Origin of the sequence: Paenibacillus oceani (assembly GCF_014705615.1) — a bacterium.
GTDB lineage: Bacteria > Bacillota > Bacilli > Paenibacillales > NBRC-103111 > Paenibacillus_AB > Paenibacillus_AB oceani.
Genome location: NZ_JACXJA010000017.1, coordinates 1 through 57,056, shown reverse-complemented (window position 1 = coordinate 57,056; position 57,056 = coordinate 1). Strand labels below are relative to the sequence as shown.

Annotated in this window: 56 protein-coding genes and 1 tRNA gene (1 of these 57 running past the window's edge); 24 read left to right on the top strand and 33 right to left on the bottom strand. The window is 52.7% G+C overall.

The window, feature by feature from the left end:
* On the top strand, positions 1–94 hold the 3' portion of the coding sequence (locus tag IDH45_RS14440) for a helix-turn-helix domain-containing protein (RefSeq protein WP_190928761.1). The gene continues 2,252 nt to the left of window position 1, outside the view; 94 of the gene's 2,346 nt are visible here — the last part of the coding sequence; its start codon lies beyond the left edge, outside the window; the stop codon is at positions 92–94.
* Between the two features lie 109 nt (positions 95–203).
* Here the strand turns inward: IDH45_RS14440 and IDH45_RS14435 are convergent, their stop codons facing one another.
* From IDH45_RS14435 to IDH45_RS14420, 4 genes are all read right to left on the bottom strand, one after another.
* Positions 204–1,004 (bottom strand): sugar phosphate isomerase/epimerase family protein, encoded by an 801-nt coding sequence (locus IDH45_RS14435; protein WP_190928759.1) that lies wholly within the window; start codon positions 1,002–1,004, stop codon positions 204–206.
* Between the two features lie 144 nt (positions 1,005–1,148).
* Positions 1,149–2,456 carry an ABC transporter substrate-binding protein gene (locus IDH45_RS14430; RefSeq protein ID WP_190928757.1) on the bottom strand — a complete coding sequence of 436 codons (1,308 nt, stop codon included), beginning with the start codon at positions 2,454–2,456 and terminating at the stop codon, positions 1,149–1,151.
* A gap of 52 nt (positions 2,457–2,508) precedes the next feature.
* Positions 2,509–3,504 (bottom strand): Gfo/Idh/MocA family protein, encoded by a 996-nt coding sequence (locus IDH45_RS14425; protein ID WP_190928755.1) that lies wholly within the window; start codon positions 3,502–3,504, stop codon positions 2,509–2,511.
* Between the two features lie 25 nt (positions 3,505–3,529).
* Positions 3,530–4,813 (bottom strand): Gfo/Idh/MocA family protein, encoded by a 1,284-nt coding sequence (locus IDH45_RS14420; RefSeq protein ID WP_223836658.1) that lies wholly within the window; start codon positions 4,811–4,813, stop codon positions 3,530–3,532.
* Between the two features lie 273 nt (positions 4,814–5,086).
* On the opposite strand from IDH45_RS14420, the gene IDH45_RS14415 reads away from it, so the two are divergent.
* From IDH45_RS14415 to IDH45_RS14405, 3 genes are all read left to right on the top strand, one after another.
* Positions 5,087–8,029, top strand: a complete 2,943-nt coding sequence (locus IDH45_RS14415; protein ID WP_190928753.1) for a TIM-barrel domain-containing protein — start codon at positions 5,087–5,089, stop codon at positions 8,027–8,029.
* 544 nt (positions 8,030–8,573) lie between these two features.
* Complete coding sequence (locus IDH45_RS14410) at positions 8,574–10,682, top strand: hypothetical protein (RefSeq protein ID WP_190928752.1); 2,109 nt, start codon at positions 8,574–8,576, stop codon at positions 10,680–10,682.
* Between the two features lie 77 nt (positions 10,683–10,759).
* Positions 10,760–11,371, top strand: a complete 612-nt coding sequence (locus IDH45_RS14405; RefSeq protein WP_190928750.1) for an SGNH/GDSL hydrolase family protein — start codon at positions 10,760–10,762, stop codon at positions 11,369–11,371.
* Between the two features lie 362 nt (positions 11,372–11,733).
* Here IDH45_RS14405 and IDH45_RS14400 read toward each other — a convergent pair whose 3' ends face one another.
* Entirely contained in the window at positions 11,734–13,971 is a 2,238-nt protein-coding gene (locus IDH45_RS14400) for a right-handed parallel beta-helix repeat-containing protein (RefSeq protein ID WP_190928748.1), read from the bottom strand.
* Between the two features lie 129 nt (positions 13,972–14,100).
* Complete coding sequence (locus IDH45_RS14395) at positions 14,101–15,450, bottom strand: ABC transporter substrate-binding protein (protein ID WP_190928746.1); 1,350 nt, start codon at positions 15,448–15,450, stop codon at positions 14,101–14,103.
* A gap of 311 nt (positions 15,451–15,761) precedes the next feature.
* Here IDH45_RS14395 and IDH45_RS14390 point away from each other — a divergent pair, with 311 nt between their 5' ends.
* A complete protein-coding gene (locus IDH45_RS14390; protein WP_190928744.1) occupies positions 15,762–16,676 on the top strand; it encodes an AraC family transcriptional regulator in 915 nt (304 codons plus the stop codon).
* A gap of 107 nt (positions 16,677–16,783) precedes the next feature.
* On the opposite strand, the gene IDH45_RS14385 is transcribed toward IDH45_RS14390, so the two are convergent.
* Together IDH45_RS14385 and IDH45_RS14380 are read right to left on the bottom strand one after the other, a co-directional pair.
* Positions 16,784–17,494, bottom strand: a complete 711-nt coding sequence (locus tag IDH45_RS14385) for an alpha/beta hydrolase family protein (RefSeq protein ID WP_190928742.1) — start codon at positions 17,492–17,494, stop codon at positions 16,784–16,786.
* On the bottom strand, positions 17,463–18,731 hold the full coding sequence (locus IDH45_RS14380) for a M48 family metallopeptidase (RefSeq protein ID WP_190928740.1): 1,269 nt from the start codon (positions 18,729–18,731) through the stop codon (positions 17,463–17,465). The genes IDH45_RS14385 and IDH45_RS14380 overlap by 32 nt, the downstream gene beginning before the upstream one ends.
* Before the next feature lie 1,583 nt (positions 18,732–20,314).
* Here IDH45_RS14380 and IDH45_RS14375 point away from each other — a divergent pair.
* The 7 genes from IDH45_RS14375 to wrbA all read left to right on the top strand — a co-directional run bounded on the left by IDH45_RS14375 (position 20,315) and on the right by wrbA (position 26,411).
* Complete coding sequence (locus tag IDH45_RS14375; protein ID WP_190928738.1) at positions 20,315–21,397, top strand: sulfate ABC transporter substrate-binding protein; 1,083 nt, start codon at positions 20,315–20,317, stop codon at positions 21,395–21,397.
* Positions 21,398–21,451: 54 nt separating this feature from the next.
* Positions 21,452–22,291 (top strand): sulfate ABC transporter permease subunit CysT, encoded by an 840-nt coding sequence (gene cysT, locus IDH45_RS14370; protein ID WP_190928736.1) that lies wholly within the window; start codon positions 21,452–21,454, stop codon positions 22,289–22,291.
* Between the two features lie 15 nt (positions 22,292–22,306).
* The gene (gene cysW, locus IDH45_RS14365) at positions 22,307–23,227 is read left to right on the top strand and encodes a sulfate ABC transporter permease subunit CysW (RefSeq protein WP_190928734.1); all 921 of its coding nucleotides are present in this window, start codon (positions 22,307–22,309) and stop codon (positions 23,225–23,227) included.
* Complete coding sequence (locus tag IDH45_RS14360) at positions 23,227–24,285, top strand: sulfate/molybdate ABC transporter ATP-binding protein (RefSeq protein WP_190928877.1); 1,059 nt, start codon at positions 23,227–23,229, stop codon at positions 24,283–24,285. Before cysW ends, IDH45_RS14360 begins: the two co-directional genes overlap by 1 nt.
* A 66-nt stretch (positions 24,286–24,351) precedes the next feature.
* Positions 24,352–24,555: a YezD family protein gene (locus IDH45_RS14355; RefSeq protein ID WP_190928732.1), complete on the top strand. Its 204-nt coding sequence runs from the start codon at positions 24,352–24,354 to the stop codon at positions 24,553–24,555.
* Positions 24,556–24,826: 271 nt separating this feature from the next.
* Positions 24,827–25,597: an endonuclease/exonuclease/phosphatase family protein gene (locus tag IDH45_RS14350; protein WP_190928730.1), complete on the top strand. Its 771-nt coding sequence runs from the start codon at positions 24,827–24,829 to the stop codon at positions 25,595–25,597.
* A gap of 199 nt (positions 25,598–25,796) precedes the next feature.
* Complete coding sequence (gene wrbA / locus IDH45_RS14345; RefSeq protein ID WP_190928728.1) at positions 25,797–26,411, top strand: NAD(P)H:quinone oxidoreductase; 615 nt, start codon at positions 25,797–25,799, stop codon at positions 26,409–26,411.
* A 99-nt stretch (positions 26,412–26,510) separates the two neighbouring features.
* On the opposite strand, the gene IDH45_RS14340 is transcribed toward wrbA, so the two are convergent.
* Positions 26,511–27,629, bottom strand: coding sequence for a glycine-rich domain-containing protein (locus IDH45_RS14340; RefSeq protein WP_190928727.1), 1,119 nt, complete (start codon positions 27,627–27,629; stop codon positions 26,511–26,513).
* Between the two features lie 150 nt (positions 27,630–27,779).
* Here IDH45_RS14340 and IDH45_RS14335 point away from each other — a divergent pair, with 150 nt between their 5' ends.
* Positions 27,780–28,016, top strand: a complete 237-nt coding sequence (locus IDH45_RS14335) for a hypothetical protein (protein ID WP_190928725.1) — start codon at positions 27,780–27,782, stop codon at positions 28,014–28,016.
* Between the two features lie 168 nt (positions 28,017–28,184).
* Here IDH45_RS14335 and IDH45_RS14330 read toward each other — a convergent pair whose 3' ends face one another.
* Positions 28,185–28,409 carry a DUF1450 domain-containing protein gene (locus tag IDH45_RS14330; protein ID WP_190928723.1) on the bottom strand — a complete coding sequence of 75 codons (225 nt, stop codon included), beginning with the start codon at positions 28,407–28,409 and terminating at the stop codon, positions 28,185–28,187.
* 98 nt (positions 28,410–28,507) lie between these two features.
* A complete protein-coding gene (locus IDH45_RS14325) occupies positions 28,508–28,810 on the bottom strand; it encodes a HesB/IscA family protein (RefSeq protein WP_190928721.1) in 303 nt (100 codons plus the stop codon).
* A gap of 141 nt (positions 28,811–28,951) precedes the next feature.
* Here IDH45_RS14325 and ytvI point away from each other — a divergent pair, with 141 nt between their 5' ends.
* Positions 28,952–30,052, top strand: coding sequence for a sporulation integral membrane protein YtvI (ytvI, locus tag IDH45_RS14320; RefSeq protein WP_190928719.1), 1,101 nt, complete (start codon positions 28,952–28,954; stop codon positions 30,050–30,052).
* Positions 30,053–30,057: 5 nt separating this feature from the next.
* Here ytvI and IDH45_RS14315 read toward each other — a convergent pair whose 3' ends face one another.
* Complete coding sequence (locus IDH45_RS14315) at positions 30,058–30,294, bottom strand: hypothetical protein (protein WP_190928717.1); 237 nt, start codon at positions 30,292–30,294, stop codon at positions 30,058–30,060.
* 71 nt (positions 30,295–30,365) lie between these two features.
* Between IDH45_RS14315 and IDH45_RS14310 the strand changes: the two genes are divergently transcribed.
* Positions 30,366–30,758: a DUF3054 domain-containing protein gene (locus IDH45_RS14310; protein ID WP_190928715.1), complete on the top strand. Its 393-nt coding sequence runs from the start codon at positions 30,366–30,368 to the stop codon at positions 30,756–30,758.
* Between the two features lie 44 nt (positions 30,759–30,802).
* On the opposite strand, the gene racE is transcribed toward IDH45_RS14310, so the two are convergent.
* From racE to IDH45_RS14295, 3 genes are all read right to left on the bottom strand, one after another.
* Positions 30,803–31,609, bottom strand: a complete 807-nt coding sequence (gene racE, locus IDH45_RS14305; RefSeq protein WP_190928713.1) for a glutamate racemase — start codon at positions 31,607–31,609, stop codon at positions 30,803–30,805.
* Between the two features lie 203 nt (positions 31,610–31,812).
* Positions 31,813–32,880 (bottom strand): polysaccharide deacetylase family protein, encoded by a 1,068-nt coding sequence (locus tag IDH45_RS14300; protein WP_190928711.1) that lies wholly within the window; start codon positions 32,878–32,880, stop codon positions 31,813–31,815.
* Positions 32,881–33,039: 159 nt separating this feature from the next.
* Positions 33,040–33,468: a disulfide oxidoreductase gene (locus tag IDH45_RS14295; protein ID WP_190928709.1), complete on the bottom strand. Its 429-nt coding sequence runs from the start codon at positions 33,466–33,468 to the stop codon at positions 33,040–33,042.
* 533 nt (positions 33,469–34,001) lie between these two features.
* Between IDH45_RS14295 and IDH45_RS14290 the strand changes: the two genes are divergently transcribed.
* Both IDH45_RS14290 and IDH45_RS14285 read left to right on the top strand, forming a co-directional pair.
* Positions 34,002–35,825, top strand: coding sequence for an EAL domain-containing protein (locus IDH45_RS14290; protein WP_223836657.1), 1,824 nt, complete (start codon positions 34,002–34,004; stop codon positions 35,823–35,825).
* A gap of 184 nt (positions 35,826–36,009) precedes the next feature.
* Positions 36,010–37,131, top strand: a complete 1,122-nt coding sequence (locus IDH45_RS14285; RefSeq protein ID WP_190928708.1) for a phosphodiester glycosidase family protein — start codon at positions 36,010–36,012, stop codon at positions 37,129–37,131.
* A 130-nt stretch (positions 37,132–37,261) separates the two neighbouring features.
* Here IDH45_RS14285 and IDH45_RS14280 read toward each other — a convergent pair whose 3' ends face one another.
* From IDH45_RS14280 to selD, 4 genes are all read right to left on the bottom strand, one after another.
* Entirely contained in the window at positions 37,262–37,669 is a 408-nt protein-coding gene (locus IDH45_RS14280) for a YtxH domain-containing protein (RefSeq protein WP_190928706.1), read from the bottom strand.
* Positions 37,659–38,138: a DUF948 domain-containing protein gene (locus IDH45_RS14275; RefSeq protein WP_190928704.1), complete on the bottom strand. Its 480-nt coding sequence runs from the start codon at positions 38,136–38,138 to the stop codon at positions 37,659–37,661. Before IDH45_RS14275 ends, IDH45_RS14280 begins: the two co-directional genes overlap by 11 nt.
* A gap of 457 nt (positions 38,139–38,595) precedes the next feature.
* Positions 38,596–39,627 (bottom strand): tRNA 2-selenouridine(34) synthase MnmH, encoded by a 1,032-nt coding sequence (gene mnmH, locus IDH45_RS14270; RefSeq protein WP_190928874.1) that lies wholly within the window; start codon positions 39,625–39,627, stop codon positions 38,596–38,598.
* 8 nt (positions 39,628–39,635) lie between these two features.
* Positions 39,636–40,730, bottom strand: a complete 1,095-nt coding sequence (gene selD / locus IDH45_RS14265; RefSeq protein ID WP_190928702.1) for a selenide, water dikinase SelD — start codon at positions 40,728–40,730, stop codon at positions 39,636–39,638.
* A gap of 157 nt (positions 40,731–40,887) precedes the next feature.
* On the opposite strand from selD, the gene IDH45_RS14260 reads away from it, so the two are divergent.
* Positions 40,888–41,538: a bifunctional 4-hydroxy-2-oxoglutarate aldolase/2-dehydro-3-deoxy-phosphogluconate aldolase gene (locus tag IDH45_RS14260; RefSeq protein ID WP_190928700.1), complete on the top strand. Its 651-nt coding sequence runs from the start codon at positions 40,888–40,890 to the stop codon at positions 41,536–41,538.
* A gap of 712 nt (positions 41,539–42,250) precedes the next feature.
* Here IDH45_RS14260 and IDH45_RS14255 read toward each other — a convergent pair.
* The gene (locus tag IDH45_RS14255) at positions 42,251–42,892 is read right to left on the bottom strand and encodes a helix-turn-helix transcriptional regulator (RefSeq protein ID WP_190928698.1); all 642 of its coding nucleotides are present in this window, start codon (positions 42,890–42,892) and stop codon (positions 42,251–42,253) included.
* A 387-nt stretch (positions 42,893–43,279) separates the two neighbouring features.
* Between IDH45_RS14255 and IDH45_RS14250 the strand changes: the two genes are divergently transcribed.
* Complete coding sequence (locus tag IDH45_RS14250) at positions 43,280–44,053, top strand: M55 family metallopeptidase (protein ID WP_190928696.1); 774 nt, start codon at positions 43,280–43,282, stop codon at positions 44,051–44,053.
* 96 nt (positions 44,054–44,149) lie between these two features.
* Here IDH45_RS14250 and IDH45_RS14245 read toward each other — a convergent pair whose 3' ends face one another.
* Positions 44,150–44,581, bottom strand: a complete 432-nt coding sequence (locus IDH45_RS14245; RefSeq protein ID WP_190928694.1) for a DUF86 domain-containing protein — start codon at positions 44,579–44,581, stop codon at positions 44,150–44,152.
* A 7-nt stretch (positions 44,582–44,588) separates the two neighbouring features.
* The gene (locus tag IDH45_RS14240; protein WP_190928692.1) at positions 44,589–44,726 is read right to left on the bottom strand and encodes a hypothetical protein; all 138 of its coding nucleotides are present in this window, start codon (positions 44,724–44,726) and stop codon (positions 44,589–44,591) included.
* Between the two features lie 491 nt (positions 44,727–45,217).
* Here IDH45_RS14240 and IDH45_RS14235 point away from each other — a divergent pair, with 491 nt between their 5' ends.
* Positions 45,218–45,655, top strand: a complete 438-nt coding sequence (locus IDH45_RS14235; protein ID WP_190928690.1) for a LytTR family DNA-binding domain-containing protein — start codon at positions 45,218–45,220, stop codon at positions 45,653–45,655.
* Positions 45,656–45,709: 54 nt separating this feature from the next.
* Here the strand turns inward: IDH45_RS14235 and IDH45_RS14230 are convergent, their stop codons facing one another.
* The 3 genes from IDH45_RS14230 to mobA form a co-directional block, all read right to left on the bottom strand.
* A complete protein-coding gene (locus tag IDH45_RS14230) occupies positions 45,710–45,886 on the bottom strand; it encodes a hypothetical protein (protein ID WP_190928688.1) in 177 nt (58 codons plus the stop codon).
* 194 nt (positions 45,887–46,080) lie between these two features.
* On the bottom strand, positions 46,081–46,503 hold the full coding sequence (locus IDH45_RS14225) for a phage holin family protein (RefSeq protein ID WP_223836656.1): 423 nt from the start codon (positions 46,501–46,503) through the stop codon (positions 46,081–46,083).
* A 617-nt stretch (positions 46,504–47,120) separates the two neighbouring features.
* Positions 47,121–47,747: a molybdenum cofactor guanylyltransferase gene (gene mobA, locus IDH45_RS14220; protein WP_190928686.1), complete on the bottom strand. Its 627-nt coding sequence runs from the start codon at positions 47,745–47,747 to the stop codon at positions 47,121–47,123.
* Between the two features lie 185 nt (positions 47,748–47,932).
* Here mobA and IDH45_RS14215 point away from each other — a divergent pair, with 185 nt between their 5' ends.
* A complete protein-coding gene (locus IDH45_RS14215) occupies positions 47,933–48,658 on the top strand; it encodes a Crp/Fnr family transcriptional regulator (RefSeq protein ID WP_190928684.1) in 726 nt (241 codons plus the stop codon).
* Between the two features lie 259 nt (positions 48,659–48,917).
* Complete coding sequence (gene ilvD / locus IDH45_RS14210) at positions 48,918–50,603, top strand: dihydroxy-acid dehydratase (protein WP_190928682.1); 1,686 nt, start codon at positions 48,918–48,920, stop codon at positions 50,601–50,603.
* A 230-nt stretch (positions 50,604–50,833) separates the two neighbouring features.
* On the opposite strand, the gene IDH45_RS14205 is transcribed toward ilvD, so the two are convergent.
* Entirely contained in the window at positions 50,834–51,544 is a 711-nt protein-coding gene (locus IDH45_RS14205; RefSeq protein ID WP_223836655.1) for a MerR family DNA-binding transcriptional regulator, read from the bottom strand.
* A gap of 197 nt (positions 51,545–51,741) precedes the next feature.
* On the opposite strand from IDH45_RS14205, the gene IDH45_RS14200 reads away from it, so the two are divergent.
* The gene (locus IDH45_RS14200) at positions 51,742–52,386 is read left to right on the top strand and encodes a DUF5701 family protein (protein WP_190928680.1); all 645 of its coding nucleotides are present in this window, start codon (positions 51,742–51,744) and stop codon (positions 52,384–52,386) included.
* Positions 52,387–52,816: 430 nt separating this feature from the next.
* On the opposite strand, the gene IDH45_RS14195 is transcribed toward IDH45_RS14200, so the two are convergent.
* From IDH45_RS14195 to IDH45_RS14185, 3 genes are all read right to left on the bottom strand, one after another.
* Positions 52,817–53,098: a response regulator gene (locus IDH45_RS14195; protein ID WP_190928888.1), complete on the bottom strand. Its 282-nt coding sequence runs from the start codon at positions 53,096–53,098 to the stop codon at positions 52,817–52,819.
* Positions 53,022–53,444, bottom strand: a complete 423-nt coding sequence (locus tag IDH45_RS35280) for an ATP-binding protein (protein WP_397327061.1) — start codon at positions 53,442–53,444, stop codon at positions 53,022–53,024. The genes IDH45_RS14195 and IDH45_RS35280 overlap by 77 nt, the downstream gene beginning before the upstream one ends.
* 128 nt (positions 53,445–53,572) lie before the next feature.
* Positions 53,573–55,279 (bottom strand): recombinase family protein, encoded by a 1,707-nt coding sequence (locus IDH45_RS14185; protein ID WP_190928676.1) that lies wholly within the window; start codon positions 55,277–55,279, stop codon positions 53,573–53,575.
* Between the two features lie 98 nt (positions 55,280–55,377).
* On the opposite strand from IDH45_RS14185, the gene IDH45_RS14180 reads away from it, so the two are divergent.
* A tRNA-Ala gene (locus tag IDH45_RS14180) sits at positions 55,378–55,449 on the top strand.
* Between the two features lie 26 nt (positions 55,450–55,475).
* On the opposite strand, the gene IDH45_RS14175 is transcribed toward IDH45_RS14180, so the two are convergent.
* From IDH45_RS14175 to IDH45_RS14160, 4 genes are all read right to left on the bottom strand, one after another.
* The gene (locus IDH45_RS14175; RefSeq protein WP_190928674.1) at positions 55,476–55,697 is read right to left on the bottom strand and encodes a hypothetical protein; all 222 of its coding nucleotides are present in this window, start codon (positions 55,695–55,697) and stop codon (positions 55,476–55,478) included.
* Positions 55,698–55,810: 113 nt separating this feature from the next.
* Entirely contained in the window at positions 55,811–56,260 is a 450-nt protein-coding gene (locus tag IDH45_RS14170; RefSeq protein WP_190928672.1) for an N-acetylmuramoyl-L-alanine amidase, read from the bottom strand.
* A gap of 45 nt (positions 56,261–56,305) precedes the next feature.
* The gene (locus IDH45_RS14165) at positions 56,306–56,545 is read right to left on the bottom strand and encodes a peptidoglycan recognition protein family protein (RefSeq protein ID WP_190928670.1); all 240 of its coding nucleotides are present in this window, start codon (positions 56,543–56,545) and stop codon (positions 56,306–56,308) included.
* On the bottom strand, positions 56,542–57,056 hold a 515-nt coding region (locus IDH45_RS14160; protein ID WP_223836654.1), incomplete at its 5' end, for a phage holin family protein. The genes IDH45_RS14160 and IDH45_RS14165, both read right to left, overlap by 4 nt.

Here is a 57,056-nt window from a genome sequence, read left to right as displayed (position 1 = left end):
TGCCGGCATGAATGGCTTCAAAGATCCTGCCAATTTTTCCAAAGCGTTTAGCAAGTTTTGGGGGGTTCCGCCCATCGAGTTCAAAAAGAAATAGTTGTGATCGTGGGATATCGACCTGAAATCCGTGAAAGGCCCGCTGGAGTGGAGAGTCTCGTGAAAAAACCTCTAGGACCAATGGTCTTAGAGGCTCCATATCCAGTTCTTTATTTCAGTTCATGATCAATCAAACGTTCCAGTTGAATTCGCGATTCGGCGATTCGCTGGTCGATGAGCTCCGGGTCGGACGGTCCGTCAACACGCTCTACTAGGACATAACCATTTCCGTCCGTACATTTACTCCAGGCGTTGAATATCGATCGGAAATCAACATCTCCTGTTCCTGGAATGGGAAAATCGAGATTTCCTTTCGTTCCGCGATGATCTTTGGCAATGATGGAATGCGTTTTGTGTGCAATATTCAGAAAATCTGCCGCCGCATCGATTCCCTCATAAAACTGTACATTGCCGGCATCATAGCAAGCATGTATGACCGGCGAGCCGATCTGACCTATCGTCTCATTGATTTCCCTCGAAGTAGCGGTATTCCCGGTATAAGGCTTTAAAGTTATGACGATGCCCAATTCCTCCGCCTTCTCTGCTATTTTCTTGTAATGTTCGACGAATTCGCGTTTGTTCTGTTCGTATTGTTGCAAGGGAAGAAGCTCATCCGGATATTTCTTGTAGTTTGTGATTCCTCCTGTTAAAACTTCCTTGATTCCCAGCGCCTTCGCCACTTCCAACCGCCGGTAAGCCCGCTCGATGGGTTGGTCGAATTTGAACGGTTTATTGCAGATCAACATCACGGGCGTCAATTCATACTTGTCTAGCAATTCGTGCAACTTATCGACTGTCGTGCCGTCCTCTTCATCAGGCACTTCCATTCCCTCATGAGGCATACCGAAGGACACATAAGAATATCCGGCGCGGGAAATTCCTTCAAACGCCCTTTCAATCGAATATCTCATATATGGAAGTGTCATACACGCTATTTTACTCATTGATTCATATAAGTCCTTTCTATACGATGTGTATGACTGGGAAGGGATCTAGTGTGGCCGAGTCCCCTATTCAGCCCGACTGCTGTTCGAATTTTGTCATGGTGCTTATCCCTACTTGCCCTTCTTCGCATCGATTTCTTTATTCGCTATATCTTCGGCTTCGCGAAGAGCACTGTTGATGTCCATTATGTCCTCGTTAACCTTTTTGATCGCCGCAGTTAAAGAGGGCTGGACGAGTGCGTCAACCGACGAGGCCGTGAACGGAGGCGCAAAGTTGCTTTTGAAAACGTTCTTCACATTTTTTCCTTGCAGCGACTTCATACCGCTTCCATACATCCCTTTTATTTCCTGATCATTTAATGCAGTGAATCGTCCGCGACTCGTCATCAATTTTTGATTTTCTACACCCGTAAGCACTTGAATCGCCTGGAACGCCTCTTCCTTATGCTTGCTTAACGCCGAAACGATGAGGAAATGACCCGACGACGCCAAACTCGTGTTCGGACGCTCCTTGTAGCTCGGAAACTGGGTCAGATCCCAATTGAATTGCCTAGGCGTGCCGTGTAAAGCTTCCAGAGAGGCAATTCGCGCATCGTAGCCCGTCATCATCGCGAGCGACTGTTCTTTCATGAAGTGATCGCCATTACCGTCCTTATTGCCTGGAATACTACTAATATCCTTAACCAATTGGAACACTTTTTTCCAACCGTCCGTTTGTACGTTCGCTTTACCAGTTGTCGGATTGACGTAGGCCAAGGAAAGCTGAGTGCTGAGATCCAGCACGCCGCTAGTCGACAGCCCTCTGTATTGAATGTTGTCCGACATCCTCGTCATCCTTTTGGCTAGTGAAAGCATATCGTCCCATGTCATGCCCTCCTTCGGATATTCGACTCCAAACTTATCGAAGAGGTCTTTGTTGTAAAACGTGGCGAGGAAATTGAGCGAGAATGGGAGTGCATATACTTTATCTTTGCTGCCGTACATTTTGGCCGTTTCCAAAGCTTGCGGATCGAATTTGGTCAAATCCACCTTATATGTTTTGACGAGCTCCGTAAGATCGTAAGTCGTTCCCAAATCGCGATGGATCGTAATTCTCGGATACGTCGTCAGTATGAAGTCGGGGAAGTCTCCGGCTCCGATCATTTCTCCCAGTCCTGTATTTCCTCTCGTGTTTGCCCGATATTCGACTGTAATATGCGGATACTTCGCTTTAATCGGCTCTTTCACCAATTTTTCGATTTCCTCATCCGTGATCGCCGCACCATCCACCAAAAAGACGAGAGTAACGGGACTCGGGGGCGCAGCCGGATCTGGGGTTTTGCTTCCTTCCTTGTTCCCGTCGGAAGTTCCTCCGCAAGCGCTCACAGTAAGCGCAATCATGATGGAGACAGTAGATACTGCGATACTTTTTTTCAACATAGCACTGTCCTTTCTGTAATGGTTGTTGCAGTCTCTTTCTACAACATGTGTGTTACTGCGAAGTGATCTTCAAATTTATCGGCGTCCCTTGGTGCCTGTACATGGACCATATGATTTGATGGGATTTCATTGCTTCGTAGCCATCTGTCAGCGGTTTGTGTCCACTCCGAATGCAATCCAGGAAATGCTCCACTTCAGCCAGACAAATACGATTGGGATCAAGTTGGTCCTCATACAATGCGATGACTTCCGTGCCTTTTCTGACCACCAATTTATGCAGCCCTGATCTGAAGCTCAACTCATAACATCCTTCTGTTGTATGAATTTGCAGCAAAGCAGGCGGATTCTTGTGCTTTATTCCCCAACTGCTCGTTATATGCGCCAATACGCCGCTCTCAAATTTCATGATTCCATGATGGGTTCCTTCACCTTCCATCCATTCGGTGCCCAGACGCGTACCCAATCCCGCTACTTCAACCGGGTTGCCCAGAACAGCTTGCAGCAGGTCGATATAATGACAGCCGTGACTGAAAAGCACTCCTCCGCCCAGCTTTTCTTTATTGGCGAACCATGAATCGGGAGCCGGAGGCAAGTAGCCTTCAAGAAAACAGTTTGCATTCAGCGGTTTGCCATATTCCTCATTAGCGATTGCTTCTATTAATCGCTGTGCGGCTGGAAAGTAACGGACAATATAAGCAACCATGAGGACGACGTGCTGGGCTTCTGCCGCACGTATTAATTCCCAGGCTTGTTCTTCCGAATTGGCCAGAGGTTTTTCCATCAAAACATGCTTGCCGGCAGCAATCGCCTTTAACCCCATTGGCAGGTGGAGATGATGGGGTGTGGCAATACTGATCGCCTCTACATCGTCAAGGGCTTTCTCCCAATCCGTTGTATAACCGCAACCAAGCTGCTCAGCAACTTTCGCTGCTTTCTCCTCATCCAAATCGACAACCCAGCGCAGATCGGCCTTGTCCGAAAGCGCATAAGCGCGAGCGTGGCCGAGTCCCATATTCAGCCCAACGACTGCTGTTCGAATTTTTGTCATGGTGCTTACCTCCCTATAACCGAATTCACATGGTGAAGTTTTCAAATAGCGACTCGTCAATCTCATTCAAACTATATTTACTTTTCGGACCCGGATTGCGATCGATCCAGCGGCCATTGGTAAAATCGGGAAAGCTGACAGGATGACCGCCTAGCGCTATTGATTGTTCGGTTAGGACGGTCACCGCCATCCAGGAAGCGGTATCATACACGTCAATCGGAGGCGCAATATTCCTGGCGATGCTTTCGATAAAGGCTCGCATGCAAAGATAATCGGTTCCATCGTGTCCGCCGCGGATGCCTTCTTGAACATATTCCTTCCAGAGAGGATGGTCATATTCCTCACGATACTTTTCGAAAGACTCCCAGGTATGATTATCACTTCTGCCTTCGATATGAATAGACTGATTGTCTTCCATCCATAACCCTTTCGTACCCTGAACTCTTCCGGCCCGTGAATAAGGCCGGGGAAGGGTCGTATCCAGCGTAAGCAAAATGGTCTCGCCATTCGCGCATTTGATCATGGTCGTCACAATATCCCCCTGAGCGAACTCGCGGTGCGCCAGCGGATGTTCTTTACCGAGATGCTGGGTCGCCCAGTCACGAAGCCCTCTTGACTTGGAGGACATTGAGGAAAGGGTCAGAAATCGATTTCCCCTGTTAATATTTAAATATTTTGCGACCGGACCCAACCCGTGAGTGGGGTAATTATCCCCGTTTCGATACGAATACAGGGCAAAACGGTTATGTTTATTTTCTTCTCCCATCACAACCTGTCTTCTCAGGTCGTGTTCATAACCGCACTGGCAGTGGATCATTTCACCAAACAATTCTTTTTTCACCATATTCAACAAAGCCATTTCGTTCCGTCCAAAATTGCAATTTGACAAAATCATACAGGACTTCCCGCTGCTTTCCGAAGTTCGCACCAGTTCCCAACATTCTTCCAACGAGGCGGCTCCGCCCACCTCGATTCCTGCATGTTTGCCTGCTTTCATGGCAGCGATGGCCAGTTGTGCATGGCTTACGATAGAGCTGGAGATGATCACCCCATCCAGATCGTCACGCGCCAACAGTTCTTGATAATCCTTGTAACCCTCCGCTTTCTCCCGTCCTGCAGCGATAACAGATTCCATACCAAGATGCAACCTGTCTTCATAAAGATCACAAACGGCAGGAACTATAATATCTTCCATCTTGAGCAGCCTTCCGAGCAGCGCCCTGCCTCTGCTGCCCAATCCGATAACACCCAATCTTATCGCATCTTCTCCAAATGTTTCTCTTCTGCCCATTGCTTCGTTTGACAGCATGATCCCCTCCTTGACGAGTATTGTAGTTCCTTCTTCGCTACACACACTTTTTTTCCAGACCTGCTATAATTGTTTGTAATCGGTACCCGCCATTGCTGCAATCCGAGTATAGCAAACGCGAAAATATCGTGTACATGGCATTACATAATGCAAGGATGGACTTTCCTAACATCTTTGCTGCCATATGTTTTTCATGAGATTTCATAACAATTTCACTAAGCTTGCTATACTTATTGAAGAAGTATGACAGGCAGATAGGGTAGGAGGATGAGTATGGAAGGAGCTGAGAATGTTCAAATTGCGCTGAGCAATGGAAGGCGGATGAGGGTTCAGGTGATCGCACCCGGCACGTTTCGGATCCAAATGAACGATACTGGGCTTTTTCAGGATTCTCATCTGTTGCGTTATAAAATTGTAAACGTTCCCCTTCATGCGGATCATATTCACTCTGTACCATGCGATGACATTATAATGATTCACGCCAAACAGGCGGTCTTGCAAATCGACGGGAATGACGGGCAATTTCAGATGCTTGATGGCGACGGGCACGTGCGGCTGCAAACGAGCTGTCAGCCTTGGTCCGCTGCGGCAACCGGCTTCGGGGCGCATTTCTTGCTGCATCAGGATGAAGCTTTATACGGGCTGGGAAACGTCGCCCCCGAACAGCTGCAACGGCGCGGCTTAAAGGTGTCGATGTGGGTTGAACGCAGTAATTGGGCAAGCGCCCCGATTCCCTTCCTGATGAGCACTGGGGGATGGGCCATCATGATGAATACGATAATGCCCCATACATTCGATATCGGAAGCGAGATCGACGACCGGCTAAGCATCGAAGGACAGACTGGAGAACTGGACATGTTTCTTTTCGCAGGGGGAAGCTTGGCCGAGCTGCTCCATGCGTACACCGACATTGCGGGAAAGCCGCAGCTGATGCCGATCTGGATGTATGGCTTGAACTTCTGTTCCCGCGAAAAGTCAGACGCCCGTGCCGTGCTTGACGACTCCATAAAATTTCGCAAGTCGGAAACGCCATGCGATCTGATCGGCCTGAGTACGGACTGGATGGGAACCGCCAACGATTATTCGACCAACAAAAATTGGCATCCGGAAAGGTTCCCGATCAGTACGAACGATCTTGTGCGAAGGGTTTCGTTTATCGGCATTTTACACAAGCTAGGTTTCAAGCTCAGTCTTACTTTAAGCTGCGATTACGATCTGACCGTGTATGAGGAACACTTGGCCGCTGGCGGAAAGACGGATGAGGAGGGCGGTCAGAAAGAGGCCTGGTACGATCACCTACAAAAATTTGTAAACGACGGAGTATCCGCTTTCGTACTGATTGCTCCAAACCTGGCATCCAGAGACCCCGAGCGAATATGGAGCAACGGCATGACCTCCGACGAGTTGCATAACTTGTATCCCGTGTTGCTTGGAAAGCAGATGCACAACGGGTTCCGCGAACAGACAAATACGCGGCCCGTCATTCACCTGGAGAAAGGCTATCTGGGAATGCAGCAATTTGTCGTAAGCACGACCGGTACGTTTTATAACGGAAGTCATGCGATTGCGGCCATTTTAAATTACGGTCTTTCCGGTCATGCGAACGCGACGACAAATATGCACTTGATTACACGGGAAGGCATTCACGCCGATTTCTTGCTGTCATGGGCGAGGATTAACAGCCTGGAGCATTTTCATCATCCGGATTTTCTGGAGCCGCCGTTGCAAGAGCTTTTCAGACGATACGCCCGTTTGCGCTACAGTCTGATTCCCTATATATACTCGGCGGCGCATGTCGCCGCCCGCACCGGCATGCCGATTACGCGGGCAATGCCGCTCATGTACCCGGATGACCGCAATTGCCGGGATTTATGCCAGCAATTTATGCTGGGAGATTTTTTACTCGTTGCCGTTTATACCGACCACGTTTATTTGCCGGAAGGGAATTGGTTCGATTACTGGACAGGGGAGCGTTACAGCGGGCCGCGGTCGTTAGACTGCCGCGTACCGCCTCAGGCAGGCGGGCCGCTGTTTGTGCGCGCCGGGGCGATTATACCGTTATGGCCGCCGATGGACTTTATCGGTCAGTTAGAAGCGAAGGTGCTGACCCTACATATTTACCCCAGCGCTGATGGGGAATTCGTTATACACGAGGATGACGGCGCTACCTTTGAATATTTGGAAGGACGCTTGGCTCGAACGCGAATAACAACCGAAGAAAGCCCCGACTCGATATCGGTGCGCATTTCGCGGCGAGAAGGAGCCTATACCGGAATGCCGCAAAAACGAAGCTACGAGCTGATCGTTCATACGGACCGCAAGCCTGCTGCCGTAAGGGTCAACGGACAACGTCGACAGGATCAGACGAGGCGGGTCAAGGCGGACCCGGTCCGCAGTTACCGGTACGATCGTCCTTCTGGAACGGTGAGGCTGTTTGTAGAGGAAGCCGAAGGAGAGGAAATCGAAGCATCCATCGAGGTCCTTCGTTCCCCGATGAACAAGATCGCTGCAAAAGCCGTTACTGAAACGAATACGATCGCAGGCGGAGAACACACCGGGGAAGACTCGGCCGACAGAACGTTCATCGTCGCGTTGACTACAGGCGAGCCGGATGCTGCGGAAACGGCGATAACCGCATGGTGGAACTCGAAAATGATGCATAGCAAGTCGGATTCCGCATGGCCTTTGCTCGTGATGCACGGGTACCACATGCTCGTTCGGCACGCGGCACAAAACGGATGGACGACCGCGGATCTATACAGTGAAAGAGAAGATCTCTCGATTGCGTTAACCCAACTTCAAACGTCAGCGCAGGGGTATGAGCTGCTGCGGAAGCTCGCGATCCATCTTGTCCGGTATGCCGAAGCGCGGCGTCCGAGCGCGAAGCATCCCGTGATCGGCGAAGTGCTCGCCTTCGTGGAGCGTGAGCCGGACCAGGATTTGTCTTTAAATGCGATGGCAGAACGTTTCTCGGTACATCCGTTCCACCTGAGCCGGCTGTTTAAGAAGGAAACCGGACGCACTTATTCCGACTATATCATGTCCATTCGGATGCAGCGGGCCAAAATCCTGCTGGAAGCAGGCTATAAAGTATATGAGGCGGCAGAACAGAACGGTTACAAGGATTCGGGAACTTTCTCCAGGGCTTTCAGCAAATATTGGGGCTTTCCTCCAGCCAACTCCAAGTCCAGGAAGGGCGAAGGAATGCACCACTGATAGATCACCGATAGATTGAATCGGTCAGAAAAAGAGCTATAGGCTTTGGGGACTCCCCGCAAAGTATTGGAATTCGCTGCGAAGCAAAACTCCACTTTGCGGGTTTTTTATTCCTTTATCCAGCTTCCATTGCACAGCGCAGTTTGAACATTCGCAGCTCCCTCCATACTTACTTCCCCTTCCTCCTCTCTACCTGCCTGCCCTACCTTCTTCAATAATGAAAGCAAGTTCGACAACCTGTTATGAAATCTCATGAAAAACATATCGCTGCAATAAATGTTATGAAAGTCCATCCTTGCATTATGTAATGTCATGTACACGATATTTTCGCGTTTGCTATACTCGGATTGCAATAATGGAGGGAAAACAGTGGCCAATAAAGGCGGTTTATGGTTGATTAGCAAGGAGATGTAACGGCCACTGGTAGTAGTACAGCCTTGCAGCTTGGAAGCGCCGCTTTATAGGATAAGCTTCATCTCCTTGGCGAAGCCGTGCTTCTCGGCCGCAGCCGGCAAGTAAAAAAAGCGAAACGGCGGTGGAACAAATGGCAAATGAATCGATGAGCAGAAGACAACTGCTTGCAGCTTTAGGCGCGGCAGGCATCGGCGCTGTAGGCGTGTCGGTCGCGACAGCCGGTCTCGCCTCGGGCGCCCCTTATCCGGGTAACTCCGTCAGACATCACGTATATGGGGGAAACGAAAATCCCATATGCGATGATCCCATTGTCGGTGTGACCGTTCAAGACTTCATGAGCGAGGCTGAAATTGATGATTGCAAACTTGATACTCCGCTACTTGATCACAGCACAGCATTAATTAATTTCTTTGCTTTTATTCAAAATAACAAGTGTGTTTCTGCAGACTGTTCAGGTAATTTCAATCTTTCACAAGCAATTGTTCTAAATGCTCCAAAGACAGATCGAATTCTTTTTGATGCTACGATTTACGCCAAAGGTTCGGGCGGGGACCTTCTTACACTAAACCAGTGTAATCATATCGTAACAGAAGGCAAGTTAATGCTTACAACCGAGGCTACGCTATATAGTATGAAAACCTGGAATCGCGGCCTGGTTATCGAAAGCTCATCTGCTGCACAGTTTAACTGGTATCTTCGAGCTTTTGGATTTAAGTTTTGGAATATTGAAATAGGAAACTTAGGGAACAACAATAGTATCTCTTTGGGTTCTGTACGCTCTCAATACGGTGGTTCGACTTTATCTCAAAGATCACTGACTGTAACACAAGTGAATACGGCAACAACTTCAGAATTTACTTACAGTATCGATCTGAACAATGAGAGCTATAAGAATCTTGGTTTTGTAATCACCGGTGGAGTTTACTACCCTGTTATCTCACATGATGTAATGAATAAGAAGATTGTAACACCGTTGATTAACGGTTCCAAAACAAGCGTGCAGATTGTAGGATTCCACGTATCGAGAACATTTATAGCACGCACAGATAACCCGACAACGGCAGCGCCGTCGCAACGCTCAATCATCACATTGAATGAAGGTGTGGAGTTGCCTGCTGGTTTTGAACGTTCTGATTATGTGATTGTTGATTCATTGGCTTATCGAATTATGGGGTACGATAATTCGACTCTGCAATTGACAGTTTACCCGCGTATTAAAGATTATACGAAAACGACGGGTCTTGTTCATTTTGCATATGGTGGCGGCATTCGATTCAACGGAGCAGATTCCAACTTGATCTTATGCAAGAAATTGAGCTTAACTGGTAATGCGATCGGTATTCGAAATAATAACTTCTATAGCGCTTCTATGGATTCCGTTGGAGCGGAGTTTAATACGATTGCAGTTGGAAGCGGAGTAGCACTTACGGGAGTTACCAAAAACAATAATCTTAGCAATGCTTATTTTGAAGGTAACGTATTCAATACAGTAGATTCATCGGCAGACACCGGTGTTAATGTTATTAGCAATCCTATTGCGTGGGATTGGTCTAAATTTAAGCGCTTAATCCCGCTTGGTTCTACTGAAAACAATGTGACAACTTATTCAAAAACAGGCTTTGTTATTGTTGAAGACGGTGCAACGTATAAAAAGCAACGAAATGCTTATGATGGAGCAGGAGAATCTTCACCAACAATTACACTTGGTCAAACCGAGCATCTTGTAGTTCGCGGCAATACTAACACCGTAAGCTTAAAAGATGATTTAACCAAGCGAACTATATTCGGTTATGTTGATATTTTCTTTAGTGTTATTGGAACACGAAGCAATGGAACAACAGATGGAGCAACACTAACTTTAAAATCGACAGATGGCTACACAATAAACGGTGTTGTTGGTGATCTTGTCTTAAGTGGCGCAAGAAACGCTTTGATGGTACATGCTCGATTAATTTCCGGTAATAACTGGCAAGTTTCGATTTATAAAGCATCTTATCAAGACGTAGTAAAGTCCATTGATATTCCTTCGATCCCTGCGAACGGAGTGCATACAGCGATGACAACAGTCGGAAATGCGCTAATGGGGGACAAAGTTAGTGTAAGTTTCGATGTCGATTTACAAGGGTTAATTGTAACCGCTTCCGTTTCAAGTGCTGGAAATGTTCGTTATACATTATATAACCCAACAGCCGCGACGATCGATTTAACATCTGCAAATGTTAGATTTAGACTAGAGTAAAAACCGCATAGCCCTTCAGTTGATGTTCGGTAAACTTGATTCAATCGGTCATTAGAGATCGCGGGAGTGGTGAAAGGATGCCCTTGAATGGGGAAGGGAAGTTGTGGGGAACGCTTGGGGATAGCCTCACTTCGGTCGGTATGTATCAGCCGCTCGTGCAGCGCGCACTCGGGTTTCGGGAAGTACTGAATTACGGCAGGAGCGGATGCTCGATGACCGCTGGCGGAGACCGGGACTTGGGGGCGACGGTACACATCGGCAAAACCATTGATCCGGGGCTCGACTATGTGACGATTTTCGCGGGAACGAACGACTTCCGGCTCGATAAACCGCTCGGAACCCCTGATTCATACGAAATTAATAATTTTTACGGAGCCTACCGGTCACTTGTCGAACATATTTTGACGAACAACACCGCCTGTCGTTTGAATTTATGGACTCCTCTGCAGCGGGACAAGGACGGCTTCGATACCATATCGGTGAACGCGGCGGGATGCCGACTCCTCGATTATGTGGAAGCGATTCGGGACATCGGGCTTCAATACGCGCTTCCGGTTCTGGATTTGTACAGAGAAAGCGGCTTTACGAAGCTGACGCTGCCGCTTCTGACGGACGACGGCCTTCATCCGAACGAAGCGGGATACGCCCGGATCGCACAGTTGGCCTGCTCGTTCCTGTCGAGGATATAATCATTGGAAGAGCGGAAGAGTGGGGATTATTCCGCTTGCGTGGGCCGACGCGCTGAAGAAAAATCAGCCGGATGTGAAGCTTGTATACACTTCGGCGCTCAATGGGAAAGACGATGATGGGATAGGGAGGCAGCTAGATTGGCCTCCCCTATCCTGTACATCATATACTTGAAAAACTTGAGATTGAGGGTTTTTACAAAATAAGTGCCCAGAAGGAAAATCCCTTCGATTATCGATTCAACGACCATTATTTCAAGAAGCAAGGGAACGAAATGCAGCCCGTTCAAAAACAAGCGCATACATAGTATCCAAAAAGCAAGGCATTCGGCACGCCACCGGACAACAATAATTGACTATCGTCCTTAAACTCCGATTTTTCCAAACTCCTCAAACACGGCAACGGTATCGATAAAACTCCAGACGACGGCACCGTCGGACGCGCTGCCTGACGTGTGAGCCGGAGCGGCCGTCCCGGTCGTTCCGGCCTGGACCGCTTCGTATACGTTTCCGGCAGCCGTCCGGCGCTCGCCGGCGGAGACGGCTTGACCGCCAGCCCAAGCAATTGCCGCCGTATCGATGCCTTTGGTTATGCATATGCGGCCTTCTCTGCCGCCGGAAGCCGGCGTGTCATAGTAGATCCTGTCGCCTGCCCGGACGGGCAGCTCCGTCGGCAGCCCCCCTCCTGCGAGCTTTCGCACCAGATTGACGTTCGAGAGACGGTTTGAGTTGTCCGCCCCCTCCACCTGATTGTGCTCCAGCAGCAGGTCGTTTCTTTTGCCGCTGACCGCCGTGCCGGACGGACGGTGTACGGAATAGATCGCGTACGTGGAAGGACGGACCGCCGGACTGTAAACTTCGTCGGTGTGCCACTCGGGCAGCGTTTCGCTCGTTTGAATCACCGTCCAGCAATCGGCGTTCACTCCCGGCTTCGTCTCGCCCGAGGACAGGTGGCGTTTCTTTGCTTCGTATTTGATCCCTTGATAGACGACCCGATCGGAGACCGGGTATCGGCAGACGACCGTATTGCCGGAGACGGAACCTGCTACGTCGTCGAGATAAAGGTCCGCGAAAAAATTCGCCGCAACTCGATTGCCGATACAGCTCACTCCCCGTAAGTAGCGGATGTTCAAGCCGGCTCCGCCGCACAGCAGAATGGAATTCGCGGAGACGACGAGTCCGTGAGGTAAAAACCCGGCGTTGTAAGCCGCCCCCATACAAGCGATGCCGCTTCCTTCGGCTCCTTCTATGCTGTTGCCGGTAATCGCGACGTTGAGCCGCGTGCTCGCCCGGGTCACGAACACCTGCGTATAGCCGATCCCGACGCCCAGCGAGCTGGTCTTGAACGAATCCGGGTCGCCGCTGTTGTCCAGCAGTTGCCTTTTCACACCTCTAATATTGTTCGAGGCTACGGTAATATCCGTATTCCATCTCGCGCCGACGCCCGTCGAGCTGATCAATATGCCATATTCGTAGCAGCTTACGATGACGTTGCCGGTCGCGTTCACGTGGGCGTGCGCGATGCCGATTCCTCCGCCGTAGACGAAGCCGCATTCTCGGATGTAGTTGCCGGTTACGCTCGTATTAAAGCCGTGCGTCTGGGCCAAATAAATCCCGTTTTTGCCGCACCGCTCGATATGATTGCCGGTTAAGGAAGCTTGGCTGTGGTTGTTCACGACAATTCCGTTGCCCGGCGAATGGACGAGCCGGCAGTTCTGGATGCGGATGGTGCCCATCTCATGATCGGCATTGGCATATTTCCCGATAATGTAGATGTTCTGATAGCCGAGCGCCCCCGCGTTGCTCCCCTGCCGGTAGACCGGATCGCTCATCACGCCTTGCATCTGCTCGTTTCCGTCGACGTGCAGGCCGATGATATCGATATCTTTGATCCCGTTCCCGAGTACGACGCTGTTCGAAGCAACTGCGGAGCTTGGAATAACGCCGTCGTCGCGCTTGAAGCCGCCTGGGCCAAGCAGCACAAAGCCGTCGTATACTTGGATGCCGTTTACCGTGTATAGGCGATCGAACACGATAACCGGACGTCTGCCCGCCTGTTGATCGGACCAAGCTTTGGCCGCATCCAGCACAGACTGGACGATGACCTGCTCGTTGCCTTGTCCGATCGCGCCGAAGTTTTCGGGGACAAACTCGTGCTCGCGTTCCTTCACCCTGACCCAGCAGCCGCTGCCGGACGGATTCGTCTCCCCGCTGCCGCTCAGAAACGAGGGCAAACCCGCAGCCGTTCCGTCCCATCCGGCAGTCGGACTAAAAACCGTTCCGCCGTTATGGGCCGATTTGGGCATGGCCGGGTCCCAATACAGCAGCCCTCCCCCGGTGCCGCTACCCTGACGGTATTCGATCAACGACACCTGCTGCCCGTCATGCGCCCCCGTATAGCCGATCAGACTCATCATGTCGTGAAAGCATAGAACGGGCTCCACAACACTGATTTTCGGCTTCTTCTTGGACTCCAAGTATACGCTTTCAATTACGGATGCATGAGATTCTGCCGGTCTGCCGTATAAAAAACCGACCGATGCGGCCCCCGCCACTCCCATCGCAGCCAGCATCTGTCTGCGGCTTACCCGATTGTCGGCCATCCAAACTCCTCCTCGACTTTTTCGATTATGGATCATTCCTTCGCGATTGTGCCGTCGTCCCTTCCATTCCGTTCCCGTACAACCAAGGCGCTCCCGCCGCAACCCGGCGGCACGGCGGCAAGCCGCCGGTTATTTCTTTTTCTCATCGATTAATTTATTCGCCTTCTCCTCCGCATTGCGAAGCGCGCTGTTAATGTCGGCGTTGCCGTTTAACACTTCGTTGCCCGCCCCGATCATTTCGAGAAGAGCCAACCGGTTGAACTTGTTCGTGTAGGGCAGTTCAGCCATCTTATGTTTGTATACCGCCGCTGTATTCCGGCCTTTCAGGATGTCCAGCTTGGTGCCGAACGCCTTTTGGATATCGGGATCGGACAATACCGTCATTTTCCCGTTCTCTGACAACAACGTCTGAGCCTCCTTGGACGACATCAGGTGCGCAACCGCCGCGAAGGCGTGGTCTTTGTGCTTGCTCGCCTTGGACACCATAAAGTACAGCGGCTTGTTCGAGCCGGAGATGCCGGGCTTCTCCTTGAGCTGAGGCATGGAAGCGACGTCCCAGTTGATCTTCTGGCCTTTCTGCTCCGCCGTATCGAGCAGGTTCACCATAATATTGAAGCTTTGCATCAGCGACGCGAGCGTCTGCTTTTGATAGAAATCTTCGTTCGTCAGCTTCGTGTTGCCCGGAATGCTGTTGATTTCCTGCAGCAAGGCAAGCGACTTTTTCCATTCGTCGGATTGAAACGATGCTCTCCCCGTCTTCGGATCGAAAAGCGACAGTCCCCACTGGCTGCCGGTCATCAGCAAATTAATCGTCCGGAACGCGGAATACTGGGTACCGCCGTCCACCCTCGACAACCGCTTGAACACCGAGATCGCTTCGTCCCACGTCATATCGTCCGTCGGGTAAGGAATTCCGAACCTGTCGAACGCGTCTTTGTTGTAAAACCACATCATCCGGTCCGAATAAACCGGGAGAGCGAGCAATTCGCCGCCGGTTCCGATCGATTTTCCGCCTTCGAGCACCTGCGGGTCCACCCGTTTCAAGTCGACGGAAAAACGGGCTGCATACGTGTTCAGGTCCAGCGGAAAATCGTAATCCAGCAATCCCGCCAGATTCGGATGGTCGGTAAAGACGATATCCGGCGTGCTGCCGGCCGATATGAGATTATCCAGCACATTGCCGCTGCCTTTCGTAAAGTCCAAATATTCCAGCGTGATGTTCGGGTATTTTTTTCGCAGCGGCTCTGCGAAGTATTTATCGAATTCCGCTTGCTGGAACGCCGTATTCCAGTTGTTCACCTTCAACGTTACTGGCTCGCTGCTCAGTTGCTTCTGGGCATCCGCTTCTCCCGCTTTCGCGGCCTCGCCCGGCAATCCGGCAGTCCCGGACGGTTCCGCAGAATTTCCCGAGCATCCGATGACGGATATCCCTAACAACAGCAGCGCCAAACTTGATTGGATTGTACTAGCTTTCTTCATAGAAACCCCTCTTTCTTTGTGTTTATTGTGAAAATTTTCACTAATGCTGAGACGCTAACTTGTTTCGTTCGCCCTGTTGCGGCATGAGCCTGTGCGCGGTAAATTTTCGACGGCGGTTCGGGCCCTGTCCGCCCCAACTTTCCGCTGAGCAGGAATGACTTGCGGATTCGCTCTGTGCCGGCTTCCTCCTCTGCCCATTATTTCGTTTCCAGCACCCGGGTTCTCCCCTATAATAAACTTAACTTCATCCTTTTTTCTTTATCCAGGAAGACGATTCTTTTGCCATATCGTACAGGGGGGCTGGCCGCGAAATGACTTTTCCAAAATATGATTTGCGCATTGAGCTGTCCATTCAGCAGATTGTCACTTTTTACTATATGGAGCTCCCCAAACATTTCTGGACGCCCGGAGAACGTCACGACTTCTGGGAACTATGCTACGTCGATAAAGGACACTATGAAATCGTAAGAGGCACCGAACGGCTCGTTGTCGAGCAGGGGGATCTGCTCTTGTATGCGCCTAACGAATTCCATGCGGGACGGGCTGTAAACGATACGGCTCCGGCGATCATCATCGTCTCCTTCCACTGCGATAGCCCAGCCATGCGCTCGCTAGAGGGAAAGACGTTCCGTCTGAACGAGGACGAGAAGCAACTGCTTTCCAGACTGGTGGAGGAAGGCCGCGAAGCCTTCGATCCTCCCGTCGACTCGCCCCGCATGCACCGGCCCTTCCAAAGAGCGTCAGCCGCCTTCGGCAGCGAGCAAATGATCAAAAATTTATTGGAAATCCTGCTCGTAGGGCTAATCCGTAAAGGAGAAATCCGGAGACCGCCGGCCGTACCGGAATCGATCTCCGCCGCCAACTACAACCATGCGCTTGTCGAACGGATTATCGACTATATGAAGGACCATATCGGAGAAAATCTGAATATCCATCAGCTATGCGCCGCCTTCGGCGTCGGCCGTACCCGGCTCATGACGCTGTTCAAGTCCGTCACCGGCCTGGGGACGATGGCCTATTTCAACAAGCTGAAAATTGAACATTCCAAGTCGCTGATGCGGCAAAATGCGTTCACGATGACGGAATTGTCGGAGCGGCTCGGTTTTGCCAGCGTGCATCACTTCTCCAGAACGTTCAAGAAAGAAACCCTCATGACACCGACCGAATACGCCCGCACGGTAAACGCAAGGGCGATGCGCAGAGCTTCCGACGTGTATCCCGAGTAGGACCGGGCCGGATCGTGCAGCAAAAGCGGCAAGACAAAACAGACGCTTCCATCCCCGCTCCAGGCGGTTTTGTAAGCGTCTTAGCTGTTTAGCTTTCGATTCAGTTGTCATCTCAACCAGCCTTCCAGCATCTTCTCCAGCACCAGATCCAGATTCGAGTGTCCCTCCGCGCAACGGAACGGCTCATAATTGCGGAAGTAATCCGCATGTCCGCCCAGTAGCGGTACCGGAATTCGTTCATCCGGGGCGAACTTGAGCGGATTCCAGCGCGGCACACCGGCAGCACCCTTCTCCCAGCCTCCCCAGCTCCCGATCCGGGTGATTGGATCTTTACCGGAACCGTTCGCCTTCGCGGCGTAGAGGTAACGGACCCGGTCGCACATAACCGGCGGTATGGCGAAGCGCGGACAGCCGATCTGTACGATCCGCGTCTGGATCGCCGGCAGCCGCTCGTCCAGCAGCGAGGCGGCATGCACCGACGCCACTCCTCCGCCGCTATGGCCGATAAACAGCAGGATGTCCGCCTCATCGCCGCTCCCGACCTCGCTCAGAATTCGGCCTCCCCCGAGCGACCGCTCGTAGTTCCCGGACCGGAGCGTCATATCCCGGTACACTTGGCGGATTTGCGGTAGCAGCGGACAGCTCCAATCCCCATAAGGAAAAAGCAGCCCGGCGCCGACCACGTCCAGCTTCGGCTCCCGCTCCAGGACGTCCACGACCGCCTTCAGCACTCCCTCCATGAAATTCGGAGATGTATACACGCCCGCCGCCACGTACACGGCCGCTTTACTTTTGTGCGGTATCGAAAGCTTGCGCATCGGCGATCCTTTCCAACGCGCTCGGATGGGACGAGCGAAACCATTTGACGATCAAGGGGGGATCGACCTCGTCCAGCGTCGCCTTGGACAGCTTCTGCTGCATGCTGACCGCGCCTCCGGCATGGCCGACCAGCTCCATCGCGTAACGGTCGGCCGCGCTTTCGGCCTGACGGGAGACGGCATTCGAGAAGGGCAGCGATACGAACGTCAGCACCGACATCAGCAGCAGTACGAGCGGCAGCACAGCCGCTTGGCCCGGCTGGTGAATTCCGCATCGGCCGCCCCATCTGCGGATGGCCAGCTTGAGCACATAACTGCCGAGCCACAGCATGACCAGCGACGCTCCTACCGCTCCCAGTGCGCTCCATTCGAGATGGCGCATCACATAATGGCCGATCTCGTGGGCGACAATCTGCAAGATCTCCTCTTCATTCAGCCGCTTCAGCGTCGTATCCCAGATCACGATCCGCAGACTGGAGCCGATACCGTCGACGTAGGCGTTCAGCGCGTTCGTTTTGGCCGACATATCGACCTCGTACACCCGCTCCGCCGGTATGCCCGCTTCGGACCCAAGCTCCATTATTTTCTGCTCAAGGACCGGATCGGACAACCGGGAGAACTGATTGTACAGCGGGTCGATCACAACCGGCTGGATATACATCATAAACAGTGTGAACGGAATCGACAGCAGCCACAGCTTCAGCCACCAGCGTCCGCCTCTGCGGATAAACCAAAACGCGACGATGGCGACAAGCAGCGTAACGAGTGTATCGATTCCGGTCGCGACGAGACGGTCGCGCATCCATCCTGCGAACGGCTGGGTCGAAATACCGTTGCTTCGCGACAGCATATAGCTCGTATAACCGAGCGGCAGTCTGGCAACGAATGCGATCGCGCTGACAAAAACGGCGATGACGGCAATCCGTGCTGCGAAGGGCAGCTTTTTGCGTTCCAGCATCCGCTCCCAGCGCGACGCGAAGCCGCCAAACAGCAGCACGAGATAGACGCCCCAAATCCACGGGTACGAGACGAAAAAGATCCAATTCCGCTGGGCGGAATACGTTTCGCTGGCCCGCAGTTCTTCCGCTGACATAAATGTAGCCGGGTCGGCCGGCGTCCCCTTGTATATATCCGGCACCGTGTTGGCGGACGCATACCAGAGGTAGAAGCCGACAGCTACGGCATACAGGGCGAAAAGCGCGTAATACCAACGAATAAACTTGCCGGAATTTTTCAATGGCGATCGCCCTTTCCCGCATTTTTCCTAGTTACGCTAATCATAACATTCCTCGGGCCGAACCGACACATGCAGGGTGCGAAAAAAAGACCGCTGACAGCCCACTGACAGTCCCCGCCGTTTGCCCAGTGTGATTTTTCATAACATCCACAGCACCGAATCCGTTGGCAGCGCATATTTTAACCATCGAGAACGTGTGTGTTCGCGGATTGCGGCTCCCACGGCAGGTATGGCGCCTATATTTACTCGAAATAACTGATGGCGCTGATGGTTACTTTTATTGGGCTGGGAACTGGCAGTTTGGTGTTCGGGTGCTCGGGTGCTCGAGGACTCTTGATCAGGGCTCAGTTTACTCAGGTGCTCGGGAACTCAGGGGTTGGGTAGTTGAGTAATCAGGGGTTGGGTTTGGAGTCTTGGGTTACCTTGACATTGAGTGACTTGGGAGTTTGGATAGTCGGAGCTCCTGTTGGGTCGGAATTATGGATATGTGCGCAATTGCGTTACCTGGCTTCTGGCTGACCTCAAAACTTTGGGCTATTTATGCTATGGAGTCACTTGGGCACTTGGTAGTTTGAACGCTTGAGTTGATCGGAACTTTGCATAGCATCAATGCTACACCTCACTTTGGTGCGAAAAGACCCTCTATGTGCGCATTGGAACCTTACACAGCCAGTCTGCAAACCTTATGTGTTCCAATAGCAGTCTTTTGCAGCTCTTAATTTGATCGATTTGGGGATTTTTACCGAAATAGCCGTCTTTAGGAGCTCTTATCTGGGCACAAGATGTTTAAATTGGCGATTTTCTTAAAAAATAAGAGCTCCAAGCATTCGCTATTTTGGAGAGCGGGGTCAAATGATGACATTTAAGAGTCTCGAATAGCTCTTATTCCGCGGACGGTGGTAGGGTTTGGGTTAGCGGCGGAGCAAAAGTGAGGATCGTGTGGCAAATTAAGTTCGAAGCAATTCCACGATGTCCGACCGCGCCTTAGCGGTAAGGTTCGGTGCAATCGGATGATCGCGGCTTCGCCTGATCATGTCCGATTTATAAGTAAATCTTGATCGAAGTAACTCAGGCAGCCCGACCGCGTTTTTGCGGTAGATTTCCTTGTAAATCGACGGGCAGCGCCTGTGGCGGCCCATGTCCGATTTATACCGAACCTCTTTTCGAAGCAATTCCACGATGTCCGACCGCGCCTTAGCGGTAAGGTTCGGTGCAATCGGATGATCGCGGCTTCGCCTGATCATGTCCGATTTATAACCATTCCTGATCGATTCCTTAATCGATCATGATGAACGAAAGTGAGCGCGGCGCATACGCCAAACCGGCCGTTTCGCCACCCGAACAACCCCGAAACCCGGCGCGACGCATCGACTTTTCTCCATTATAGAAGAATCGTTCCCGCGTATTGACAGCTTCTACCTGCGGTGATACGATGCATCCATGCATTATTCCAACTATATTTATAGGATTAATCGGTCAACCGGACAGCCGGAGACGGAGCGCCCTGGAGGCGCATCATTCTGCACCTTGCCTTCAACTCGACGCACGCACCAAGCAAACTATAAAAAGGGAGTTTGAACCGAATGAAAAAACCGACCCTGCTGTCCGCCATCCTTGCCATCAGTTTATTGGGACTTACCGCATGCGGAGGCGGAAACGCCGCGCCTAGCGGAAATTCATCCGCAGCCGGAGCCGGAGCCGACAAACCTGCCTCCACCGGCGCCAAGCCGCCCGTCGAGCTGCTGAACGTCTCCTATGATCCGACCCGCGAACTGTATGTCGAATACAACAAAGCGTTCGCTAAATATTGGGAAGACAAAGCCGAGCAAAAAGTAACGATCAAGCAGTCCCACGGCGGCTCCGGCAGCCAAGGCCGCTCGGTCATCGACGGCATCCAGGCCGACGTCGTCACACTCGCACTCGCTTACGACATAGACGCCATTCAGGAGAAGGGCCTGATCAACGCCGACTGGCAGAAGCGGCTGAAGGACAACAGCTCGCCGTACACGTCCACCATCGTCTTCCTCGTCCGCAAAGGTAACCCGAAGGGCATCAAAGACTGGAACGACCTGATCAAACCAGACGTCAGCGTCATCACGCCGAATCCGCTCACCTCCGGAGGAGCCCGCTGGAACTATTTAGCCGCATGGGGGTATGCGCTCAAAAACAATAACAACGACGAAAATGCGGCCAAAGATTTCGTATCAAAGCTGTTCAAAAACGTTCCGGTTCTCGACTCCGGCGCTCGCGGATCAACTACGACGTTCGTCGAACGCGGCATCGGCGACGTGCTGCTTGCCTGGGAGAACGAAGCGTTCCTGTCGCTTAAGGAATTCGGCTCCGACAAATTCGAGATCGTCGTGCCTTCGCTTAGCATCTTGGCGGAGCCGCCGGTTACGGTCGTCGATAAAGTCGTCGACAAAAAGGGCAGCCGCGAAGTCGCGCAAGCTTATCTCGACTATTTGTACTCCGAAGAAGGCCAGGAAATCGCCGCCAAAAACTTTTACCGCCCGCGCCTCGAATCCGTAGCCAAAAAGTACGAAAAGCAATTCCCGAAAATTAACCTTATTACGGTCGACGAAGCTTTCGGTGGGTGGCAAAAAGCCCAGAAAACCCATTTTGCAGACGGCGGCATCTTCAATCAGATCTACAAGCCGGCGAAGTAATTGTAAGCGGACATTACAAAACCGAAAATAAGGTGACAGGAGTGACCTGAACCGATGGCCTCGATTCACAAGAAAAAACGTTCCGTACTGCCCGGCTTCGGCATCTCGATGGGCTTTACGATTTTATACTTGAGTCTGATCGTGCTCTTCCCTCTGTCCGGGATCGTGCTCAAATCGGCGGGACAGAGCTGGAGCAAGTTTTGGGAGACGGTGACTGACCCCAGAGTCGTCGCGTCGATCCAGATCAGCTTCAACACCGCCTTTTACGCAGCGCTCGTGAACGCAGTGTTCGGCCTGATCGTAGCATGGGTGCTGGTCCGCTACACGTTCCCGGGCAAACGTCTGATCGACGGGCTCGTGGATCTGCCCTTCGCCCTGCCGACAGCGGTAGCCGGTATCGCTCTGACTTCGATTTATGCGCCCAACGGCTTGCTCGGCAGCTTTTTCATGCAATACGGCATCAAAACCGCCTACTCGCAAATCGGCATCACGATCGCCCTGATTTTCATCGGCCTGCCATTCGTCGTGCGTACCGTTCAGCCGGTGCTGGAGGATCTGGAGAAGGACGTCGAGGAGGCAGCCGCCTCCCTCGGAGCTTCGCGCTGGCGGACCTTTCGCAGCATCATTTTCCCGGCCGTGCTCCCTTCGCTGCTGACCGGCTTCGCGCTGGCGTTCGCCCGTTCGATCGGCGAATACGGATCGGTCGTGTTCATCTCCGGCAATATGCCGATGAAAACCGAGATCGCCCCGCTGCTCATCCGGACGAAGCTTGAACAGTACGATTATACCGGCGCCACTACGATCGCCCTCGTCATGCTGATCATCTCGTTCGTGCTGCTGCTGCTGATTAACTTGCTGCAATGGCGCGCCAGCAGACGTACGATCAACGTTTAGGAGGAGGGAACCACTATGGCCGGAACCGTCGCCGCACGCACCGCTTCGCCTTCGCCGGCAAGCCGTACCCGGACGGGAGCCACCAGCGAATCAGCCGTCGTCAAATGGACGTTGATCGCCATCGCCCTCCTGTTCATCGTGCTCGTGCTTATATTGCCGCTCGTCACCGTCTTTACCCAAGCGTTCCGCAAAGGCGCCGAAGTATTCATCGCCTCGATCGTCGATCCGGAAGCATTGTCCGCCATCCGGCTGACGCTGGTTACCGCCGCGGTCGCCGTACCGCTGAACACCGGATTCGGAATCGCGGCGGCGTGGGCGATCGCCAAGTTCAGCTTTCGCGGCAAACAGTTTCTGATTACGTTAATCGACCTGCCGTTTGCCATCTCGCCCGTGATATCCGGCCTGATCTTCGTCCTGCTGTTCGGAGCGCAAGGCTGGTTCGGCCCGTTCTTCATCGATCACGGCATCCCGATCATCTTCGCCCTGCCGGGCATCGTGTTGGCGACCATCTTCGTCACCTTCCCGTTCGTCGCCCGCGAGCTGATCCCGCTGATGCAGGCGCAGGGCAATCAGGAGGAGGAAGCCGCCGTTTCCTTGGGCGCAAGCGCCTGGACGCTGTTCTGGCGGGTCACGCTTCCGAATGTAAAATGGGGATTGCTGTACGGCATCATCCTCTGTAACGCACGGGCCATGGGCGAGTTCGGCGCCGTCTCCGTCGTATCCGGACATATCCGGGGTGAGACAAACACGATTCCGCTCCATGTGGAGATTTTGTACAACGAATACCAGTTCGCCGCCTCCTTCGCCGTCGCCTCGCTGCTCGTCCTGCTTGCGCTTCTTACGCTGGTCGTCAAAAGCATCGTCGAGTGGAAGCATCATCAGGCTGCAGCAGCAGGATTGTCCGGGCAGGCGAAGCTTCCGGGAGGGAATGAATGATGTATATCGAAGTGAAGGATCTTGTAAAAACATTCGGCAACTTCACCGCTTCGGACCGTATCAGCTTCGGGATCAGCAAAGGCAATCTGATCGGCCTGCTCGGACCGAGCGGCGGCGGCAAGACGACGATCCTGCGCATGCTGGCGGGACTGGAGACGCCGGATTCGGGCGATATTTTCATCAACGGCAAACGGGTCAACGACGTCCCTCCCCAGCAGCGGGGCATCGGCTTCGTCTTTCAGAACTACGCCCTGTTCCGGCACATGACCGTGTACGACAATATCGCCTTCGGCCTGACCGTGCAAAAAAAGCCGAAAGCCCATATCCGGCATCGGGTATCCGAGCTGATCGAGCTGACCGGCCTGAAAGGGCTGGAGAACCGGTATCCGAACCAGCTGTCCGGCGGCCAGCGTCAGCGTGTCGCCTTCGCCCGCGCCCTGGCCCCCGAGCCTCACCTGCTGCTGCTCGATGAACCGTTCGCCGCCATCGACGCCAAGGTGCGCAAGGAGCTGCGGTCCTGGCTGAGATCGACGATCGAGCGGATCGGGATTACGACGATATTTGTCACTCACGATCAGGAGGAAGCGGTCGAGGTGGCTGACGAAATTATGATTGTAGGCGGAGGACGTCTGGAGCAGAAAGGATCGCCGCTTGAAATTTACAAAAACCCGCAAACTCCGTTTGTCGCCGGCTTTATCGGGGAATCGAGCCAACTGGACGATCCCTCCCGGCTGAAAGGGTTCGCGGGCGAGCTTCCCGGCGCCAAAGCGATCATCCGCCCGGAGTTCGTCGAGGTCGGGACGCCCGGTGAGCTCTCGACTCCTTTGGCCGCGGAGACCGGAGTCGTGCGGGGCGTCTACTTCCGGGGCAGCAGCTGGCAGGTCGAGATAAACCTGGGCAGCCAGTCGGTATTCGCTTACCGCTCTCTGGAGAAAACCCCGCTTAAGACGGGGGACGAGGTACTCGTACTCATTCATAGACTGTACTTGTTTAACGACCGGCAGTCCCGGATCGTCGAGAACGCGATGAAGACCGATCCGATGCCGATTAATATTTAAGAACGAGACGACAGAAACAACTGTTTGGCCCGCTGTGCAAAAATACAAATGTTGGAGGGAATCGCGATGAGCAATCCGGTTCAATTGGACGACGTATGGACAGAACGCATACTCGGCAGCTTAGAAGGAATGGAATACGGAAGCGTGCAAATTATTGTGCACGACGGTAAGATCGTGCAGATTGAACGGACCGAACGCAAAAGGTTCGATGCTTTCGCGCAACTTCAAACCCGCGCGCGTCCCGAGACGCTAAAAAAACGGAGTCAGTAAAAGGCCAGCCGTTCCCTGGAACTGCTGCGAAGTTAGCCTTTCTGAAAACGGAGCAAAAGCTGCTAACCGGAGCCCCTTCCCGATGTAAACAGAAATCGAAGGACGCCGCATGCTTCCGATCCGCCTTGCCGCCGCTTAGCTGTGCCAGGGGGACGGAAGCTTTTTTTTGACGGAAGCGGATCGCCCCATTGCCTGCTTGCCCTGTAGAAATCCCATACTTTACAATAACGGTAAACGGGAATCCCAACAGGAAGAAAGGCAGGCGAGCGGAGTGAATCTGAAAGTTGTTTCCTTTAACATTTGTCACGGGCTGGGCATCGATGGACGGCAGGATTTGGAACGCACGACAGACGTTCTCCGGGACAGCGGAGCGGATGTAATCGGATTGCAGGAGGTCGACAAATATTATGGGGAGAGGAGCGGCTGGCAGGACCAGACCGCCTTGTTGGCGCGTTCTCTCGGGATGCACGCCGTATATGGCCCTAACCTGGATATGGACCCGCAGCCCGGCAGTGGAGGACATCGCCGGCAATACGGCGTCGCGATTTTAAGCCGGTATCCGATCGTATCGAGCCGCAACCACGTGCTGCCCCGGATCGACACGCCCGGCGGCTGGAACGAACCGCGCGGCTTGCTGGAAGCACGTCTTCAGGTTGGTAGCGAGACAGTGCGCGTGCTGAACACCCATCTGGGACTGTCCGACCAGGAACGGATCGCTCAGACGTTGCGGCTCGTCGAGGTGTATTTGGCGGGCGGTCCGGAACGCTGCATCGTAACCGGGGATTTTAACGCGCTGCCGAACAGCCCGGAGCTTTCACCCCTGCTCGCCGTCCTGAGCGATACGTATGCGTCCGTTCACGGCGGCCGCCACGATCCGACGTTTCTGTCCGCCGCCGGCGGCGCTCCGGTTGCCGTAAAGTGCATCGACTATATATGGTGCTCTCCGGATCTGACGCCCGTCGATGCTGCCGTGACCGCTTCGCTGGCATCCGACCACCTGCCGCTGGCGGCTTCCGTAACTATAGACGGACCGGCTCATTAGTCCGGATGCCGACGTCCATAACATGCTGCCCGAAATGGAGACTTTACCGTTTCATGCATAAGAAGTTGGGGTAATGTACATATTGATTGTGGCGCCCTTTCATTCGGACGGCCGTGTTTTGGTTTGACAACAAAGATGATATTAACTATACTTTGGTAAGTTACTTATTAATGTTCAAAGACAAAAGGAGGATGAGATCGTGAGTAATGTAAAATTGGCTATCGTCTATTACAGCTCCACCGGAACGAACTACAAGCTGGCCCAAGCGGCGGCGGAAGGAGCCAAAGAGATCGGTGCCGAGGTAAAAGTCGTCCGTGTACCAGAGACGGCTCCCGAGCAGGCGATCGCCTCCAACCCGGCGTGGAAGGCGCACGCGGAAGCGACCAAGGATGTGCCGGAAGTGACGCATGCGGACATCGAATGGGCGGACGCGATCATATTCAGCACGCCGACGCGTTTTGGCAACATGGCTTCGCAAATGAAGCAGTTTTTCGATACAACAGGCGGTTTATGGTTCCAAGGCAAGCTCGTCAACAAAGTCGTCTCCGCGATGACCAGCGCCAGCAACCCGCACGGCGGCCAGGAAGCGACCGTTCTGTCGCTGTATACGACGATGTATCACTGGGGGGCGATCGTCGCCGCTCCGGGCTATACCGATCCAATCACGTTCCAGGCCGGGGGCAACCCGTACGGAACTAGCGCCACAGCGGTGGACAGCGGCGAGATTCCGGACGCCGTCCTGCAGGCGGCGAGACATCAGGCTAAGCGTACGGCAACGGTAGCCGGCTGGGTAAAGGCCGGACAATCCAGCTAAGCTTATCCATAGCCGACCCCGCCTTCCTCCGGTCAGCCGGAACAGGCGGGGTTTGTTTTTTTTGGACTCCGGATCGAGCGGCAGGCAGTAGAGTGACCGTCAGTCTCCCCCGCCGCCGCATCCCGAAGAGCACGAGGACGAGCTGCACGACGAGGAGCCTCCGGAACTTCCGGAATCTCCGGACGAGCCGCCGTCCGAACCGCTGCCGGAATCGCCGGAGTCCCGGGAGTCGGAACGGTCGTCACCGAACGTCCCGGAGCAGGATGACGAGCCGCACGAAGCCTGATTTTTCTTCTCCTCCTCCGGCAGCACATCCTCCATCTGCTCGGTATAACCCACCGGGTCGATAACCGAGAACATCACCATCGACGTTGCAAGCATCGTATAATCGGACGTATTCGAATGGTTCGCTCCGGACGAGTGTTGGGCATTGCGCGTTACAGGTTTGCCGTCCGGTTCGTTCCCATCTGCCATTTTTGCGTTACCGATCTGTTCCTTCAGCCTGCCGATCAGCAATCCGATCGTTTTCTCCGCATCCGGACTGACGTCCATCGAGGCGCGATTGAAACGGGACGAGGCAAGCTTGTCCGGCGATTGCCGCTCCACTTCCTCCAGCAGCTGCGCATCCAGCGGATAACGGAAAAATCCGCGCCAGATCTGCCCGCTGTATTCCGTCGGCACGAACAGCTGGCTGTACACCCAATCGAACCATGCCCGCTCTCCGGGCATCGGCGCCGCTTCTCCGTGCGGCGCATGGTGAACGGTCCGTCCGTACCAGCTGTTGCAGAACGTCTCGTACTCGCGGGTAAACATCAGCATCTCATGCCAAATATCGTCTACTTCGCGGCTAAACATCGGCACTCCGCGCATCACCGCACTCATTAACAAATACCGTTTCAGCTCGAGAACTTTCCAGTCGTACTCCGCCTCGGTCATCCGCGGATATTTATCGAGTACCCGACGCTTAAGCTGCGGGACGAACAACGTCTGGAACGCCGACTCCAGTTCACGCGCAATAGACGTCAGCGGAATGTCCGATGCCAGACCGAGATGAGCTGGCAAGACGCCGGTCCGATACTCTTTGCGGTTCGGCGGCGCGCTTTTGCGGACCGGTCCCCCTCGTCTACCTGCGGACCGGGACTTGTTCTTGCCGGTAAGCCGGGTTATCAGAAACAACACGATCACGATGATCAGAGACGCTATAAAAATCAGTTCCATACGCTCTCTCCCTCCAGGCTGCTCACTTCTTTTTACTTTTAATATACCATGAAGCGGGACAGGCTGTATCGTAGTGCGCATGCTTTTGTTATGATAGAAGGAGCAGCCGATTGTCCGGGCAACCGCCGGCCTCGAAAAGGAGAGAACATCATGCGTTCCAACAAACTGCTCTTGCTTGTCATCGTCGAGCTAATCATCGCGATCGCCTTTGCCGTAACGTCTATACTCGTATTCCTATACCAGAAGGACGACCTGTGGATGCAGACGGTTCTGGTGCTGGGGGGGATCGCTGGCGTTTGGAACGGCTACTATCTGATCAAGCAGCGCCAAAACCAGGTTACCCGCAGAAGAGGACCGGCCAAGCCAAGTCCGAAGTCGAAGCGTTAAGGCTGCGCCGGACCATGCTTGTGTGATCGTTCAAATTCATTTCGAATGATCCGCTCCCGCCTAACGGCATGCCAAAAAGCACCCCCTGGGAATCACAAAGGAGAAACGTAACACGTTTGTCCGATGATTGCCGGGAGGTGCTTCGTAAGGCGCATAGTTGCCAGACGATCACGCCTTTATATATTTGAGCGCCTTCTCGATCGCTTCGTCTTCGGTCGGTGCCGTGACATAGCGGCCGTTAATGAAAATAAACGCCGCCCGCGAGCAAGGACCGCAATATGACTTGCAGCCCACTTTGATATCCGTATCCGGAGCAAGCTTCTGCAGCTTGGACAGCGTCGTCTTCATCTTCATATGTTTGCACTTGTCGCAAACGCGGATGTCATTGGCCATGGTCCGTACCTCTTCCCGCTGTGCTTACGCACTCTGATCCAAAGCCAGAGCAGCATGCTTGCTCTGGAGTCAAACCTGGTTTAAAGTCCGGCATGTGATCAATGATCGCCGTGGTTGCCCTTGTTCGGATTCGTGATGACAAACCCTTCGTTCGGCAAGTACAAGTAATCGATTCTGACGCCATCGAGCATCTGCTCGCTTTTCTCCAGCACGACATCGATGCCCTTATCCGTGGCGACAATGATGTCTTCATCTGTAGGCTCGTCCAGTCCAAGAGCGTAGTGGACATGGTTGCCATGCGTAAAGTCGACCTTAACCCGCACCTTTAGCCCCTTGTTTTCTTCCAGATCCAGTTCATTCAAAAGCACCTTCGCCGCGCTTCTTGTTATTTTGACGTTCATTGCTCCCACTCCTTTGCGTGACGTGACGTGTTCCACCTTCAAAATGATACCACGTTTTCCCGGCATCGTCTAACTTTTGTGGACTTCCATTTCGCAAACCGATAAAATGATGAAAAGCCCATCCCATTTCGAGGTGAACCCATGCTTTCGTTTTATCGGAAATATTACAAGACCGTATTCGACATCGGTCTGATGGTGTTGACCATCTATTTGTTCATGCTCGCCTTCAGCTACTTGTACCGGATCGCGACGCCGATCTTTTTGGCCTTCGCCATCTTCGTCGTCATCGAGCCGTTTGCGCGGTTTTTGAACCGCAGAGGACTAAAGAAGTCGATCGCCACCTCGATATCTACGCTTGTGTTCGTCGTCGTCATCCTTGGCGTCGTCATCGGAGCCGGAGCAATCTTCACCACCCAAATTTATCAGCTTATTCAAAAGATACCGGTATACGCCACCATTCTTCAGCAGGAGATCGTCAACAATATGGGCTTCTGGCAGTCGAAGCTGGAAACGATTCCGGACGACTGGCTGCTCCAGGTGAAGGAATATTCGACTGTCATCACTGAAAAAGGAGCGAAGCTCGCAACCGCGTTTCTCGGCGGACTGTTTAATCTGCTGACTTCGTTCTCGTCGTTTTTGTTCAATTTCGCGATCGGGATCATCCTCGCCTACTTTTTGAGCATCGAGATCGAGACGTGGAAGCGGTTCGCCACGGACAAAACTCCGCGCACGTTCAAGACAGCGTTTTTCTTTCTCAAAGAAAACGTATTGAAAGGGATCGTCACCTATATTAAGTCGCAGATGCTGCTGATCTCGCTGACCTTCATCATTATCTTTATCGCGCTGCTCGTGCTCGGCGTCAAGAACGCTTTCTCGATCGCGCTGCTGTCGGCCATCTTCGACGTCCTGCCGCTGCTGGGTGTATCGACGGTGTTTATCCCTTGGATCGTCTATTTATTTGTAATCGGCAATGTAAAGCTGGCTGTCATTCTCTCGATACTGCTTGCTATCGTGGTCGGAACGCGACAAATTCTGGAACCAAAAATAACCGGCGACTCTCTCGGGGTATCGGCCTTTACGATGCTGTCGTTTATGATCGTCTCGCTGTCCCTGTTCGGCGTAGCCGGCGTTATTTTATCGCCGATCCTGATCATTCTCGTCAAAGCGCTGTACGACCAAGGTTATTTGCGCAGATGGATTCGGCTCCCGGAGGAGGAATACGACAAAAAGGTGCAAACGTGAGGCCGTCAGCGGATTCCGAACTTCCGCTCGGCCCGGCCGGCGAAATAGTTCATCGCAATCATCGTAACCGCGATATCGTCCAGCGGAAGAAACGGCATCGCATCCGGAAGCACCCAGTACAGCAGCACCGGAACGCCGAACAGCAGCTTCTCTCCGGCGGGCACGTCCTTCGAGACGAGCAGCCGATAGACGCGTCTGGCTACCGTGCTCCAATGCTTGTAAGACAACAGCCTGCGGATCATGCCGATTCCTCCCTACCGCTAGTGGCTAGTATATCGCGCTTATGATGACGAAATAAGGAGAATGAAACGAAATGCCTGGAATTGCGCTAGTCGCCGGAGATTTGCTTGTCCTGTTCATCTTCGTCCTGCTGGGCAGGGAAGATCACGATATGTCCTTCTCACTGTCCGCTTCGCTGGAGACGGCGGTGCCCTTCGTGATCGGCTGGATCGCCGCGCTTGCCATCGCCCGGACGTACCGGCTCAGCTCGATCGCCTCCGTACGCAAAGCAATCGGCTGGGCGCTGCTCACCTGCCTGATCGCCGTTCCGATCGGGCTTGCCCTCCGGTCCGTCTGGCTCGGACGTCTGCCTGGCGGATCGTTCGCCATCGTAGCGTTCCCCTTGGTTGCCGGTTTTATGACCGTATGGAGAGTGATCTGCGTCTGGCTCTTCTCCTTGTTTTTACCCAATCGGCGGTTCAAGTAACAGACAGCCGCGATCCCCTCCTTCACCGGAGGGGATTTTTTCGCTTACAGACGGGTCATCTGCCATACAACCGGCGATATTTTCATTTCCTCGCCAAGCCATTCCTGAGCGATCGCCTGGAACAGACCGGTATTGCCGCTGCAAAAGAAACGGTGTACCGGCAAATCGCCGTTCTCGGCCAGTTGCCCTCTGTGATACAAAATCGCGCTGATCTCGCGGGCCGTCTCGTCGGCCGAGCTGATAAGCGATACGTCCGGACCGACCACATCCGAGATCGCCTCCGACAAATACGGGTAATGCGTACAGCCTAAAATCAAACAATCCATGTCGCTTTGCCGCATAGGCCGGAGCGATTGCTCCACCACCAGCTTCGCCTCCTCGGAACGGAACATCCGGTTCTCCACGAGAGGTACGAGCCTGGGACATGCCAGACTGACGACCCGGATCGACGGATTGATCGACTGGAGAGCCTGCTGATAAGCTCCGCTGCGAATCGTATTTTCCGTTCCGATCACACCAATCGTTCCGTTTCTCGTCGATTTGATAGCCGCGCGTGCGCCCGGATAAATGACACCGACGACAGGAATCGATACCATCGAGCGGATTTTGTGCAGCGCGATGGCGGTTGCCGTATTACATGCGATAACAATCATTTTCGGACCGAACTGAAGCAGATAATCTACGATTTGCCGGGTGAACTCGAGCACTTCTTCCGAATCTCTGGGGCCGTACGGCGCTCTCGCCGTATCGCCGAAGTATAGTATGTTTTCCATCGGAAGCTGCCGCATGACTTCTTTCGCGACCGTCAGCCCTCCGACCCCGGAATCCAATATCGCGATCGCTTGTTGCACTAGGTTCGCTTCCTTTACTTCGATGTGTAAGGCTTACATGTTACAATATGAGCTCCCCTTCCAAAACGTACCACTCCCGCTGCCCATGAAAGAGCCTGCTTTGCTCCCATCTAGCCGATACGGCCCTCCCCCGGCTCCCGCCTCACAAGGAAAGGCCCGGGGCTTTCGCCCCGGGCCTCGTGCCCTGCGTTTCAATCGGTTGCCTATTTCTGCAGCTCATCCAACGTTCCGAATTTGTAGCCGTCTTTTTTGATTTCCTTCAAGATCCGGTCCATCGCTTCGATATTTTCTTTGGAAGCCTGGTGCATCAAAATAATATTGCCGTCATGCACATTGCCGGTGACGTCGTTGAACGCATCCTCCGCCCCGTTCTTGCGCGGTTCCCAGTCTTTCATCGCCGTCGACCAGAAGTAGGACGTATACCCCAGATCGGACATTAGCGTCAACAGGTGCATACTGTATTTGCCGTAAGGGAAGCGGAAAAACTTCACCGGCTCCTGACCGGTGATGTCCTTGTACAGCTTCTCGTAATCGGCCACTTCCTTTTTGACCTGATCGTCGGTCAGCGTAGTAAAATCCTTATGCGTAATTGAATGATTCCCGACCGTATGGCCTTCCTCAAGCAGCAGCTTGATATAATCCGGATTGTTCTTCAAGTTGTAGCCGGTGACGAAAAACGTCGCTTTGACCTCATTGTCCTTCAAGCTTTTGAGCAGCGTCTCGTAATCTAGCAGCTCTCCCCCGACGTCAATCGTCAAATACACCGTATTTTCTTTGCCGATCCATACGGCTTTCTGCTCCGGCTTCAACTGCTTCGTTTCCGCCGGAAATCCCGGGACCTCGCCCTTTTTCTTTTTCATGTAATACCAGGACACCGCTTTTTGGTCCGCAGCGGTCGGCTTGGCCGGTTCTTTGGGCGGCTCGGTTTTCGGAGGCTCCGCTTGGGGCTGTTCCGGTTTCGGCTGTTCGGCCGCCGGTAGGCCGCTCTTCGGCGGTTCCGGCTTGGAGACTGTTTTCGGCTCTTCGGCCGGCTTATCGCCTGGCGTAACCGGAGGCGCAGCGTTCCCTCCAGTGGATTGAGCCGCCGGCGTCTCGCCTTTCTCCCCCGGGTCGGACGCGACAGGCGTTTTGCCGCCTTCCTGCTGGCTCTGGGACGGCTGTCCCGGGTCGGGAGAAGCCCCCTGCGGCCCGTTCCCCGCCGAATCGGAGCAGCCGGACAGCAGCGTCCCGGCTACGAGAGCCGTGGTTAAGATCGAGCTGATTGTGCGCATTCAGGTTCCCTCCTCGCTCTGCCTAACGTATTCGACAAGCATTCTCCGGTTTCCTTGTCAGACGGTCTGAAATCTCCTGCCCGAAATCAAATCCCCGAAACGTATCCGCACTCGGCTTCTCTGCCGGTTCGGCGTCACGGGGACTCGGGTAAAGCAGTCTTAAGCGCGGCGGGCGCGGTCGATGCGCCACATGGCGATCTGGATGGCGGAGATGAGCACAAACCCGGTCAGGGCGAGGAACGGGATCGTCACAAAGCCGAACCAGTTCATATACTCCGCATCGCAAGGAACGATGCCGCACGAGAAGGAATTCGACTTGATCCAGTCCGTCTTCTCCATCAGGTAATGGTACAGCGAGATGCAGGCACCGAGCAGGGTCATCGGCAGCACATACATGTACACCTGCTGTTTGCGGGCCGCCGCTATTCCCAATAGGATAACTTGCGGGTACATCAGAATGCGCTGATACCAGCACAGCTTGCAGGGCATGTACCCTTTCACCTCGGAGAAGTACAAACTGCCGAGCATCGCCACGAGAGCGATCGCCCAAGACAGATGGAGGCCGTTTTCGGCCCAAAATTTGCGCATGCTGCAAGAGCTCCTTTTTAGTCGGTTCCGGCGCTTTTGCCCGTTGGAACGTTCTTCGCCCGCCGGCAAAAACGGATAAACCTTGAGTTTAAGCGATCATTTCGATAGGATAGGGTCAACCGGGTGCTTCCCGGCTCCGCCCATAACCATTATAGTGGAAATTGTTTTATTCGGAAAGGAGAGCTGCCTCCTGACATCTACGAACGATTACGACCTCCCAACCGTCGGCAGCGGGACGAAACGCGGACCCTCTGCCGGAAGCGTTCGCTGCCGAAAAACCGAGCCGTCTCTGTAATCTAAGGGGCATATCATTTTTTTCGACATAATTCGGCATATTTTTCAACTCTTTTTTTCAATGAGACCCTACTAGCTTCTTACGGACATGAGTCAGAAAAACCAGCATTAGCAAGCATTTCCTATCTCACTTTACAAATTGCAGCACCTGGACGTGAGACTAATCTCCTATATAGGTTTTGTAACTTTTGTCGTAAAATATATAGACGACATCCATTAAGATTTTCGGAGCTGACGCAATGATGCAAAAAATTCCGGTGACTCGTGACGGCAAAAGAGGCTCAGACATCATCACGATCCCGTCCAGCGATATAGTAAAAATCGATAAGATCCGGAATCGGGATTACGTCGTTCATACGAAAACCGATCAATTCTACCTCGATCTTTCGCTGGAAAGCATCGAAGAATGGCTGTTCGAGGACGGGTTTCGGCTGATAGACACAACCAATGTCGTCAATATGAACCATGTCGTGGAGTACGATTCCAAAAAGGGCACCGTGTATTTCGATCATCGCTCGGCGCAAGAGTCCAAGGTCGCATCTGCCGCAAGGATACATAAAGAACACGTCGAGAATATGATGGAGATGCTCCGGCTCGCCAAGCTGAGCAAAGCAGAGGAGGGACTTCGCGACAATTCATTCGAGGAACGGATGCGGGATATTGCCGAATCGCATGACGACGACCGTTTCGTCCGGTCGTATTCGACGATCCGCGCTGTCGTCGAACGGGAGAAAGCTGAACGGAAGATCCGGCATATGGCATATCACGACGCTTTGACCGACCTGCCCAACCGTCTTCTGTTTCACGAACGGCTCAACGAGGCGTTTCATCGCTCCGAGAAAACCGGCACCATTCTGGCCGTTCTTTTTATTGATCTGGACCGGATTAAAGTCATCAACGATACGCTCGGTCATCATATCGGCGACGAGCTTCTCAAATATTGGGCGGACAAGCTGAAGGCAAACAAACGGCCCCAGGATACGGTAGCCCGCTTCGGCGGCGACGAATTCATCGTGCTGCTCACCGATATTACGAGCATTAACGAAGTGCTGACGTTTGCCAGCTTCATTCCGCAGCTGTTCAGCGAACCGTTTACTTACGGGGAGCACGATCTGTATGTCACTTCCAGCATCGGTATCAGCGTATACCCGAGCGACGGCACCGACGCGGATACTTTGATCAAAAATGCCGATACCGCGATGTACCGCGCCAAGGAAAAAGGCGGCAACACGTTCCAGCTGTACCGTTCCGAGATGAATATCCGCTCGCTCGAACGTCTCAATATGGAGATTGATCTGCGCAGGGCGATGGAGCGCGGCGAGATTATGGTTTATTACCAGCCGATCGTCGATCTCGGGTCGGGTCGAATCTACGGCATGGAGGCGCTTGTCCGGTGGAAGCACCCGATACGGGGCATGATCTCGCCGGCCGAGTTTATCCCGCTGGCCGAGGAGACCGGATTAATCGTCCCGATCGGCAACTGGGTGCTGAAGGAGGCGTGCCGCCAGAACGAAGAATGGATCTCGCAGGGGCTGCCTCCGCTCGTAGTGGCGGTTAATATTTCGGTCAACCAGTTTCAGCAGCCCGGGTTTATCCAACTGATCAAAGGAACGCTGGAGTCGACCGGTCTGGACCCGAAGCTGCTCTGTCTGGAGATAACCGAAAACGTCGCCATGAAAAACGTCAACTACATCGTGGAGACGATCGATAAGCTGCGGGAGCTGGGCGTCCGGATCTCGATCGACGATTTCGGCACCGGTTATTCCTCGCTCAGCTACCTGAAACGGTTTCGCGTCCATACGCTGAAGATCGACCAATCGTTTATCCAGGAGCTGACGACCGACGAGGAAAATGCCGCCATCGTCACGGCGCTCATCGCCATGTCGCACAAGATGAATATCAAAGCGCTCGCCGAAGGCGTAGAAACCAAGGCGCAGCTCGAATTTTTGCGGCGGTACGGCTGCGACGAGATCCAGGGGTACTTGTTCAGCACGCCGCTGCCTGTGTCCGACTTCGAGCATTTGATCCGGGTGAACCGCAACTTGTCCGAGGTTTTACGCTAGAGCCGTCCACTTGCGAATAGTCGCACTTTAGGCGGAGTACGGGGCGGGTGAAACTTTTTCCCGTTTCGTTCGTTTAAAGTAACGAATAACTTCGCTGGTACAACGTCAGAACTCCTTGCAGGTTACGAATGCCGCTGTGCAGACGTATCCCGTCTGATCTGTACTTCGTGGAAAGGATGCGCGAATGGAAACGAGAAACGCCGCCCGTCCAGCCGCCAGAGGCGCCGCGCCGCTCCCTCCGAGGAGAAAGAAATCGAAACGGCGCAAGATCAACTGGCTTGGACGGTTTATGCTTTCCTTTTTTTTCGCTTCGCTGCTGTTTGGCGCTTGGTTTTTCCTGACTCCTTCCGGAACCGGGTTCCGTTATATGATGGCTGACACGCTGATCACGACCCAGCACCGGCATTGGGCCAAATATTTGATCGGCCAGGAAGGGCTGGAGCGTCAAGTCGCCAGCTATACGAAGCAGTTCGATGAAATGTCCGATCTCAAAAGCACGCTGCCGGTCTTCGTCCCGACTCCCGTGGAGCTGGAGCAGCAGGACAAGCCGATCTTCGACATCGAACCGATTGAAGGACCCAAGTTTAAAGGATATCTGGTCAAAGTATACGATCCCAAAAAAATTCGTCTCGCCGTCCCCGAGAAAATCGGCAAAGGCGAAAAAGTATCGAGTATGGTGAAGCGCACCGGTGCCGCTCTCGGTATTAACGCAGGCGGTTTCGTCGATCCGGAATGGAAAGGGAACGGCTTCCAGCCTACGGGCATCGTCATCTCGGGCGGCAAAATCTTCTACAACGACGGCGCTATGAATACGCCGACCTCGATCGTCGGCATCGACAAGAACGGCCGCATGATCGCCGGCAATCACAAGCCTTCGGATATGCTGGCGATGGGTGTTCAGGAGGCCGTGACGTTTAAGCCGCAATTTATCGTCGACGGCAAAGGGCTGATCAAGAACCAGGCTAGCGGCTGGGGGATCGCCCCGAGAACGTGTATGGCGCAAACCGCGGACGGTACGATATTGTTCGCGATTATCGACGGACGGCAAACCCATAGCATCGGCGCAACGCTGTACGACGTGCAGCAAATTTTCCTGGAGCACGGGGCGGTCATCGCCGCGAATCTGGACGGCGGCTCGTCCACCGTGCTGGTCAAGGAAGACGAGATCATTAACAAACCGGCGAGCCCTTACGGCGAACGCTACTTGCCAACCGCCTTCCTCGTCTTCGATCATCCGGAGAAAGCGCAAATCCGCAACGTCTGGGAAGGGCTCGACATCAGCAAGATCGATCCGTCCAAATGGTGATCCGAATGTGATGGAACGCAGCATGCCGTCTACACACAAAAGGCTGTCCCTCAGGTCCATACTGCGGACCTCGGGGGCAGCCTTTTCGGTTATGCCTTCCGCCCGGACGGGGCGGCCTGGGGCAGACTCGTTATTTGATCGTGCTGCGTCCGAGCACTTCGGCGTCGGCCGGCATCATTTCCTCTTCCGCCACGGCGACTTCCTTACGCGCATCTTTCCACGCTTTCACTTCGTCGGATACGGATTCGACGACTTCCTTCGCCTTTTGTACCCATTCGCCGGTTTGCTCCGATACCTGTTTGGCGATCTCCTGGGTTTTCACCCCGACCGTATCGGCCAATTCTTTCGTCTTCACGCCGACTGTACCGGCCAGCTCTTGCGTTTTCTCGGATACTTTGTGCGCCTGATCAGATAAATCCGCACGAAGCTCCTTGCCGGATTTTGGAGCGAACAGCAGCGCCGTAACAGCTCCAAGCACTCCTCCTACGACTGCACCGATAAAAAAGTCTTTCCCTCTTCCGTTTTGTTCAGACATCATTCCCAACCCTTTCGTTCGGATTTTTGGGCAGTTGTTCGACAGAACGCTTGCGGGATTGCCACTTCCGCCACAATTGCAGACCGAGTGTCGCCCATTCCATCACCTCGGCTACCTGGTTGCGCTCCCGGTTCACCCGATCCCCGGCGCGCCTGACGGAATCGGAGACCGTAGCCGACACCTGCTTGACGGATGTCGACACTTGCGAGACGGATTCCCCTACTTGACCGATGGATCGAAACAAGGTGTCCACAGACTTCATCTTGCCTTGTACATCATCGGTAATTTGTTGGGTCGTGTGCATCAGCTTGACGGTTTCCTGGCTGATCGCGTCTACTTTCGCGTCGATGTGCGCAAGCGTTTCGGTCACTTGTTCCAAGGAAGCTTTCGCAGATATCAAGGTCTTGACTAAAAAATACACGAGCACGATAAAAGCGGCGGCGATACAAGCTACACTGATTTGAATGATCAAAACGCTACACACCTCCTCTTTATAGCAAGACGCCTCTGGACGAATGCCCAGTTCATACTTCTATTATAAGTCTACCCGGCACCATTTGACACAGTTTCCATGAAAAAAAAGTGAAAATCGTGCGTCTATTTCTAAAAAACACCATAAGGGGGTCTAAAAAATGTTCTTATTGAAGTTGAACTAATGAAAAATATTCCCGCAAATCGGATCGTTTTTTTCCACTTTCGGTTTAATAACGATCCCCGGATTCGTTACGTCTGGAATAACGTCGTTTTTGGGCTATAAGCACGATCCGATTCGTTAGTCATCGGACCTGAGTATACATTCACTACCGCCGAGGAAGGCCCCCCTTCCATTCAGCACGGTAAAGAACTTAAACTCTTTCTGGCAGAGCAAAAAAGGACTGCCCTGTCCGGCGGCGGCACACAACGGACATCGGGGGCAGTCCTCTCCCACCTTATTCGGACTCGCGAATCTGCTCTTTCACCCGGCGATAAGCTTCTTCGAAGGTTGCGGCGCGTATGTGCGTCTTCTGCTCCGGCAGAAGGCCGGCCCCAGCATGCTCGTAGCGGGGATCGTAGTAAGCGGTAAGCAGCAATGCGACGGCGTCGGAGAAGCGGTCCTCGCGGATGCTTCGCTCGATCTCCGCAGCGTCCGGCGTATGAATTCTCCGCTTAATGTGACGGAACGCGTCCAGCACCTCGTCCTTGTGCAGATGCGGCTCGTATTCGCTCACGATATAGCGGACGCGCGCTTCCGGCGGCAGCTCGAGAACGAGCTGCCGCCCGCGATCTTTCGCCTCGGCAAGAAACGGAGGAAGACATACTTTTCCGATCCGCTTGCTCTCCGCCTCCATCAGAACGTAGGGCGAACTTTTCAACTGCTCCAGCCGGAGCGCCAGCAGCGCCTCGAACGTTTTCTGGTTGTTCGGCTTCACTCCGATTTGCCCGAATATCGATCCCCGGTGACCCGCCATACGTTCGAGATCGATCACCGGGTAGCCTTCCTCCTCCAGCTGCCGCAAGATGGCGGTCTTGGCGCAGCCCGTATTGCCGTTTAATACGACCGCCTTCTGGGTGAACTCGTACGACTCCAGCGTCTCTACGACCCAGCGGCGGAACGCACGGTATCCTCCGCTCAGCCGGTATACCCGGATATCCATCAACGATAACAGCGTCGCGGTAGTCCGGCTGCGCATGCCTCCCCTCCAGCAGAAAACCGCTTTCCGGCCGGGAATGGCGGCGAACTCGCGGATAAAGCCGGGCAGCTTGGCGGAGATGATCTCGAGTCCGCGGTCTTTGGCCGCCTGAATGCTGACCTGCTTGTACAGCGTACCGATCTCGGCGCGCTCTTGATCGTCGAAAAACGGGATATTCAGACTGCCCGGAATCGTCGAGTCCTCATATTCCTGGGGCGACCGCACGTCCACCAGCACCAGCTCGCGGCTGGCCTGGAGCTCCAGCAGCCTGTCTATCGTGATGTCTTCCATCGCTGCCGTCAACCTCGATTTACCTCGCTTCGTGACTCGTCCAGCACCTGGATCGCGCCCGGGTGATCGGCAACGGCCTCGCCGATCGCCGCCGCTTCCACGCCGGCCGCAAGCAGAGCTTCCAGCAGCTGCTCCGCCTCATTTGCCGGCACGGCAATCAGCAAGCCGCCCGAAGTGACGGCATCGGCCAAAATCCATTGCCCGATCTGGTCGATTGAATCCGCGAACATCACACTGTCCTGGACGTGCGCGAAATTGTTTTTCGTGCCTCCCGGCACGAATCCGGCTTCGGCGAGCTCCCGCACGCGCGGCAGCACCGGCACGTCCGGCCGGTACAGGCGCAAGCCGACGCCGCTTCCCTTGGCCATCTCCATCGCATGTCCGAGCAGTCCGAATCCGGTCACGTCGGTACAGGCGTTGACGCCGAACGGCTCCATTGTTTCCGCCGCCGTTTTGTTCAGCGTCGTCATCACTTGCGTTACCCGCTTCATCTCGGCTTCTGACAGCTGGTCCTTCTTGATCGATGTCGTCAAGATGCCGACTCCGATCGGCTTCGTCAGCAGCAGCGTGTCACCCGGCTTGGCGCCGGCGTTCGTGCGGATTTTCCCGGGATGTATCGTCCCGGTAACGGCCATGCCGAACTTCGGTTCGTTGTCATCGATCGAATGACCTCCGACCAGCGTCGCTCCCGCTTCCTTCACCTTGTCCCCGGCTCCGCGGAGAATGTCAGTCAATATCGACTTGTCCAGCTTGTGGATCGGAAAGGCAACGATATTCAGCACGGTCAGTGGCTTGCCGCCCATCGCGTATACGTCGCTGAGCGCGTTAGCCGCGGCAACCTGCCCGAAGTCGTAAGGATCGTCCACGATCGGCGTGAAGAAGTCGACCGTCTGTACGATCGCGAGATCGTCGGTCAGCCGGTATACGCCGGCGTCATCGCTCGTATCGAGACCGACCAGCAGGTCGGCGTTCGGCACGCCCGGAGGCAGGCCGCGCAGCACCTGGGACAGATCGGCGGGGCCGATCTTGCAACCGCAGCCTCCTTTCGAAGACAGCGAGGTTAATTTGATTCGTTCAGCCGCTTGCGCTTGATTGTCACTCATCGGAATCTCCCTTTCGTTCTTCTCGTACAATCGTTCACTAATCCTGAGAGTAGCATACCTTCGCTCCGATGAAAAGGCGGACCGGTTAGACGTCCGGGCACGGCCAAGCTATAATAGACAAATAAGCTACACCATTAAGTTGAAAGAGGGTCTATCGATGGAACGCGAACAAGGGTTGTCCGAAATAAATCGCACGCGCATCATCACGATCATCCGCGGCGTGCGCGAATCCGACGCGGAACGAATTGCCGACGCGCTGTTGGCCGGAGGCGTTACCGTAATGGAGATTACGCTGAACACGCCGGGAGCTCCGGATATGATCCGCCGCCTGCAGCAGTCGCACGGCGACCGGATGTATATCGGGGCCGGCACGGTGCTCGATACCGGCGATTTGCAGAAGGCGCTTGACGCCGGAGCGTCGTTTATCGTTACGCCGAATACGGACGAAGACGTTATCCGCCGCTGCGCAGAAGCGAGAATCCCAATCTTCCCGGGCGCTATGACGCCGACGGAAATCGTTCGCGCCTGGAAAGCCGGGGCGACCGCCGTGAAAGTATTCCCGAGCGCCAGTCTGGGGCTGGGATACATCAAGGAGCTGCAAGGCCCGCTGAAGCATATTCCGATGATGGCGGTCGGCGGAGTCGATACGGACAATATCGCCGACTTCATCCGCGCCGGCTGCTACGGGGTAGGCATCGGCAGCTACGTCGTCAACCTCCAGGAGATCGCCGCAGGCAACTTCGACTGGGTAACGAGTCGCGCAGCCAGCCTGATCGAGAAAACGGCGCCGTTCGCGGAAGAGAAGTAACGGATACCGGGCGATTTCCGGCCTGTGCTAGATACGAACCAACCCTTGTACAAACCACTCTTGTTCGGCTCTCTCTTGCCCATGAGGCGGCGGCCCAAGATTCGAACCGCTAGCGATGAACGGCCTGCGGCATCGTATCCATTCTGAAGAGAAGCGGGCTGTCCGAAAGTCACTTTGCGATTCTAGTGAGCCCCGCTCCAATCCGATTAGCCTTGAGAACAAGGAGAAAAACGACCTCAGTCCCCACTTTACCGTGGAATCTGAGGTCTTTTCATTTGGAGATCGAGACGTTTCCAACATGTCATTCTGATCACCAATAAAGGTCTCCTGCACCCTCTATTTTCGGCCTAAGGGAAAGCAGAGACGGATAGAAGCGATTTGCTTCGCCCATGACAAGGACCAGGACATAGGATGAAGCTGCAGCCCTCTGTGCCGCCCCTTGTTGAGCTCTTAACTTCCCACAGCCTTTAAGACAAGCAAAAATGAGGCTGTCCAAAGTCATACTGCGATTCGATGAGCCCGCTCCGAACCGCTTGCCTTGAGAACAAGGAGAAAAAGGACCTCAACCTCCACTTCGCCGTGGAATTTGGGTCCTTGTTTGGAATTTGGGCCTTCCCGTGTCATACGAAACTTACTGGGACAGCTCCATTTCCCGTTCGGGTTATTTTCATTAAGAGCCGGCGAATCCATGACAATTACCCTGCAGCATGCGTCAGTCCCGCTCTTCCTTAGGCTCTTTAATGTGATACGTGCATTTGCCCCCGCCCTTGGCCAAACATTCGGTTCGCTCCACCTTCGTGTCGAGCAATCCTTCGAACAGCTGTTGCTCGCAGTCGCACGCTTCCTCGTAACGGTTCGCCACCTGGGAGATCGGGCAGTTGAACTCCTTCAGCACGAAGCCGTCGTCCGTCCGTTCCCATTCCACCATATATCCGTTCGCATTCTGGATATCGGCGAGCTTCGCTACCCGCTCCTCCAGAGGTTTGCCTTCCATCCCGGCCTCATACTTCATCTGCAGCTTTTCTTTCCGTCTGCCGAACAGCTTGCCGACTCCGCCGCCGTCCATCCCCCCATCCAGCTCTCCAAGAAGATCCAGCGTCAGCGTGTGATAATTTTTCGGAAACAAGTCTTCCGCCGCCTCGGTCAAACGGTAGATGTTCATCGGCCGGCCCATACTTTGGCGTACGATCCGCGAATCGATATACCCGTCCCGCTCCAGTGTATTCAGATGACGGCGCACGGCCATCTCGGTAATCCCCAGCCGCTTCGCCATCTCGCCTACGCCTAGAGGTCCGCTCGTCTTGAGCATTTTGACGATCGTTTTTCTTGTGGAGGAATCTTGCTCCATGTCCATTTCGTCACACCCCTGGCAATTGCGAATCGTTATCAGTACTTACCGTCATTTTAACGTATTTGCAGACATAAGTAAATTAACAAACAACATTGTTTACTAAATAGGCGGCGCATCCGCGAAAATCGCTCAATTTTCCGCCGGGAGCGCAAAAGGCGTGGTCAAAACCGCTTGTTCCAGCAGCGTATGCCGATAAATTTACATTTCACGGTTGAAGGAAGATCCCGATGTGGGTAAAATGATCCGTGAATACGCGGAGCCAAACAAGACGACTCTTCACCAAAGGGCGCTGCTATAATCGGCATTTCCATCCGGCGGCCCGGAGGGAGGGCCGGCGCCAAAAATGTCGTATTTCGTATGGCCGATTCCATATCGAAAAGGAGCGGGAACATGCAATCGTTTTTTATTTTAACGGATTTGGAAGGTCCGGCAGGCGTGGACAGCTTTACCCAGACCCGGCCGGGTGACGGTTATCCCGAGCGGATCGAAGAAGCCAAGAAGCTGCTGGCGCGCGAAGTAAACGCCTGCATCGAAGGGATTCGCCTCGTGTATCCGGATTCGCGCATCGATGTCTGGGACGGCCACGGCCCTGGCGGACTGCTGGCCGAAGACTTGGTTGGCGGCAACTATTTACGGGAAGGTCAGCCTTACAAACGTCTGGAGGGCTACGACGCGCTGCTGTTCGTCGGCCAGCATGCAATGGCCGGAACGTATAATGCGCCGCTGAATCATACATACTCCTCGAAGACGGTGGCGTATTACCGGCTTAACGGGGTGCTTATCGGGGAATTCGCGGCTAGAGCGCTGATCGCCGGCGTGCAGGGCGTGCCGACGATCTTCCTCTCCGGGGACGATAAAGCCGCTCTAGAAGCTTGTCTGTTCGTGCCGGAGATCGAGACGGCGGTCGTCAAGCGGGGACTGGGGATCGAAGCGGCCGAGCATCTGGACGGCGGAGAAGCTTGCCATCTCATCCGGGAGAGCGCAGCCGAGGCGGTGCGACGGCTGGACGAGATTCCTCCGTTTACCGGTATCGCCGGCGCCTATACGCTGGAAATCGGATATTTGGCTCCCCAGTCCATGGACCGGCAAGGCGAAGGGATTGAGTGGATCAACGACCGCACCGTCCGTATCAGCCGGGACGACGTTCGGGATTTGCCGTTGTAACCGGCATGGCAGCACGCACGCTGGACCACGCGGCGGCATGCAAAAACGGGCCCATTTCTGCAGGGCCCGTTTCTTTATACACTTCCCTATCCCGCGTTAAGCCAGCTCTTTGGCAATAAACGCTTTCACCGATTCGCCGAACGGCTGCAAAATGCCGGGCAGCTGGCGCACCAGCGGGTGCAGGCTGTCCCGTTTCAGGGTGACGTACTCCTGCACGAGCGGCTTTCTCAGCTTCACCAGCTCGTAGAGAGGCTCGAACTGCCGCTCTCCGAATACACCCTCCACACGCAGGATGTCGATAATATCCTCGTAGCTGCTCGCATCCCGCATCAAAAAACCGTCGATCAGCAGGCTGCCGACATCCGTAACCAGCTCGACCGCCAGATGCAGCAGACGCTCCTGGGCTAGCGCCAGAATCTGATCCGGGCTCTCCTCCTGCCACAACGCTCCAATCCGCTCGGCCGCTTCCGCAAGCGAAGGAATAATCGCCAGTCTTTCTTCGATTTGCTCGTGATTTACGTAATACATGGCTCTCCTACTTTCCGCTCCGTTTACGTTTGTTCCATTTGGCCCATATAATGGTTACGACGAAAGTAAGCGCGACGACGAGCACGACAAACGACGCTTCGCCGACGTCCTTCATTTCCACTTTCGCTTCCAACAGCATATTCAAGTTTGTCACCTTCCCGGGTTGAACCTTCCCGCTTCCGCTGACAGGCAAAAGCGGTATGTCCCTATCAGTTTAGCTCCGACGATTCGCACCGTCAAGAAAACCGCATAACCGCCATAAAAGCGCCATTTTCGGCACAGTTCCTTATACCGCGCGCTCCGGAGTTATGGTAATATGAGGAAGTGTTATCCTTAATTCTCCTTTTTAACTAGCAAATATACCTTTTTCAACAAATATCGTGTATAGTAATAGTGTAAACTTTTCATATAGCTGGATGATCAGGAAGCGAGGATTGGAAGTTGACTGGAGTTTGGGTACTGCTTGGACTGTTGACTGCAGCCATTATCGGTATATTCATTTATGCGCTGAATAAAGGCTATTCCCGGAAATGGGACGATGAAGAAGAGCAATCTTGACATTCATGTCGTACATATCGCCATATACGGCTGCCTGCGACCTAGAACAGGTAAGAAACTGTTACGGAGGAAAAAGCGATGGAAATCCCCGTCCTTAGGAAAAAAAATGAACATGAAACCGAGCTCTATCTGCTGAATCTGAACGACGTGCTGTATATCAATATCGAGAAGCGCAACATCGTGTACCATACGGCCGAGGAGAAATATTACCATCTTTCTACCCTTTCCGAGCTATACGACCACTTTTTCGACCGCGGATTCGATCTGCTCGACAAAACGAATCTGGTCAACCTGAACAAAATCAAAAAGATGGACGGTAAGCAGGGTAAAATTTACTTCGAGGAAAATCCGTCCGACGACAGCAAGTACGCCACTGTTGCCTTTATTAAACAAAAGCTGTTCCAGAACGTGATCTCCCGGGCGATCGCCAACAATACGAATACCAGTCTCGAATATACCTCCAAGCCGGCTGGCAGCGAAGGGTTCCGCATGATGGCCCGCACGTCGGAAGAGTAGACTTCATATATAGCTTTCCCTGCAAAAAAAGAACCATTCCTAGGAACGGTTCTTTTAGTTGCTTTCCGCGATCGGCAGTGTTACGGACAACATTCCTACCGGTTGCGAGTTTTCCTTGACGATTTCCAGTTGCTTGAAACACCGGCTCAACACGACCAGCTTCTCTTCCGCTTCGTTTTTGGTGAGGGGCGAGCCGAGCTTTTTCCCTTTATAGCTTATGTAGTATGGCATAGGTGGTTGGCCTCCTTTTCAGCTTCACCTGTGTAAGTTCAAACGTCTCCCTATATTCTATACGTGAAAAAACAAAAAAATGTTACGGTAGGACAATAAATTCTCCCCTTTCCTCCCGGCGGTCAATCGGCTTTATTCTTCAAACATACCTGAATACCTGCCCATACAGCGAATTTGCAGGACAGAGGAGACCCTTATTTCGGATCTTCCTCTTTATCTATACCCTTTTCCCTTAACACATGAATCAGCTTGCGAAGCCGGCCCGGCAGCGGGAAGCCGAGCTTGCCGCAATTTTCTGTAATCGAGAGCAGTTCATTCGAGATGTAAAAGTACATGAACCCGACCATGAACAGATCGGTGCCGAGCAGCAGGTCGAACCGGTGGCCCACCGTCACGATAATAAGCATCAGTCCTTTTTTCCATATCCCCCAGAAGCCTTTCGTGCTGCATAACCCTTCGCTCGACTTGATCGAAGCGGCGATGCCGGTCACGTAATCCACCGCGATCAGCAGCAAGAAGACGTTGACCAGTTCGCTCCACCCGCCGAACATATAAGTAACGGCAGCTCCAACTACCCCTACTGTCGCATTGATCGAAGCTTGCATCGGTCCTTGCATAGCTGCCCCTCCCTTTCTAGCATTTTATGCGAAGCTGCTAGAAGGGTGACAAGCCGTCCGTGGATTGTGCTTCTTCCCCTGTTTCGGCTCGTTTTTCGGGCAGAACAAAAGCTCTAACGGACACAGCGGCCGTTTTTGCGGTGAATTTCGATCCATTTGATTTCTAACGGACATAGACGCAACTATTTGATGAGAGGTGTCACTTTTGGAGGTGGTTTGGAGTAAATAAGCGCTGTGGTGACCGTTACATTTTCAAAAGCTGTTTTTTAGCCAAATAGTCTCCACCATGTCCGTTAGAGCATTCCGCATCACGCGCATATCCCGGCGCGCGGTGCCCGACACACGTCGGCTGTCCAACCTCGTGGTTTAGTTTACCCTGAAGATCGTAACATTCCGCTCTTCTAAGAAGCTTCTAAACGGAGTCTTTGCCGCGATGATGACGCTGCGAAAGAGGCAGCCTTTCTGGTACAGAAACTCGCAGTTCGCTTGTATAATCGAAGTTTTGAAGCATTACCGCATTAGCAAACATAAACTCTCTGGCAAGACAAATAGCCCGCCTTTCGGCGAGCTTAGTTAGAACCTGCGTCATTATTCCGTCTGCCTTGGCGAAACCGCTCTCATCTCCCGTTATTCGTATCGGGCAGGGACCGCTCGCTTAGCAGAACCTCGCTCCATTCTTCCGGGGTATTCGTATTGACGGCGAATTTCGTGCCGATGCCCCTTCCCTCAAACTCGAAATCGTGCACCGGCTCCCAGCGGACCCGTTCGAGCAGGCCGGTTACCCGGTAAGCTTCCTCGGCCAGAAGCGCGGCCGCCTGTTCGGCGCATCTGCGGTTGTATACGGCATGCAGCGGCTGAAGCCGCCCGTCGACATGAGGGATGGCCGCATCGGCCTCGGCCAGCTGAAGCCTTTCCAGCAGCAGACCCGCCGCATCCGGACTGACATACGGCATATCGCAGCCGACGATCCATACGTTATCGTTGCGGGTAAGGGACAAGGCTGCGTGGATTCCCCCGAGCGGCCCCTTGCCGGGATAAAAATCGGTAATGATGCGGACGCTGCGGTCTACAACAGGCAGAAACCGCTTCGGATCGTTGGTCACGACAATCAGTTCCGGACAAATGGTGCTCATGGCTGCGATTTGCCGTTCGATCAGCGTTTGCCCGCCGAGATCCAGCAGCGCTTTGTGTTTTCCGCCCATTCTGCGATTTTCCCCGCCGGCCAAAATGACACCGGTCAACATGGGCGCTCCTCCTTTCGCTTCCGAAATTGTGTATCCGGTCTCCATTATACGACGGAAGGATTGCTCCGGACTGTTACATCGGTCACACTTCGGACGAACTATAGTGACGTACGTCACAACACAAAAGGGCGTATTCGAGTATAATAACGATAGAAGCATGACTGGAACTGGGAGGGGTTGACCTCATGGATACGAATCGCTCGACCGAATACGCCGGCTCCAACGCCGTCAATAGCTCCTGCTTTTCACCGGAGAGCATGGACAAATTAAAAAGCATTATGTATGAACTAAAAGTGGAAGCAGGCTCTTGCGTGTATTGGGAAGGAGACCTTGCCGACAAACTTTATTATATCAAGAAAGGCAAAGTCAAATGTACGAAAACGAACGAGGACGGCAAAGAATTCGTGCTGTATTTGTTCCGCGAGGGCGATTTTATGGGACAGCTCGACCCGTATTCCGATTCGCGCCAATCGTTTACCGCCAATGCGACCGAGTCTTGCCTGATCGGCGTCATCCAGAAGTCGGATCTGGAGGCCCTGCTGTGGCAGCAGGGAGATCTGGCGCTTGAGTTTATGAAATGGATGGGCCTCATGCACCGGACGACCCAGACGAAATTCCGCGATCTGATGCTGTACGGCAAACCCGGCGCTTTATGCTCGACGATGATCCGGCTCGCCAATACGTTCGGCAAAATGACGCCGGAAGGCATCCTGATCACCGAGAAAATGACCAACACCGACCTGGCCGACTATATCGGCGCCGCGCGGGAAAGCGTCAACCGGATGCTCGGCGACTGGAAGCGCGAAGGCATTATCGATCAGCGGGACGGACATCTGCTTATCAAAAACTTGGCCCACCTGCAGGATCTGTGTCATTGCGAGTTATGCCCGAAGGACATCTGCCGCCTGTAATCTACCGTCTCTGCGAGTCTGGCGGCACGTCATGGAAACGTACTCGCGGCATCTAATTTTTGCCTGTCCGCTGCGCCCAACACCGCCCGTTACATCGTGCCGATGCGACGAAGCGGTTTTTTTTACATGCGCTGGACAAATAAAGTGTGACGCGGGTAGAGCAATCTTCTTGTTTTTTTGTTAAAATAGTAGTCAGGTAATTATTCGGACGCTCTCATGCCGAACTACTTCCATGTATGAATCAAGGAGGATCACTGCAATGTCCAAGCCAAAAATGAGATCGGACATGATCAAAAAAGGATTCGACCGCGCTCCGCACCGCAGTTTGCTGCGTGCAGCCGGCGTCAAAGAAGAAGATTTTAACAAACCATTTATCGCGGTGTGCAACTCGTACATCGACATCGTTCCGGGTCATGTCCACCTGCAGGAGTTCGGCAAAATCGTCAAAGAAGCGATTCGCGAAGCAGGCGGCGTTCCGTTCGAATTTAATACGATCGGCGTCGACGACGGTATCGCCATGGGTCATATCGGAATGCGCTACTCGCTGCCAAGCCGCGAGATTATCGCCGATTCCCTGGAAACGGTCGTATCCGCGCACTGGTTCGACGGCATGGTCTGTATCCCGAACTGCGACAAGATTACGCCGGGAATGATGATGGGCGCGCTTCGCGTGAACATCCCGACCGTATTCGTCAGCGGCGGGCCGATGAAAGCCGGCAAGACGAGCGACGGACGCTCGATCTCGCTGTCTTCCGTATTCGAAGGCGTCGGCGCTTACCAGGCCGGCAAGATCGACGAGAAAGGGCTGCAGGAGCTGGAACAATACGGTTGCCCGACTTGCGGTTCCTGCTCCGGCATGTTCACGGCCAACTCGATGAACTGTCTGGCCGAAGGTCTTGGCCTCGCCCTTCCGGGCAACGGTACGATTCTGGCAGTCGCCGAGGAGCGTAAAGAATTCGTCAAGCGTTCCGCCAAACAGCTGATGGAACTGATCGAAAAAGATATTAAACCTCGCGATATCGTTACGATCGAAGCGATCGACAATGCGTTTGCGCTTGATATGGCGATGGGCGGTTCGACGAACACCGTTCTTCATACGCTGGCGCTTGCCCATGAAGCCGGCTTCGAATACCCGATCGAGCGGATCAATGAAGTCGCATCGCGCGTTCCGCACTTGGCGAAAATTGCTCCGGCGTCCGACTACCATATCGAGGACGTTCACAATGCGGGCGGCGTCAGCGCCATCTTGAACGAACTGTTCAAAAAGCCGGGCGCCCTGAACGGCGACCGGATTACCGTCACCGGCAAAACGCTGCGCGAAAACGTGGCCGGCTGCGACATTCTCGATACCGACGTCATCCATACGATCGACAACCCGCACAGCGAGCAAGGCGGTCTGGCCGTATTGTTCGGCAATCTCGCTCCAAACGGCTCGATCATCAAAGTCGGCGCTGTCGACAAATCGGTAGGCGGACGTCACGTCGGACCGGCGATCTGCTTCGATTCGCAGGAAGATGCGCTGTCCGGAATCGCTAACGGCAAAGTGAAAGAAGGCCATGTCGTCGTTATTCGTTACGAAGGGCCAAAAGGCGGCCCCGGCATGCCGGAAATGCTCGCTCCGACGTCGCAAATCGTCGGCATGGGTCTCGGCGCCAAAGTCGGCCTGATCACCGACGGCCGTTTCTCCGGCGCTTCCCGCGGCATCAGCATCGGCCACATCTCGCCGGAAGCCGCTGAAGGCGGACCGATCGCCTTCGTCGAGGACGGCGACATCATCGAGCTCGATCTCGTCAACCGCAAAATCGAGCTGCAGATCAGCGACGAGGAAATGGAACGCCGCAAAGCCAACTGGAAAGGCTTTGAGCCGAAGGTCAAAACCGGCTACCTGGCGCGTTATTCCAAGCTCGTTACTTCCGCCAGCACCGGCGGGGTTATGAAGGTTTAATAACCAATTTTTCGCAAGAATAAGGACCGCGACTCCACTTCACTGTGGAAGTTGTGGTCCTTTATTTTGGAAATTGGGAAGTCCCCCTGTCTGGCGAACATTTTTAGAAAGCCTCTTCCGTTCGACTCCGCCGATCACGTCGTGCATCTCCTTATGCGTACGGTAGCGTCATGGCCGATTCCCCGGCGTTTCGAACGTATGTATGTGTACACCCTTCCAGCGGCTCCCGATCACTTCATTAGGCTTAACAACCGGCACAACTTGCCGAAAAAAAACATACCGCGAAATTGTTCCTCGCTCATTCGGTCCAGATACGCCAAAGACTTACCGGCAATCTCACGAGCACCTTCCAGATCGTTAAGGTCCAGCCGGCTGATCGCTTGTTTCAGGCTGACCAGCTCCGGCGAATAAATAGCGTTGCGCAAGGCGCCAAGCAGCGTTATTTTGCGTAATTGAGAGCGGCCGAATATTCGATAGCCGTTATGCGGATCGCGTGACGATGCAATCAGTCCCTCCTTCTCCCAATAACGGATCGCCGAGCCGGCAATTAAGGTTGCTGCAGATACCTCGCCGATCGTCTTCCGCTCCTGCACCCCATTCGCTTCTTCCGCCCCGTTACGCACCTGATCCTCCAGCATCTGAAGGTTTCTCCCGGCCTGCTGCTTATCGTGATGAAGCTGGGCTTGACTGACCGTTATACACCACCGCGCAGAGCTTGCATCGCGGAGCTGAACATGTTTTACGACTTCGGAAGCAACCTCCATGCCAAACCCCGGCGACATCGCTTGCAGACATTCGAAATAAGCCAAGTGTTCCTCCGTATACATCCGGTGACCGCCCGCAGAGCGCAAGGCAGGCGGAACAAGTCCCTTCGCCTCGTAATTTCTCAATGCGCTTGTACTTAGGTTTAATTTCTCCGCAATATCGATCGGTCTCATCATCCCGCGGCACGCTCCTAGTTCGACAAAGATTGAAGTCTCTTGCAAGTTTTCAATTCACGACCCCCTGTATAACAGGATCAAATAACCTGGAACTTACAATTAGCATCCATGTTATACAATAGAGAAGTGAAGTGTCAAAAAGATGTATCAAAAGGAGCACATTACCCAAATAATGCTCAATAAGGAGGCCATCCTTCATGCCGGAAACAGAGTTCGAACGACAGGTCCGCAACCTCATAAGCAAAGGCTACCCGGGCATCGCCGGATTAAGCGATGACGAGTTCCGGAAGCAGCTGGAGCCTCTACAGGAACGTCTTCCTCATCTCGAGTACATCGAAGCCGGGTCCCCGCACAGCAGCATTCCGTTCGCCATCGTCATCCGTAACGATTGGGTCGACAGTGAGAAGGCGATTCAGCTTGTGCAGCGCCAAGGCAAATCCGGGTTCAGCGTTTTGGATTTGGACGATATTAACCGTTTTAAGCCGATTGAAGATATTCGGCTTCCTTCCGGTTCGGCGTACCTGATCGTCGATATCGATACCGGCCGGGAAACGCTTAATGTCACCCCGAATGATGCGATCCAAACGATCACCGGGCAAAACCGCTCCCCGCTCACCTTGGAGGAAGGCATCGCGCTGATTACCCATTACCCGGATGTGCTGATGAAAAATAACGGCTTCTCGCTGCTGGGCTCCCGGGGCAGCGACCGCAGAGTCACGGCTCTCTGGATCAGCGGCGGCAAACCGAAGCTCGGCTGGTGCTGGGCCGGCAATCCGCACACGTGGCTCGGCTCCGCTTCGTGCCGCTATCGGGCGGGAGCGGAGAGCGGCGGGCAGGCTTGATGATTTGATGATCCATGGTGGCTTTAAGTTCGCTAAGATCAGCTAAAACGAGACCTTTACCGAGGGTGAATGCCCCCTGCGAAATGAGACCGTTTTTCTGCAAGTAAAGCGAGTTCAGCCTTTCACAAACATGTACGTACCGACTCTAAACCAAATAAATGGCTTTTGCATCCGCTATTTTCGGCATATTTGAAAGTCAGGGACGAATAAAGGCGTTTTGCACTCCTTATTTCAACCTTTTTGCTAAGTCGGTCCTCTTTTCGCGGATATTAAGAGCTTCAAACCGCTCGTATTCCCCGTCCCAACCGGGTTTCTGAGGAAATAGAGGGTACAAACCACCGTTATTGCTTTCATCCCTGCACGACTCCCGGAGCTCCGTGCCCGGTCCCACGTCCGCAGTCCGATCATTTTTAGGCCAAACCTTGTAGCGTCAAGTTATTTCCTCCTCCGCGCTTATTCGCGGTCCGGCAGATCCCCGTGCTCCGCTTGCGCTCGGGCAGGAATGGTGAAGGCAATCCGCGTGCCTTTCCCTTCCTCGCTTTGCATAGCCGGACATATCGGGAATCGTAATGTCCAGAATGACGAGAAAGAAGTCCGGCGACTTGGCCAGCTCATCCAACGCCATTTGCCCGCGATTAACGACGACGGCGGGATAGCCTTCCAGCCTGAGCTGATTGATCATCGACTGGAGATTCGCAAAATCGTCGTTCACGACGAGAAGACGCTCTTCTTTGCTCCCCTTGACGTAAACTGGATAGTCCGTACCTGCGGGAAACGCACCGATCGGGACCGGCTCGGCCTGTCGTGCCGCCCGCTTCGCTTTCTCCTGTCCCGGAAGGTAGCGGAATCGTAAATGTAAACGCCGAGCCTTGGCCGATGACGGAGTTCATTTCAATCTCCCCGCCGTACAGCTCGACCAGCTTTTTCGTAATGCTGAACCCGAGGCCCGTACCGTCATGAACCGGCGTCTCCGAAGAGGCCGCCTGCGCGTATGCATGAAAGATTCGGCTGCGCAGCTCTTCCGGCACTCTGATCCTCGTATCCGTTGAAGCAGGCACCTTCTTTTCCCGTACCGGACCGCCTACTCCTTAAATATTTAAACAAATTGTGAACACTCCAAAATTCATGTTGCATTCCCCAGGGCAGCTGTTGTATACTAAAAAAGTCGCTTACGAGGGGCCTTAGCTCATCTGGGAGAGCGAGTTAGCTTATTATACTGCCCTAGTGATGAACTAATAAATGAATCAATGATCATTCTAGGCTTAACTTGAATCTTATCTACATAAACCGTGATGCTTTCAATTATCGTTTGAAGCATCATTTTCTTTTTATCGTGATCCGCTTTCTCAAATACTTCTCTCCAAACAGGAATATGCTTCTGTAATTCCTCTAATCCATCGACCTCGATTGAGCTTTCTTTAATTTTCTTCTGCAGTGATTCGATATCTTTATTCATAGATACAATTTCTTTTTCGTTATCTTCAATGAGACCGTTTAACATGTCTGGCTTGAATGCCGATTGTCCCATTAAAGCCTTCACAACTTCCCCTTTAAGTGTTGCTAATTCAGAATATTTTTGCTCCAGATCCTTCTGCATTTTTATCAATCTATTCGAATCAGAATCGACATTTTTTTGCCTAAGCTTATTAATCTCAGCTGTCATATCAACCTTAGACAGTTGATCCAAACGTGCGTATATTTCATCGAGAATAACGCCTTCAATTCGATTTTGTGAATACAGCGTTTGGCCATTACATTGTTTTTTCGCTAATGCTTTTCCACTACATCTATACTTGGCTGAGCGCCATTTTTGAATTGTTCCATCGGCAAGCTGATATTTCTTTGCATTGTAAGTAGTCGTTAGCGGAGAGTCACAATGACCGCATTTAATCATACCGACAAATAGAAGAGGTGATTTTGTTACCTTAATCTTCTCGATATCTGGATTATTTATATTCTCAGGTGAACGCTTAGTTCGGATTTGTTGAACTCTATCCCATATATTTTCAGGTATAATAACTAGTTCCTGATTTTGTTTTTTAGATAGTATCCATTGATCAGATGATGCCATAGCATGCCTATGTTTCATAACATACCTGTCATCTGAGTCGTCCATTTCGATAATGCTTTTCCTCTTCCCAAATGCTGGATATCCTTTATAGATCGGGTTTCTTAAAATAAAATTTATTGCACCTGTAGTCCATGTTCCGCCTGTAGATGACGGTATATTAACTTCTGGTGAATTAAAATGTTTAGCTATACGGTTCGAACCCCAGCCTTGTTCATAAACAAACATATACATCTGGTATACATGAGGAGCTGTATCTTCGTTAATAACTGGAATTTCAAGTTCTTTTTTCTTTTTGTTGAATACCCCTGATTTAACGAGTTTATAACCATATGGGGCTGTTCCTCCGCGAAACAAGCCATCTTCAGCCATTTGTTTATGCTTTTCGCTCACAAATTGACTTGTTTTTTCTGATTGAGATTGAGCGATTACAGCTTTTACGCTGAATGCTATCCTATCCCCAAGTTCTTCATTTTTAACTTGTCCACCATCGCAAATTGACCACAATTCTGCATTTCGTGCTTTCAATATCTTATATATAGTTGGTAACTCGTCTTCGCGTCTGCCTAAACGCTCAAGAGAGAACACGAGTAAGATATCATAAACCACTCCAGCGTCACTAAGAGCTAATTGTATATCTTCTCGTTCGTGAAATGATTTTTTATATCCCGACACGCCCGGCTCCATGTATTCACGGACCATTATCCAATCAGGCTTGTTTGCTAAGTATGTTTCACACGCTCGACGCTGCATAGGTATGTCGTCAGAATCTAATTGTTTAGTTGTAGATATACGGTATAAACATGCTACTCTTTTTCGTGCCATAAAGAGCGACCTCCAGTTATTTGAATATACTACCATTATAAAAGATGGTTGCACTGAAATCAATTGAGTGATATAATAACAAATGTTCTCAATATTAAGGGGTTATAGTTCAGTGGGAGAACGCTTCGCTGGCAGCGAAGAGGTCAGGGGTTCGACCCCCCTTAACTCCATAAATCAAAACATGAAAGAAAAGTCCTCAATTATGTGGGCTTTTCTTTTGCTTTATATATTCATACTTCAATAACTCAATAAGTGCTGTATCATCTGCATATACTTTCGACTTGTCATATACGAATTCAATCCACATTTTAGATTTAGTGTTGTATTTACGAACAATGACCTGATGATCGTTATCTATAATTATGTGTTCAACATTATTTACTGTTGTTTTATATTCTTTAACTGCTGATTCTCTCAATTATCTTCCTCCAAGTTCAATAATTATAATTTTATCAATGGATAATAAAATAGCCCCAACTAGGAAACAAAACAAAAAAGCCCATGCACCATTACAGTACACAGGCTCTATTCTCACTCCACAATTCCACTAGCTCTCCTCAACTCATCAGCAAGATATTTCTGCCAATCACGCTGATTCTTCCATGCTTCTGCAGATTCTAACCGACCCTCAGCTTCTGCCTTATCCATCTCCTCATCACAATGAAACCACTGTGGGGATAGATAGCTATCAATAATATTGTTTGCTACATCTGGATTAAGCATAGTTTCATCTCCCTTTTGCAAATCGTTATATAACCGTTCCCATGGAAAGTACTTACCGGGACAAAGTGGTTTGTACGGACTAACCTGAAAATGTCCAATTACATCATAAGTTGTTAATCCTATCTCGTAGCCCCACTTGTCTTTTACATAATCACGAATATATCTATGGAGCCATAATGTAGCCTGATATTGTTCCTCAGTGAGATTGCCATCCGTTCCCTCGTGCTCGATACTTATCGAGTATTTGTTCGGATTCAATCCCGGATTATCCATAATAATAGGCGTCTTACTACTTGCTATATCCTATGCATTAATTCCGTTTGCCCACGCCATCCGCTCAATAGGAACGAAGCAAACAATATCACCTTTTTTGCTGACACCAAAGTTAGAAGATGATCCTTTATTATTTGGAGATGTGAACCAACTTAATAGGCTAGACCAAGAACCGGCAGAGATGTGATCAACAATAAGCTTTGGAATATGTCCATCTCGACTACTCGAATTTGTATACTGGTTTCCAGCGAATTTAATTTCATAACTCATTTGCTATCACCACTCTTATTTTTCAATACAGCAATCAACTGTTTAATCTGAGGCGGCATAGGAAAATTCATTCTTCCTAAATTCTCAGTTATAGAAATTAGTTCATTTGCTATGTAAAAGTATGTTACGCCAAGCATTAATCCAATCTCTCCCTCAATCCCGAGAAGAAGATCGGCCCTATGCATAATGGCGATGACAACAAAGATGAGTGCTTTTTTACATATTCCCCAGAATCCTTTACTGGAGTTTAGTCCTGCATCCTCCTTGCCACTCCTCCCTTCTTTAATTGCTGCTCCAATTCCGGTTACATAGTCCACCACAACTAAAAGAGCGAGAAAACCTAGTGATTGATTCCAACCACCGAAAGCATAGTTGGCGACTACGCCAGATACAGCCCATATACTGTTCCAACCAAATTGATAACTCACATTCCGCACCCCTAGCATGTGGTAGCGAATGGAATTATTAGGGGTCAACCAGCGGCTAAACGGGTGTAGCGATGGTTCAAGGA

Bases quoted from the DNA above. Each gene is read 5' to 3' on its own strand.
- IDH45_RS14435 (WP_190928759.1), bottom strand. From the start codon at position 1,004: ATGAGATATTCGATTGAAAGGGCGTTTGAAGGAATTTCCCGCGCCGGA.
- IDH45_RS14430 (WP_190928757.1), bottom strand. From the start codon at position 2,456: ATGTTGAAAAAAAGTATCGCAGTATCTACTGTCTCCATCATGATTGCG.
- IDH45_RS14425 (WP_190928755.1), bottom strand. From the start codon at position 3,504: ATGACAAAAATTCGAACAGCAGTCGTTGGGCTGAATATGGGACTCGGC.
- IDH45_RS14420 (WP_223836658.1), bottom strand. From the start codon at position 4,813: ATGCTGTCAAACGAAGCAATGGGCAGAAGAGAAACATTTGGAGAAGAT.
- IDH45_RS14415 (WP_190928753.1), top strand. From the start codon at position 5,087: ATGGAAGGAGCTGAGAATGTTCAAATTGCGCTGAGCAATGGAAGGCGG.
- IDH45_RS14410 (WP_190928752.1), top strand. From the start codon at position 8,574: ATGGCAAATGAATCGATGAGCAGAAGACAACTGCTTGCAGCTTTAGGC.
- IDH45_RS14405 (WP_190928750.1), top strand. From the start codon at position 10,760: ATGCCCTTGAATGGGGAAGGGAAGTTGTGGGGAACGCTTGGGGATAGC.
- IDH45_RS14400 (WP_190928748.1), bottom strand. From the start codon at position 13,971: ATGGCCGACAATCGGGTAAGCCGCAGACAGATGCTGGCTGCGATGGGA.
- IDH45_RS14395 (WP_190928746.1), bottom strand. From the start codon at position 15,450: ATGAAGAAAGCTAGTACAATCCAATCAAGTTTGGCGCTGCTGTTGTTA.
- IDH45_RS14390 (WP_190928744.1), top strand. From the start codon at position 15,762: ATGACTTTTCCAAAATATGATTTGCGCATTGAGCTGTCCATTCAGCAG.
- IDH45_RS14385 (WP_190928742.1), bottom strand. From the start codon at position 17,494: ATGCGCAAGCTTTCGATACCGCACAAAAGTAAAGCGGCCGTGTACGTG.
- IDH45_RS14375 (WP_190928738.1), top strand. From the start codon at position 20,315: ATGAAAAAACCGACCCTGCTGTCCGCCATCCTTGCCATCAGTTTATTG.
- cysT (WP_190928736.1), top strand. From the start codon at position 21,452: ATGGCCTCGATTCACAAGAAAAAACGTTCCGTACTGCCCGGCTTCGGC.
- cysW (WP_190928734.1), top strand. From the start codon at position 22,307: ATGGCCGGAACCGTCGCCGCACGCACCGCTTCGCCTTCGCCGGCAAGC.
- IDH45_RS14360 (WP_190928877.1), top strand. From the start codon at position 23,227: ATGTATATCGAAGTGAAGGATCTTGTAAAAACATTCGGCAACTTCACC.
- IDH45_RS14355 (WP_190928732.1), top strand. From the start codon at position 24,352: ATGAGCAATCCGGTTCAATTGGACGACGTATGGACAGAACGCATACTC.
- IDH45_RS14340 (WP_190928727.1), bottom strand. From the start codon at position 27,629: ATGGAACTGATTTTTATAGCGTCTCTGATCATCGTGATCGTGTTGTTT.
- IDH45_RS14335 (WP_190928725.1), top strand. From the start codon at position 27,780: ATGCGTTCCAACAAACTGCTCTTGCTTGTCATCGTCGAGCTAATCATC.
- IDH45_RS14330 (WP_190928723.1), bottom strand. From the start codon at position 28,409: ATGGCCAATGACATCCGCGTTTGCGACAAGTGCAAACATATGAAGATG.
- IDH45_RS14325 (WP_190928721.1), bottom strand. From the start codon at position 28,810: ATGAACGTCAAAATAACAAGAAGCGCGGCGAAGGTGCTTTTGAATGAA.
- ytvI (WP_190928719.1), top strand. From the start codon at position 28,952: ATGCTTTCGTTTTATCGGAAATATTACAAGACCGTATTCGACATCGGT.
- IDH45_RS14315 (WP_190928717.1), bottom strand. From the start codon at position 30,294: ATGATCCGCAGGCTGTTGTCTTACAAGCATTGGAGCACGGTAGCCAGA.
- IDH45_RS14310 (WP_190928715.1), top strand. From the start codon at position 30,366: ATGCCTGGAATTGCGCTAGTCGCCGGAGATTTGCTTGTCCTGTTCATC.
- IDH45_RS14300 (WP_190928711.1), bottom strand. From the start codon at position 32,880: ATGCGCACAATCAGCTCGATCTTAACCACGGCTCTCGTAGCCGGGACG.
- IDH45_RS14295 (WP_190928709.1), bottom strand. From the start codon at position 33,468: ATGCGCAAATTTTGGGCCGAAAACGGCCTCCATCTGTCTTGGGCGATC.
- IDH45_RS14290 (WP_223836657.1), top strand. From the start codon at position 34,002: ATGATGCAAAAAATTCCGGTGACTCGTGACGGCAAAAGAGGCTCAGAC.
- IDH45_RS14285 (WP_190928708.1), top strand. From the start codon at position 36,010: ATGGAAACGAGAAACGCCGCCCGTCCAGCCGCCAGAGGCGCCGCGCCG.
- IDH45_RS14280 (WP_190928706.1), bottom strand. From the start codon at position 37,669: ATGATGTCTGAACAAAACGGAAGAGGGAAAGACTTTTTTATCGGTGCA.
- mnmH (WP_190928874.1), bottom strand. From the start codon at position 39,627: ATGGAAGACATCACGATAGACAGGCTGCTGGAGCTCCAGGCCAGCCGC.
- selD (WP_190928702.1), bottom strand. From the start codon at position 40,730: ATGAGTGACAATCAAGCGCAAGCGGCTGAACGAATCAAATTAACCTCG.
- IDH45_RS14260 (WP_190928700.1), top strand. From the start codon at position 40,888: ATGGAACGCGAACAAGGGTTGTCCGAAATAAATCGCACGCGCATCATC.
- IDH45_RS14255 (WP_190928698.1), bottom strand. From the start codon at position 42,892: ATGGACATGGAGCAAGATTCCTCCACAAGAAAAACGATCGTCAAAATG.
- IDH45_RS14250 (WP_190928696.1), top strand. From the start codon at position 43,280: ATGCAATCGTTTTTTATTTTAACGGATTTGGAAGGTCCGGCAGGCGTG.
- IDH45_RS14245 (WP_190928694.1), bottom strand. From the start codon at position 44,581: ATGTATTACGTAAATCACGAGCAAATCGAAGAAAGACTGGCGATTATT.
- IDH45_RS14235 (WP_190928690.1), top strand. From the start codon at position 45,218: ATGGAAATCCCCGTCCTTAGGAAAAAAAATGAACATGAAACCGAGCTC.
- IDH45_RS14230 (WP_190928688.1), bottom strand. From the start codon at position 45,886: ATGCCATACTACATAAGCTATAAAGGGAAAAAGCTCGGCTCGCCCCTC.
- IDH45_RS14225 (WP_223836656.1), bottom strand. From the start codon at position 46,503: ATGCAAGGACCGATGCAAGCTTCGATCAATGCGACAGTAGGGGTAGTT.
- mobA (WP_190928686.1), bottom strand. From the start codon at position 47,747: ATGTTGACCGGTGTCATTTTGGCCGGCGGGGAAAATCGCAGAATGGGC.
- IDH45_RS14215 (WP_190928684.1), top strand. From the start codon at position 47,933: ATGGATACGAATCGCTCGACCGAATACGCCGGCTCCAACGCCGTCAAT.
- ilvD (WP_190928682.1), top strand. From the start codon at position 48,918: ATGTCCAAGCCAAAAATGAGATCGGACATGATCAAAAAAGGATTCGAC.
- IDH45_RS14205 (WP_223836655.1), bottom strand. From the start codon at position 51,544: ATGATGAGACCGATCGATATTGCGGAGAAATTAAACCTAAGTACAAGC.
- IDH45_RS14200 (WP_190928680.1), top strand. From the start codon at position 51,742: ATGCCGGAAACAGAGTTCGAACGACAGGTCCGCAACCTCATAAGCAAA.
- IDH45_RS14185 (WP_190928676.1), bottom strand. From the start codon at position 55,279: ATGGCACGAAAAAGAGTAGCATGTTTATACCGTATATCTACAACTAAA.
- IDH45_RS14165 (WP_190928670.1), bottom strand. From the start codon at position 56,545: ATGAGTTATGAAATTAAATTCGCTGGAAACCAGTATACAAATTCGAGT.